Here is a 57671-nt window from a genome sequence, read left to right on the forward strand (position 1 = left end):
TTTTTTTTTTTCAAACAAGAAGACTACAAACGAGATAGGGGCCCTTCTCGTGGGCGGGGAGATGTGTAAAAGACACAGGCCCTAACCCATCTCCAAAACCCGCACCCGCATCTTCTTCGCGGCGCCCCCGTCCGTGCCCGACTCGACCCCGCCATAGCCGAAGATCAGCCCCTCCTGCGTGGGCTGGTTCATGTAGAACGCCGAGATCCCATACAAGCCAATAGACGCATCAAGAGCGCCGCCGCTGAGGTGCTTCTCCTTCAACGATCCCTTCAATCGTGCTGTCATATGAATTCCCGCCGCAGGAATCAGTGGCTCGAACCATTCCGCAAGTTCGTTTTGCAGCGACGAAACAAGCGTTCTCCGCCTATCCTCATAGTGCTTGTGCATCCGTCGCAAATGCTTGGCGAAGTCGCCGTCAAGCATGAATTTGGCCAGCGCGGCTTGCGTCAGCGAGCAGCTATGCCAGTCACTTATCTGTTTGGCTTTCTGTATGGCCTCATTCAACGACGCCGGCGGTACGACATAACCCACCCGCAACTCCGGAAAGATCGTCTTTGAAAACGTGCCGACATAAGCCACCAGACCGGCACGGTCGAGACTCTTGAGCGGTTCCACCGGCCGGCCTTCGAAACGGAACTCGCCGTCATAGTCGTCTTCAATAATGACCGCACCCTGGCGCTGCGCCCACTCGAGCAGCGCCACGCGACGCTCGAGACTCATCGGCATGCCGAGTGGAAACTGATGCGACGGTGTCACATAGACAAGCCGCGCTTTCTTGGGCAATTGCTCGACAATCAAACCTTGGTCGTCAACGGGCACGCCGACTATCTTCGCGCCCGCCGCCACGAATGCCGCACGCGCAGGCGGATATCCCGGTTCCTCAACCGCGACCACTTCGCCGGGACGGAGCACCACGCGTGCAATAAGATCGATCGCCTGCTGCGCGCCTTGCGTGACAATTACGTCCTGCCAGTTGCTTGCCACGGCGCGGCTAAAGGACAAGTAACGCGATACGGCGAGACGCAATTCCTGTTCACCGGCCGGGTCGCGATACTGTCCGCGGCCACGTGCCTGCAATCGCACCGCATGATTGATGCAGCGACGCCAGGTGTCGAAGGGGAACAGGCGCTTGTCAGTCACGCCGCCTAAAAAATCAAACAGGTAGGGCACGTCGTGCCTGGGCATCGAAAGCTGAACGGGCATCGACGACCAGATCGCCTGCATCCTTGCCTGATGCTTCGTTGCGTCGGCGGGATGCGTCGGAACACGGATCAATCCATCAGCCACGAACGTGCCGTCGCCGGGACGCGAACGAAGATACCCTTCGGAGGTGAGGCGCTCGAAGACATCAAGCGTTGTCTTGCGCGAGACGCCAAGTTGCGTGGCCAGGTCTCGCGTGGAGGGCAGGCGTTCGCCCGCCACCAGCCGACCTTCGACAATACCGCTGCGCAACTGGCGGTAAATCTGTCCGCTCAAGTCGTCGCGGCCGCGAATGGTTACGTAGATTTCCATCGAACCGGTATCCTCAAGTATGACCAATGCAAGGATTCTGACATGCCAGTGCGATCGTTGACCGTCGAACGTTCGACCCTCGATTTTTACAATCTGCTGACGCCACGACTCTTTGTATTAAATCAATCTTGACAGTATCTGACTTGTCAAATAATATGCTGTTCATCAACGGAGGCAGCGATGAACCACTATGGCAAGCAAAACTATCGTCCGACTCAAAGCATCGGTTTCATGATCAACAAAGCGCGCAACATTCTGACAGTCGAAATGGATGCCGCACTGAAGGACCTGGATATCTCCAGTCAGCAGATGGGTATCCTGATGTCCCTGGCGCTTGGTGAGGCCGCAACGCCGTTCGAGTTGTCGAAGGCGCTGGGGATCGATACCGGCCTGATGACGCGCATGCTCGACAAGCTGGAAGCGAAGGAATTGCTGCAGCGCTCGCGCAGCCTGGAAGATCGCCGTGTCGTTGACCTTACGTTGACGAAAAAGGGTGCGGAGGTCGCCGCCCAGGTTCCAGAAGTGGCACCGAATGTGTTGAACGCGCACCTGAAGAATTTCAACAAGGCCGAGTTCGAAGAATTGCGCCGCCTGCTTCGCAAATTTCTTGATGAGTAGGTAAGCCGAGCAAGTAAGCCAAATAAGCCAGCCGCTTTTTTTTGTCCAATTATCTGACAGATCAGAAAATGAAATCACAGTTAAATCGGAAATCGATCGGTTCGAGAGCATTGACCGTGGGTGTATCGGTGATGTTCGCAGCGGTGCTGTCGGCGTGCGCGAACTATGCAGGCATTCACAGCGACCAGCAGATGGCCCAGCCGCAATCGTACGAGACGACCCAAAGCATTCCGTCTGAGAGCGGTCATTGGCCGGCAGCCGGTTGGGCCGATCAATTCGGCGACGCGCAGTTGAAAGCGCTGATTGCAGAAGCATTGAAGAACAGCCCAACCCTTGATCAGGCGCGTGCCCGGGTTGCTTCGGCCAATGCTTATAGCGAGACGGCGAAGGCCAACACAATGCCCAAGGTGGGCGCGGACTATTCGCTGACCCGCAAGCAATACTCCGGCGACGCGCTCGTGCCGCCTCCTTACGCGGGTTCGTGGCAGACTGAAAACACGCTGCTTGCCAGCGCTTCGTACGACCTCGATCTGTGGGGCAAGAATCGTGAAGCGCTGAAGGCGGCGGTGTCTCAAACACAGGCAAGCGAAGCGGATGCTGAAGTCGTGAAGCTGACGCTGACTACATCAATTGCCCGCGCTTATAACCAGCTTGCGCGGCTTTACGACCAGCGCGATATCGCCGTCAAGGAAGTCGCCCAACGCGATCAGATTGAACGTATTGCAGCGGGCCGGATCGCGACCGGGCTGGACACGGAAGTCGAGCGCAAGACGGCGCAAGCGAACGTCGCGACAAGTCATGCATCCCTGAGCGCGCTCGATGGCCAGATTCTCACGACGCGCTATCAGATCGCCGCATTGCTTGGGGCAGGCCCGGATCGCGGCTTGACGATCCAGCGCCCGACGCTTGGCGTGGGGGACCAGGTGCTGCTCCCCGACAACCTGCCGGCCGATCTCGTCAGCCGCCGGCCCGACCTGGTGGCGGCACGCTGGCGCGTGGACGCCCTCACGCATGATGTGAAAGAAGCGAAGGCGGAGTTTTATCCGGACATCAATCTGAGTGCATCGATTGGCCTGGACGCATTCGGCTTTGGCCGCTTGCTGACGGCCGCGAGCAGGACCGCTTCAGCCGGTCCCGCGATTCACTTGCCGATCTTCGATGCCGGCGCATTGCGCGCTCAACTCAAAGGCCGTTACGCCGATTTCGATTATGCGGTTGCGACCTATGACCAGACGCTTGTCACCGCGCTCAGCGATGTCGCGACGCAACTCGCACAGATCCGCTCGACGGATGCACAACTCGTCGATGCAGAAACCGCGCAGGACGCCGCGCATCGCGCCGATGAACTCGCGATCATCCAGTACAAGGGCGGCCTCACCAATCAACTGACCGTACTCAACGCCGACACGAACGCGTTGTCAGCCGACCAGACCGTGGTCGATCTGAAAATGAACCGCCGTGACCAGCAGATCGCACTCGCTGCGGCGCTCGGCGGCGGTTATGTGGACACAAGCGTCGACACCAGCACGGACGCCAGCACACCTTCGTCTTCACAATCTGTTGCCGCGCGCTGAGCCGGCACGCCACGGACCCGTCAGGAGAATTAGAAATGAGCGATACCATCCAGTCCGACCGCGCGGCGGTGGACTCAAACGCAGCAGCCAAGGGTGCTTTACCCCAAGAGGCCGCACCGCGCACGAAACGCAAGCTGCTGCTTTCCTTGCTCGGCGCAGCAATCGTCGTCTCGGCCGCAGCCTACGGTGCGTATTACTACACCGATGCTCGCTTCTACCAGGCGACGGACGACGCCTATGTAAGCGGCAATCTGGTGCAACTCACGCCGCAAGTCAGTGGTACGGTGGTCGCGGTGAACGCTGACGATACGCAGATCGTCAAGGCCGGTGACCCGGTCGTGACGCTGGATCCAGCCGATGCAAGAATCGCACTCGGCAATGCGGAAGCGACGCTTGGCCGGACCGTGCGGGAAGTGAGCAGCCTCTACGTCAACAATGACTTTTATGCGGCGGGCATCGCTCAACGCGAGTCGGATCTCGCCCGCGCCAACTCGGATCTGCAACGCCGTCAGGCTGTGGAGAACACCGGGGCGGTGTCTGCCGAAGATGTGTCGCATGCGCGCGATGCCGTCAAAAGCGCGCAAGCCTCACTCGACGCCATACGCCAGCAAGCCGTAGCGAACCACGTGCTCACTGACCGCACTTCAATCGAACAACACCCTGACGTCCAGGCTGCTGCAAGCAAGCTTCGCGATGCTTACCTGAGCTATGCCCGTAACACCTTGCCCGCGCCGGTGACGGGTTACGTTGCACGCCGTTCGGTGCAGGTCGGGCAGCGGGTCGCTCCGGGTACACCGCTGATGGCGATCGTGCCGCTCGACGGTGTCTGGGTCGACGCCAACTTCAAGGAAGGGCAATTGCGGCGCATGAGGATCGGTCAGCCTGTCACGTTGACCGCCGATGTGTATGGTTCGAGCGTCAAGTATCACGGCCGCGTGGTGGGCTTTTCCGCAGGCACGGGCAGCGCGTTTGCCGTGCTGCCGCCTCAGAACGCGACAGGCAACTGGATCAAGGTCGTGCAACGCTTGCCGGCACGTATCCAGCTTGACCCGCGTGAGCTTGAACAACATCCGCTGCGCATCGGCTTGTCGATGGACGTCGAGGTCGAAACGCGTGACGAATCCGGTACGCAACTGGCAGCCGCAACCAACACGTCCTATAAGACCGATGTATTCGAGCAATACGGCGCGCAAGCGGATGCGGAGATCGCCAAGGTGATCGCCGACAATATGCCGATAGCCGCTCCCAAGACTGTGGCGAAGCGCGATCAAGCCGAACTCCATCGCGCCGGTTAAACGCATTTTTTTAAACAAATATCTGACAAGTCAGATTAAATGTGTCCTTGGGAGCATCCATGAATACGTCGTCTCAGTCCGGCGCGCTCGCGCCACTCACCGGTGGGAAGTTGGCGCTTGCCACCCTTGCCGTTGCACTTGCCACGTTCATGAACGTGCTGGATTCGTCGATTGCGAATGTGGCGATCCCGACCATCTCGGGCAACCTGGGCGTCTCGGTCGATGAAGGCACATGGGTCATTACCCTGTTCGCCGCCGCCAACGCCATTTCGATCCCGCTGACCGGCTGGCTCACGCAACGGGTCGGGCAGATAAAGTTGTTCGTGTGGGCGATCCTGTTGTTCGTGGTGTCTTCATGGTTGTGCGGCCTCGCGCCCAACCTTCCCGTGCTACTTGGCGCGCGGATCCTGCAAGGCGCGGTAGCCGGTCCGCTGATCCCGCTCTCGCAGGCCATCCTGCTCGGTTCATATCCGAAGGAAAAGAGCTCGCACGCGCTGGCGCTGTGGGCCATGACCGCGACGGTAGGCCCGATCGTCGGACCGGCGCTGGGTGGCTGGATCACCGATAGCTACTCGTGGTCCTGGATCTTCTACATCAACATTCCGGTCGGCCTGTTTGCCGCCGGCGTGACGTGGGCAATCTATCGGACGCGCGAAACACCGGTGAAGCGGATCCCCATCGACAAAGTGGGCCTGATCTCGTTGATCGCGTGGGTCGGCTCGTTGCAGATCATGCTCGATAAAGGCAAGGACCTCGACTGGTTCACCTCGCCGGTGATTGTCGCGTTGGGGCTCTTCGCGTTGATCAGCTTCGTGTTTTTCATGATCTGGGAGTTGACGGAAAAAAATCCGATCATCAATCTGCGGCTCTTCAAGGGACGTAATTTCCTGGGGGGAACCGTCGCGATTTCAGTCGCGTATGCGCTCTTCTTTTCGAACCTCGTGATCTTGCCGACGTGGATGCAGCAGTACCTGAACTATCGTTCCGTCGATGCCGGTCTTGCTACCGCCCCGCTGGGTATCTTTGCTGTGCTGCTGACGCCGGTGATGGCCAAGATCATGCCGAAGAGCGATGCACGGGTGCTTGCCACGCTCGCTTTTCTCGGTTTTGCCGGCGTGTTTTTCATGCGTTCGTTCTACACAACGGGCGTCGATACCTGGACCCTGGTCCTTCCGACCTTGCTGCAAGGCGTTCCCACTGCGCTGTTTTTCGTGCCGCTGACGGCGATCATTTTGTCCGGCTTGCCGGCGGACAAAATACCCGCTGCCGCAGGGCTGTCAAATTTCACGCGGGTCTTCGCGGGCGCTGTTGGAACGTCGCTCGTGAGTACCGGCTGGAACGACCGGACGATCCTGCATCATGCTCAACTGGCTGAACAAACGAGTGTCAATAGTCCGAACTTCGTCGCGAGTATCGCTGCATTGCAGAGCACGCTTGGAGGAAGCGCGGCGCAAGCGATGACGTTCTTCGAATCGTCGCTCAATACGCAAGCCGCCATGCTTGGACTGAACGATATCTTCTGGCTTTCGGCGGTCATTTTCATCGCGATCATCCCGCTTATCTGGATCACCAAGCCGAGCAAGGATGGTGCGGCAGCGGCCGCGGGAGCAGGGGGGCACTAGGTTTGAAGCCGATGGAGTCGATGCTCAATAAAGTTAGCAAAAAGAACGATAATGTCAGCGGATGGAAGCTGAATTATCAATATAGCGCTGGTAATCAGGGTTGTCTTGATTTGACATGAGCAAAAAACGTAGTCAAAATAACGTTAATAAGACATGGACGCAATCACTCGTGTGCCGGCCCAGCGAGTTTTTGCTTGCTCGTTCAGGCAGTACCTGAGGATTCGAGTAATGGAGACGTTTTACCTTGCCATCGACGTTGGCACGGGCAGCGCCCGCGCTGCCCTGGTCAATTCGCATGGCGTCATAGTGAGTATTGCTGCCCGCGAACACGAGCAGATCGTGCCGCGCTACGGCTGGTCCGAACAGCGGCCGGCCGACTGGTGGCAGGGCGTCGCCGGTGCGATTCAAGAGGTCCTTGGCGGCACGCCCCATGCCGCCGAAAACATCGCGGCTATTTGCGCATGTGGCCAGATGCACGGCACGGTTCTCATCGATGCAGACGGTCAGCTCACTCGCGAGACCGCACCGCTGTGGAACGACAAACGCACGCTTGCGCAAGTCGCAGCCTTCCGGGCGAGCCACGCAGGAGCATCGTATCTGGCGATGACGGCCAACCCGGCTACACCCGCATGGCCCGGCTTCAAACTGCAATGGCTCAAGCAGAACGAAGCCGATGCATACGAACGTGCGGCAACGGTGTTCATGCCGAAGGACTACATCAACTTCCGGCTGACAGGCGAGCGCGCCTGGGACTGGAGCGATGCATCAACCAGTTTCCTGATGGATCCGGCAACGCGGTCATGGTCGCAGCCCATGCTCGACACACTCGGTCTCGACGGCAGCAAGCTTCCTCCCATCCGCTCGCCGCAGGAGATACTGGGCACGGTGACCACTGAAGCGGCTCAGGCAACCGGCCTGCGCGAAGGTACGCCGGTATTGGTCGGTGGTGCGGACTACGCGCTTTCGATGCTGGGCTCAGGCGTGCATGGGCCCGGTCTTGGCTCGGATATCACCGGTACGTCGTCGATCATAACGGTGATCGCGGAGTCCCCCATGCTGCACCCGGAAGTCTCGAACATGGTCTCGGCGGAAGGGCTCTGGGGAAGGTTCATGCTGCTCGATTCGGGCGGCGACGCAGTGCGCTGGGCGCGTCGTGCGTTTCATGAAAACACCCTTGGCTACGAAGCTGTTGCGCAGAAAGCTGCCGACGCCCCCGTCGGTTCTGAAGGCCTGTTCTTCCTCCCTTATCTGACCGGTGAAAGGCTCGGCGAGCATTCGAATTCGCGCGCGCAGTTCTTCGGCGTCGGAGCCAGGCATGGGGCAGCGCATTTGCATCGCGCGGTGTTGGAAGGGGTCGCGTTCGGCGTGCGGCGGCACATTGGCGTAATCGAATCGGCGGGTGTTCACATGGAGCGGCTGGTCGCGGCAAGCGGCGGCGCCAAGGCGGCGCTCTGGCTTGAGATCAAGGCAAGCATGTATCGCACGCCGATCCTCGTGCCGGCTCAACTTGAATGCGGCGTGATCGGCTGCGCCATTCTCGCCGCGACCGCACACGGCCAGTTCCCGCGTCTGGGCGATGCCGTCGCGGCGTTCGTCCAGTTTGAACGCGAGGTCTTGCCGGACCCGCGCGCGAGCGACACCTATGATCGGATGATGCCGATCTTCGAGCGGCTCTATGCGAGCTCGCAACAGTTCTACGACGACCTGGATCGTCTCGCCGAGGATCGTGCATGACGCAAGTAATCAAGGCCGTCCTGTGGGACATGGACGGCACGCTCGCCGACAGTGAAGCGCTGCATCTGAGCACGCTGGTCGCCGTGTTGACCCATCATGGAATAGACGCGGGCGACGACCTGCATGCGTCGATATTCGGCAAGACCGGCCGCGAAGTGCACGCGTACTGCTGCGAGCGATTTGGTATCGATTTCGAATACGGCCCATGGTCGATGGCAAGGGCGCGGCACTACCTGTCCGAAGCCCCGAAGATGCAGCCACGACCCGGCGCGCTCAGCGTCTATCACGCGGTGCGCGCAGCGGGAACACGACAAGCGATTGTGTCAAATTCATCGCGCATGTTGCTTGAAGCCGGGCTCCGCGCGCTCGACTTGCAAGACCCGCAACTGGTCTCCATCAGCATCAACGACGTTCGCGTTGGCAAGCCCGATCCCGAGCCGTATGAGCGCGCCGCGTGGCTGCTGCACGTGACACCCGGCGAAGCCATTGTGGTGGAAGACAGCCCGACCGGCGCCCGCGCGGCTATCGCAGCCGGCATGCGGGTGCTTGCATGGCCCGAGCACGAAAGCGCTGCCGGCACTTTTCCCGAGGCCGCGCATATCGTGCGCTCTGAACTTGAACTTGCCGATGCACTCGGCGTTCAACTCCCCCCTCATGGATATGAGCGATGAAGCCACGCTCTAGCCCTTGGCGACGCGTGCATGCCGGGCGGAAGAGGTCATTCACAACGAACCGTATCCCGTCGATCAACCGGTGTGCGGCACGATTCGACAAATAAATCTACAAGCGAGACAAGCTCATGACAGGCGAACTCAAAGGCCCGGAAACAGCAGCCTTCCGTCCCGGCCTTTTCAACGGCAAGACCGTGCTCGTATCGGGCGCTACCAGTGGCATTGGCCTGGCGATCGCGCAGGGTTTTGCAGCACTAGGCGCACAGGTGATCGCAACCGGCAGCTCGACTAACAAGCTCGAAGGGCTGCGAGCGGACGCCGCGCTAAAAGGTATTCGCTTCGAGCAACTGGATGTCCGCGATAACGACGCCATCAAAAGTTTCGTTGCCACGCTGAGCGTGCTCGACGTACTCGTGAATGCGGCCGGCGTGGCGCGTCCGGTCGATGAATACCGTGACGATGTCTTTCGCGAAGTGATCGATGTGAATCTGACCGCAGCCATGCGCCTCGCAATGGCCGCTCGCGACAAACTCGAGCATGCGCGTGGATCAATCGTCAACGTGGCGTCCATGCTGAGCTATATCGCCGATGTGGATGTGCCGGCCTATTGCGCCAGCAAGACCGGCATTCTCGGCTTGACGCGCTCTCTGGCTCACGCGTTCGGGCCGGCAGGGGTACGGGTGAACGCGATTGCGCCGGGCTACCATCGCACCGACATGACTCGCGCGCTATGGGAAGTACCGGCAAGTGCTGCGAAGATAGCTTCGCGCAGCGCGCTCAAGCGCTGGGGCGAAGTGGATGATCTGGTTGGCGCGACGTTGTTCCTGGCATCGCCGGCGTCGGCGTTCATCACGGGCGTGACCTTGCCTGTGGATGGCGGTTATGCAAGCGGCGTGTAAGACTGAAAATCGAGGCGGAAAAAAACGGCCTTCTCTGTCCGGTTGACTTGGGAGAGAGAAGGCCGTGTGCTTCAAGAAACGCGTGGGAGTACAGCCCCCAAGCGTTGAATCAACATTTAGAACTTGTGCGTGATGCCAACAATGGCTGCCAACTGGTGGTTGTTCGACGAGTAGGACGAACCGCTGAAGTCTGCAACAGCTGACTTGCCCGTCGAATCGATGCCCGAAGCGGTTTCGAAGAAGCCGATCGCGTAGAACGACGTACGCTTGGACACTGAGTAGATGGTGCCCAGGTTGAACTGGTTGTACTTGGCGCTGCCAACGCCGTCGGCGCCGCTGTTATGCGTGTAGATGTAGGCGCCGGCCAGCGTAAGCGCCGGGGTCAGCGCGTATTTCACGTTCAGTTCGCCCGAATTGAACGTAGCGGTGCCGCCGTTGTACTTGGTGCCGTAGCTGCCCACTGCATTGACCTGACCCAAGTTCTGGAACTGCGTGTTCGAGTACAGCAGGGCAATCGTTGCCGATCCCAGCACGTACGAACCGCCGGCCGTAATGATCTGCTGCGAGCCTGCCGACGCATAGCCGCCGTAAATGCGGCTCGGCATGTTGTTGTTCGCGCCCGTGGCCGATGACGTCGGCGACGACGAGTTGCCCTGGTTGCCGAACGTCGCGTAGTACGGGTCCTTGGTGAAGTTGTAGCTCGCGCCAACCTTGAGCGGACCGTTGACATACGACACGGCCGCATCGGTGACTTCGTTCCTCGAGAACTGGCCGGCCTGGCCGCCCAGGCTGTACAGGACGCCAACCGTCAGGCCACGGTAGTTCGGGCTCGTGTACTTGAGCGCGTTCTGAATGCGGTTCGACGTATCCACGTTATCCACGTCGCCTGCGCGCGTGCCGTAGCCGAGGCCGGATGCAGCCCAGTCGGCGCCCGATGCGAACGAGGCGGTGGCGTCGTTACTTGCCGAGTACTGGCGGCCCAGCGTCACCGTACCGTACGTATCGCTCTTCAGGCCGACGAAGGCCTTGCGTCCGAACTCCAGGCCGCCCTGGCTCAGCGCGCCGGTGCCGAGCGTATAACCGTTTCCAAGGGTGAAGATCGCCTTGAGGCCGCCGCCCAGGTCTTCAGCGCCCTGCAAGCCCCAGCGCGATGAATTGGCGCTCGAGAAACTGTAGAGCTTTGCGCCCTTGACGTTGTTGTTGAAGAGAATGCCGCCGTCGGCAATGCCGTACAGGGTCACGCTGCTTTGGGCGTGTGCAACGCCGGCAAATGCGCCGAACGCGAGGATGGCAGCGGTGGTCTTTTGGATTTTCATTTTGTTGTGCTTCAGTTGGTAAAAGAAGAAATATCCTATTTGATAGGGTCGTAAAGTCCCACCGATGTTTGATTGTTTGGTTATTCCGTTTCTTTCTAAACCGACATATCAAAAATTCATATGCCCGAAATAATTAGTATCCCAAACCGTCAACCATAGGACCGACCCGATCGCAGGCAGGCGAATCGCCCTGTATCCATCGGTGTGTAAGGATTTAGAAGGGTAGCGAACGACCGGCTCGACGAACCTTAAAGGGGTCCGATTTCATTTTTGTGAAATGATATTTACCTGATCGGGCGCACTCGGTATTCAATCCGCATGCGTATTATTTGAACAACATCTTATTGAAAGGCTGGTAATTTCGGGGGAATTCAGGCTTGTCAGCCTAAGCAGCGCTTTACGCAGAACCTCAAGCGCGCAGCGAGCGCCTCATGCAAAGGCCAGGGAGGCCTTTGTCATTTTATGCAAGCAGCGAGGGGTGCCGCTATCAGATGACGCCGGTCGAGCGCATGTCGGCGAGGCGCTTTTTCATGTCCAGCACGGCGAGCGTATGAGCATCGCCTTTGCGCAGCGCGACGCTGGTCGAGAGGATATCGATAATGACAAGCGCCGCGAGCCGCGACGTGGTCGGCGTATAGACATCCGTATTTTCCAACGTCTCCGCAATCACCGCGACGTCCGAAAAACTTGCCAATGGACTATTCGATCCAGTAATCACAATGACGCTTGCGCCGCGTTCGCGGGCGGTCCGCGCGACCTCGATCAGCGAGCGGGTGGAGCCGGTGTTCGAGATGGCCACGACCGCATCGCCGGGCTTGAGCATGGACGCCGCAATGAACTGCTGGTGCGAATCCTGATGCGCGACGCACGGCACGCCGAAGAGCGGAAATTTCTGCTGCGCGTCCAGCGCGACAATGCCCGACGCGCCAAAGCCGAAGAACTCGATCCTCTTCGCCTTGGCCAGTAAATCCACCGCCCGCCCGATAGCCGCGAAATCCAGTTTCTTGCGCGCCCAGTCGAGGCTCGTGATGGTGTAGTCGAAGATCTTGGTGGCAATGGTCTCCGGGTCATCGCCCTTGGCGAGTACCGAGTGCGTGGCAGGGGCGCCGAGCGCCAGGCTCTGCACCATGCGGATCTTGAAGTCCTTGAAGCCGCTGCAGCCGAGCGTCGCGCAAAAGCGCAGCACGGTCGGTTCGCTGACCTGCGCGTTGCGGGCGAGTTCGGCGAGGTTGATGTCAGGGATCGAGGCCAGGTTTGCAAGGATGTACTCGGCGACTTGCCGGCTGCCGCGGCGAAGGTCCGGACGCGCGCGGTCGATCAGTTCGAGGATGTTGTAATCGGGCACTCGATGTTCCTTCGTTCATTGTCAACAGGGCGCCGCAAGCGGCGCCCCGTGCAGGCGTCAGGCCAGGTTGCCAAGTGTATCGGACTCATGGATCAAGCTGATGGATCAAACCCATGGATCAAACTCATGGATCAGACTCATGGATCAGACTCATGGACCAGACTCACCTAGCGCCGCCAAAAACGGGCGCCACGCTGGGAAAGGACAGCCGCCACGATGATCACGCCCATCACCACTTGCTGATGGTAACCCGGCACGCTGGCGAGGTTCATGATGTTGCCGATCACCCCCAGGATCAGTACGCCCATCAGGGTATTCACCGCACCGCCTTTACCGCCCGCGAGACTCGCGCCGCCAATGACGACCGCGGCAATCACGGTCAGCTCGTCGCCTACGCCGACAGTCGGCGCACCGACCCCGGCACGTGACGTCGAGATGATGCCGGCAAGCGCCGCGAGCAGTCCCGAACTGACATAGGTGCCGAGCACATGGCGCGCGACGGGGACGCCTGAGAGCCGCACGGCTTCCTCGTTCGATCCGATCGCACGGACCACGCGGCCGGCACGAAGCCGGTTCAGCGCAATCCCGCCAGTCACGAATACCAGCAGCATCACGAGCGTCGGTCCCGGTACCCCAAAATACGAGTGACGGCCGAAGTCGAGCAATGCCTGACCCGCATCGTCGACGAGGATAGGCGAGCCGTTGGAGACGATCATTGCCACACCGCGCGCAACGGTCATCATCGCGAGCGTGACGACAAACGGCGTGAGGCGGAACCAGGCGATCAACGCCCCCGATACAAAGCCGCACAGACCACCCACGAGCAGCGTGACGAGCAGGGCGACGCTCAGGCCGTACTGAGGAATGAGCATGGCCGAGACCACGCTGCCAAGCGCCGCGATGGAGCCGACCGACAAGTCGATACCACCGGTCAGCACGACCAGCAGCATGCCCACCGACATGATGCCGACGCCCGCGACCTGACGCGAGATGTTGGACAGGTTCGCCACCGAGAAGAAATCGCTCGATACAAACGACGCGGCGATCACGAGCACGATCAGGATAGCGACCGTGTTGAAGCGGCGCGCGACCGACCACCAATGTCTTGCGTGTGCGTGGCCGGACTGCGCCTGATGCGTTTTCTGAGTGACGGCACTGGGGTTCATGATGCGAGTCTCCGTGTCTGGTTTAGTGGCTGATCGCGGCGGGGGCTTCGTCCGGCGCGCGTCGCAAAGAGAGCGAGAGGATCTGCTCTTCGCTGAAATCGGCGGGCTGGAGTTCGCCGCGAATCTCGCCTTCGCCCATCACGAGAATGCGGTCGCACAGGCCCATTAACTCCTGGTGCTCCGACGAGATCACGAGCACCGCCTTGCCGCGTTCCGCGAGCTGGTTGATCAGCGTATAAATTTCCACCTTGGCGCCCACGTCCACGCCGCGCGTAGGTTCATCGAGGATGATCAAGTCGCCGTCCGCATGAAACCACTTGGCGAGCACGACTTTTTGCTGGTTGCCGCCTGATAACGTGGAGACATCGGCGTCCATTGAACGGGCCTTGATGTGCAGTTGTTCCATCAACTTTTGAACGAACACGCGCTCCCGGCCAAACGCGAGAAAACCACCGGGGCTGCTGACGGATTTAAGCGCGGCGAGCGTGGCGTTGACGCGGATCGGCATCGATAAAACCGCACCCTGGCCTTTTCGGTCTTCAGGAACGAAGCCGATGCCGGCCTTGACCGCTGCCATTGGCGAGCGGATCGCCAGCAGCTTTTGCTTCAGTTCGATGGTGCCTGAATCGCGGGTGTCCGCGCCGAAGATCAGCCGGGCGACTTCCGTGCGTCCCGAGCCGATCAGGCCACCCAAGCCGACGACCTCACCGGCGCGCAGCGTGAACGACACGTTGCGCACGGCATGACCGCGCACGAGGCCGGTCACCTTCAGCACTTCGTCGCCGAGGCTCGCGTGACGTTGCGGGAACAGCACCGAGAGTGGGCGGCCGACCATCTTGCGAATGAGTTCATCCATGCCGAGATCCGCGGGCTTGACGGTGTCCACGCGCTTGCCGTCCTTGAGCACGGTGATGCGGTCCGCAATGGCAAACACCTCTTCCAGGCGGTGCGATATATACACGATGCCCACGCCGCGCGAGCGCAGGTCACGCACGATCTCGAGCAGCTTGTTGGCATCCGACGGCGCGAGCGCGGCGGTGGGTTCGTCGAGCACCAGCAGCTTTACCTGGCGGCTGAGTGCCTTGGCAAATTCAATCACCTGGCATTGCGCGGCCGAGAGGCTGCTGACCAACGCCGAGGGGTCGATGTCGAAGCCAAGACTCGCGATCAATTCATGTGCATGCTTGCGCAGCGAACGCCAGTCGATCACGGCCGGCAACGCCCCGAGGAACACGTTTTCAGCGACCGACAAATCCGGTGCCAAGGCCGTTTCCTGATGAATCACCGCAATGCCTTCTTCCATGGCCGCATGCGGATTGCGAAAGGACATGGTGCGGCCTTCGACCTTGATCGTGCCGGCATCGGGTTGATGACCGCCGCCGATAATGCGCATCAGCGTCGACTTGCCCGCGCCGTTCTCGCCGACGAGCGCATGAACTTCGCCGCTGAGGACATCGAAGTCGACGTCTTCGATGGCGTGAATGCCGCCAAAGCGCTTGTCGACGCCGCTAAGGGCGATGAATGGAATCATGAAGGTGCCTCCAGAATGCACGCGCACCGGCTCGGCCGGCGCGCGTTGCATGAACCCGGGCGTCTTTAAAAGATCGCTTTGGGGTTGTAGAACTTGTCGACGTTGCTCTGGTTGATCACAGCGGACGGTGTGTACGAGATCTTCGGTACATTGGTCGATTCGCCCTTCGCCGCCTTCATGCCAATGTCCACCGCCGTGCGTGCAACGAGTGCCGGATCGTTCAGCGCGGTCGCGCCGTACTTGCCCTGCTTTATCAGGTTGAGCGCTTCCTTCTGGCCGTCGGCGGCGGCAACGAGCGTGATGCCTTGACGGTTAGCACTTTCGATTGCGCGGCGTGCGCCGAGGACCATGCTGTCGTTTTCGCCGAGCACCATGTTGATGTCCTTGTTGGCGACCAGCAGATCTTCCATGGCCTTCAACCCGCCTTCATCCGACCAGTTGCCCCAGCCCTGACCGACGATCTGCATGTTGACCTTGCCGGTCTTGGCGAGCTGCGCTTCGACAATCCCGTCGATCACACCATCACGCCGTTCCTTGCCGACCGGATTGCCTTTCTCGCCGGAGATCAACGCGATCTTCAGCGGCTTGTCGCCCATGGTGTCGACCACCCACGAGCCGACCAGCGCACCGTTCTCGCGATTCGACGATTGCACGAGCGTCAGGTAGTTGGCCTTGGGGTCGAGCGTACTGTCGATCACGACGACCTTGACGCCTGCGGCAGTGGCAGTGTTGACTGCATTGACGAGCCCTTTGGGATCGGCCGGGTCGATGATCAGCACCTTGATGCCGCGCGTCAACATGTCTTCCACGTCCGAGATCTGCTTGCCCATCTTGCCCTGGGCGTCGGCCGTGATGACGTCTGCGCCGAGTTCCGACGCACGTGCTTTGGCTGACTCCATGGCAGCCGAAAAGTAGGGTGCGTTGAGCACCTTCATTGAAATACCTACTTTCATCTTGTCGGCAGCAAACGCCGGGGCCGTTGCCACTGCGCTTGCGACTGCCAGCGCTACACCACACATCACCTGCTTCACGAACCGCGTCATGTCTCCTCCTTTTGTTGGGGTTTGGCGGTTTTAAAAAACATCAGAACTGTTGAATCAGTGCGGCAACAACTTTCCTGGATTGAGGATGTTCAGTGGATCGAGTGCGGCCTTGATCGCGCGCATGGCGGCCAGCTCCGCAGGCGTGCGCGATAACGCCAGAACCTTCAGTTTCTTCGTGCCAATGCCGTGTTCCGCCGATACGGAGCCGCCCATTTCTGCGGTCACGGCGTACACCACCGCCTGGACTTTCGCCGCCGTGTCGCTCGGCCAGTCGGGTTCCTGAACGACGATATGCAGATTGCCGTCGCCAAGATGTCCATAGATCAGGATCGTCGCGCGGGGCCAGTGCTCGCGAAGTTGCTGTTCGCAACGGCGAGCGGCTGCGCCCACGTCGGCGATCGAGAAGCTGACATCGAAGGAAACGCGGCCTGGAATCAACCGTTGATACTCACCGGGTGCGTCGCGAATGGCCCAGAACGCGGTGGCATCCGACTCTGACGAAGCGAGCGCGGCGTCGCTGATCAGCCCCTCTTCAAGCATGCCCGAGAGGAAGTCTTCGAACGCGTCGGCCTGACGCGCCGGATCCGCGCCGCTGCTTTCCAGCAGCACGTAGAACGCATGTTTTCCTTCAAGCGGCGCGCGTAATTCGGGCAAGCGCGACAGCACGAAATCGTAGTAGCCCGGCCACATGACTTCAAACGCGGACACACCCGCCGGCAAGCTTTCTTGCGCGCGCCGCAACAACGTGGTCACGGCGTCGTAGTCCGGCAGGCCGCACCATGCCGTGGATACCGCGCGGGGTTTCGGCCGCAAGCGCAGCACGGCGCGCGTGATGACGGCCAGCGTTCCCTCGCTGCCGATCAACAGGTTGCGCAGGTCATACCCCGTGTTGTTCTTGATCATCTTGCGCAAGCCGCCAACGATGCTGCCATCGGCCAGCACGGCTTCTATATCGAGCACCTGGTCACGCATCATTCCGTACTTGATCACGCGGTTTCCCCCCGCGTTGGTCGCGAGGTTGCCGCCGATCGTGCAGCTTCCGCGTGCGCCGAGATCCAGCGGGAACATGAAGCCCGCAGCGTCGGCGGCTTCCTGGACGATCTGCAGCGGCGTGCCGGACAGCACCGTCATGGACGCGCTGACCGCGTCGATACTTTCAATGCCGTTCATCAATTCGAGGCTCAGCGCCACTTCGCCGCCGAGGAAAGTCGCGCCGCCAGCGAGTCCCGTCAGCCCTCCTTGCGTGACAACCGGTTGCCTGTGCTCATGACAGATCCGCAGCGCGGTGGCGACGTGTTCCGTATTGCGCGGCCTGATCAGTGCAAGCGGTTCGTCGCACGGCATGCGGCTCGAGTCCGAATTCTTTCGCCCGGCGAACTCGTGCGGCAGGCTGACTACATCGGCTCCGAGCGCCTCGCGCAGCGCATTCACGGCGCGCTGGGAGGGCCTGCGCTCAGGGGACGGTTGTTCGTGCATCGAATCTCTCCAGCGGGTTGGCTTGAGGTGGCTTTTGACGAGCCGTCTTGCCTTGCATGCCTCTTTGTATGCTTCGCAACGCAAGTGGAAATAACGTTGTCTCTGCACATCATTAACGATAGTATAGCTATCATTCAGCATAAAAACAGGGCTTGTTATTCGGGGAAAACCCCCATGTTCTGGATTTTCATTAAAGTTATCATTATTAAAACTAACGTTTAGCCTTCTGGCAATACACATTCAACGCTCGCCCGGGATCCATCGCGGCGATGTGAATGCAATCTCAAGGAGATGGACCTGATGCAATGGCCTGAACCGCGTTCTTTCGATGTCGACCTGCAAACCGGCCTGATGACCGGCACCGACTCTCGTTATCAGAAGTTCCTGCGCGACCTGGACGGCCTGTATGCCGATTCCGCGGCGTTCGAGGCGCTTTCAGCCGCTCGCGGCGATGAGGTGGTCTATGAGGTCACCGATCACCGGCCCAACAGCAACCCGGGCGATCTGATTACCGGCGTGACTCGCATGAGCCCCGGCAAAGTAGGCACTGAGTTCTTCATGACGCGAGGGCACATTCACGCGGCCATCGACAGGCCCGAGTTGTACTTCGGCCTTAAGGGTGTCGGCGTGATGGTGATGGAGTCGCCCACCGGCGATACGCGTGTGGTCGAGATCAAGCCGAACACCGCGTGCTATGTGCCGCCACGCTGGATTCACCGGTCAGTAAATCTTGGGCAGGAGGACTTCGTGATGCTTTTCTGCTATCCGGCGGATTCGGGGCAGGATTACGCGATCATCGAGCAATCGAACGGCATGAAGCTGCGCATTGTCGATGACGGTGCGGGATCATGGCGTAGCGTACCGAATCCGGACTACAAACCGCGCACGCAGCAGGACGTCGAGGCCTTGCTGGCGCGTGGCGTCCTGGCTGCTGAAGGAGTGTCGCGATGACGGCTTATCGAGCCATTTATCAACCCGCTACGCGGCCCACGTTTTATTTCATCGGTGTGACTACTGCGCAGAGTTCGATCATGCGTGTGTTCCCGGAATGGGCGAAGCATCTTGGTCTGGGCGACGTCGAAATAAAGGGCATCGATTTCCAGCCACATGCATCGCCCGGCGCGTACCGGGAAGCGGTCGAATTCCTCAAGCATGATCCGCTGTCACTTGGCGCCCTGGTCACGACGCACAAGATCGATTTGTACGCGGCGTGCAAGGATCTCTTCGATGTCATCGATCCGACTGCGCGGATCATGGGCGAAACGAGCTGCCTCTCGAAGCTGGGCGGACAATTCATCTGTCATGCGAAGGATCCGATCACGTCGGGTTTCGCACTCGACGGGTTCCTTCACAAGAATCACTTCGCCACCACCGGCGCAGAGGTTTTTTCGATGGGCGCAGGCGGTTCGACCATCGCGCTGACCTGGCATCTGATGCAAAAGGAACGTGGCGCTGACCGTCCTTCGAAGGTCATTGTGTCGAATCGATCGGCTGGCAGGCTGGAGGAAATTGAACGTATCCATCGCGAGCTGAAATTCGATGTTCCATGCGAATATGTCGTCGCGCCGACGGCAGAAGATAACGATGCGGTCTTGCAGCGTTTGTCCCCGGGCGCGTTGGTGATCAACGCCACCGGACTCGGTAAGGACGCGCCGGGTTCGCCGTTGAGCGACGCAGCTGTGTTCCCCGAGCGCGCTGTCGTGTGGGACCTGAACTATCGCGGTAACCTGGTTTTCCTCGATCAGGCGCGGGCTCAGGAACACGCACGGGCGCTTCAGATCGAGGACGGCTGGACCTACTTCATCTATGGCTGGACCCGCGTGATTGCCGAAGTCTTTCATGTCGACATTCCGGTGCGCGGCCCCGAGTTCGACGAGATCAGCCGGATCGCGGCGCATGCCGGCAAACCGGTGCCCGCCAAACCCATTTAAGGATCAACGCATGTATCTCGACAAGTTCAAGCTGACCGGCAAGGTCGCGGTCGTCACCGGCGCGGCGCGAGGCATCGGCCTCGCCACGGTGGAGGCGCTGGCTGAAGCCGGCGCGCTGGTCGTTCTCACCGACATGAACGCTGACTTGCTTGCCAAGGCAGCCGAAACGCTGGCATCGAAGGGACATCATGTGGAAACCGAACGCTTCGATGTGACCGACCCCGGCGCTGCACAGCGCGTGAACAACGCCGTTGTCGCGCGCCACGGCCGCGTGGATGTGCTGGTCAACAACGCAGGCATCGCGATCTCGAATCATCCGGCTGAAACCATGACCGACGAGACCTGGAACAAGGTCATCGACGTCAATCTCAACGGCGTGTTCTGGGCTTGCCGCGCGTTCGGCAAAGGCATGCTCGAGCGCGGCGCGGGCAGCATAGTGAATGTGGGTTCCATGTCGGGGTTTATCGTCAACCGGCCGCAGGAGCAGGCGAACTACAACGCGTCGAAGGCGGCGGTTCATCACCTGACGAAGTCGCTGGCAGCGGAGTGGGGCGCACGGGGCGTGCGCGTGAATGCCGTCGCGCCAACGTACATTGACACCGAGATGAACACCTATGTCTACCAGGACAAGGAGAAATTGCAGCACTGGGTGGGCGGTACGCCGATGAACCGGATGGGACGTGTTGATGAAGTGGCGTCGGTCATCCTGTTCCTCGCTAGCGACGCGGCCAGCCTGATGACTGGATCAATCGTTCTGGCCGACGGCGGTTATGTCTGCTGGTGATGTGTCCACGCTGCCAGGCGTTCGCGTGGAGACGTTCCATACATCGTTGCGTGAGCGGCTTCTTGATCCGCGCTCGGGACCTCGATCTGGCGAGGTAACGGTGCACTGGTTGGGGCAAGCGGGTTTTGTAATCGAGTTCAATCGGTTCAGGATGTTGATCGATCCGTACCTGTCGAATTCGCTGGCGGAGAAATACCAGGGCACGAAATTTCCGCACGCGAGGATGATGGCGGCGCCCATCCTGCCTGATGAGCTGGACCGGCTGGATGTCGTGCTGTGCACGCATCGGCATACGGATCACATGGACCCTGCTACATTGCAGCCGCTGGCGCGGAGATTTCCGCGCGCTCGCTTTGTCGTTCCCGCAGCCGTGATCGACGAAGCAGTCAAACGATGCGGCGTTGGCATGGATCGCTTGATCGCGGTGAATGCGGGCGACCGGGCAGAGATTCTCGACGAATGTTTCGTATCGCCGATAGCATCGGCGCACGAGACGCTGGACCGGGATTCGAATGGCAACTATCCGTGGCTGGGTTATGTGATCGATGCCGGGAGCGTTCGTTTATATCATTCGGGCGATTGCATTCCTTATCCGGGCTTGGAGGGTGCGCTCGCTGCGCACGCACCGCATGTTGCATTGCTGCCGGTCAATGGACGGGATGCGCAGCGCAGCGGCAACGGCGTGCCCGGCAACTTCACGCTTGACGAAGCAGTGGCATTGGCGCGCAACGGCCGTGCCCGCGCGATGATTGCGCACCACTACGGCTTGTTCGATTTCAACACGATCTCGAACGATGCGATCGACCGGCGCATCGCGCTAGAGAAGGCTAGTGGGTTCGAGATATTCCGCGCACAACAGGGGCACGGCTGGCGCTTGCGGTAACACGTTGGTTTTCGCTTGCGCCAGCGGTCGATCGTGACCGCACCGTATCCAGAACCCCGTCCTACACCCGAGCCCCGGTCATGGACGCACTCTTCGCCGGTAACACGGCCGACAATACGACGGTCAGGACAATATTGACTGCCAGCGCGAGCACGCCGATATAAACCGGATACGTGGCATCTCCCAGATGAAGGGCGTAGATAGGCTTGATGCCTTGCATGAACGCGAGTGTGGTCCCCAGTCCAATACCCGCTATCCACCCAATAAACAATGCGGGCAGCTTGAGCCAGCGCGTATAGAGAGAAAACACCACGGCGGGAAACGTCTGCAGGATCCAGACGCCGCCAAGCAATTGCAGGTCGATGGCGAACTGCGTGGGCAGGAAAATGATGAATACCAGCGCGCCCAGCTTCACGGCCAGCGAGACCACTTTCGCATTACTGGCTTCCTGCGAGGGGGTGATGTTCGGCTGGATCAGCGGCTTCCATAAATTGCGCGTGAACAAATTGGCAGAACCTATCGACATGATGGCGGCGGGCACCAGCGCACTGATCGCAATCGCCGCGGCAGCAAATCCGACAAACCACGACGGGAACAATTTGAGGAACAGCGCAGGCACCACATCGGTCGCCGAGGTGACCTTGACGCCTGCTGCAATCGCCATGTAGCCGAGAAGCGCAATCAGGCCCAGCAGCAGCGTGTAAGCGGGCAGGGCGATGGCATTCTGCTTGATGGTCTTAGCGCTTTTCGAACTCAGCACGCCCGTCAGCGTATGCGGATACATAAACGCTGCCATTGCAGACCCGAATGCCAACGATGCATAGGCCGTGAACTGGCTAGCCTTGAGCGTGATGCCCGTCGCACCGCCTTTAGCGGTGAAGAAGTGATCCGCGGCGTCGAATACTGACGCATAGCCACCCAGCTTGCTGGGAATAAGCCAGATCGCTGCGATCACCACGATGTAGATCATGATGTCTTTGACAAACGCGATCATGGCCGGTGCGCGCAAGCCGCTTGCATAGGTGTACACGGCGAGGATGACGAAAGCGACCACCAGCGGCAGCTCGCCGGTCACCCCCAGGCTCTTGATCACGACCTGCATGCCGACGAGTTGCAGCGCGATATACGGCATGGTCGCGATAATCCCCGTCAGGGCGATGGCCGCTGCAAACCAGCGCCCGCCGTAGATGCCCTGCACGAAGTCAGCCGCCGTGATGTGATTGTTCTTCTGACAGGCCGACCACAACTTTGGCATGACCGCGAAGACAAATGGATAGACGATGATGGTGTAAGGCAGCGCAAAAAATCCATACGCGCCGACCGCATAAACCAGCGCGGGCACGGCGATGACGGTGTATGCGGTATAGAAATCGCCGCCCACCAGGAACCACGAAATGACGGGGCCAAACTGCCGGCCGCCCAAGCCCCATTCGTGCAATTGGGTCAGGTCGCCTGCCTTCCAGCGTGCGGCGAAAAAACCTAGCACCGTGACCAACGCAAAAAATCCCAGGAATACGAGACCGGAGGTCCAGTTGAATGTCGTCGGCATTATCGGACCCACCTGTAGACCACGTATAGAATCAACGACGTCAACGGCACCCACAACAACTGGTACCAATAGAAAAACGGGAAACCCATCAACGAGGGGTGCGTTTCGTTATAAAAAGGCAGCCACAATAAGGCCACGTAGGGAATCAACAGCAACAGCGTGCCGGCTGTGCGCGCTCCGCTGGGGATGCTTTCTGAGCTCATATCAATCTCCTGGTTTCAGTTTCTTCTGGAACTGGAGCCGGAGTATTGGTGGAATTTCTTGAGCCGCCTTCCGTAGTAATACGTAGAAGGGTGCGGCTTGATCAAGCGGGGCAGGCAACGCTTGGCGCAGAGCGCATCGATCGATCGTCAAGCGCGGAATCACCCTACGTATTACTACGCAGACTCTGAGACGCTTGAGAACTCCCGGCTGTCTCGGTGGCACAATCCGACCTGGGCCGCCCGTTTGGCCGCCCGTCTAACTTCTACGCGGAACCTTTTGGATGCAACTCTCTTTGCACGGAATGAGGCGTAAGTGGCTGGTGCTCGCTCTTTTGCCGTTCATTGGAGCAATGGCGACGATCGCTGTCGCGGTGTCCTTGCAAGCCAGTTCCTTGTCGACTTCGGAGCAGCGCGCCATTGCGGCCGCTTACCGAAGCAGTAAGGAAGTCGAGCTCAAGAATTACGTTGCGCTAGCCGAAAGCGCGGTCGCCCCGTTGTATAACTCCGGCCGTGACGATCCTGAAACACGGGCCCAGGTACTCGCAGTATTGTCGAAACTGGAGTTCGGTAACGACGGCTATTTCTTCGTCTATGACCTGCAAGGCAATCTGCTGATGCACCCCCGGCAGTCGGAGCTCGTCGGGACCAATCTATGGTCCATGCACGATCCTAATGGCGCGCTGACTATTCAGTCTCTATTGAAAAAGGCGCGGAACGGCGGCGGTTTCGTGGAATATTTGTGGGAGCGTCCATCGACTCATAAGCTCGAATCCAAGCTAGGTTACGTTGTGACATTCGAACGATGGGGATGGATGGTCGGTACCGGCATCTACCTGGACGACGTCAACATGGCGCTCTTGCAAACCGGGCGGCAGGCATCGTCCAATATTCGTCATACCCTGTTCCTGATCGGGTTAATAGGCGCACTCGGCATGGGCTTCATTTGCGCATGTGGTATCGCATTGAACGTGACCGACCACCGCAGCTCGGACGCGCAGTTGAAGATCATGGCTCGCCAGGTGGTGGAATCGCAGGAGGCGGAGAGAGGCCGACTCTCACGCGAGCTCCACGATGGCATCAGCCAGATGCTCGTGTCGATCAAGCTATTGCTGGAATCGGCGCTTGCACTTAAACCGTCGAACTCGGATCGGAACGATGCGAGCGGGCCACCAATCCAAAATGCGCTGGCCCAAACCAATCGAACGTTGGCCGAAATCAGGCAGATCTCTCACGATCTGCGCCCGGCAATGCTGGACGATCTCGGCTTGGGCGCCGCGCTTCGCCAGCTAGCACTCGAGTTCAACGAAATGGGCAAGACGCCCCACACGAATATTGCCGTTGATGCCGCGTCAAGCGATGCCCATCCCTTGCCCGACGCGGTGAATACCGCGCTGTTTCGCGTGGCGCAGGAAGCGCTGACAAATATCCAGCGTCATGCGCACGCATCCAGCGCTCGCATAACGCTGGCCTGCGCGCCGGGCCAGGTGATCCTGACTATAGTCGATGATGGCATCGGCTTTGGTTATGACGCAGTACAGTCTGATCCCCGTCGAGGAATCGGACTGCGCAATATGCGCGAGCGTGTGGAGTCGCTTAACGGTACTTTCGTGATTCAATCGCGGCAGGGAGAAACCGAGCTGAAAGCGATCATTCCCGTCGGCCTTCCTTCAATTGCATCGGGCCGCGCCAGGACATGACAGGCACTATCGACATTTTGCTAGTAGACGATCATCAGCTTGTGCGCGACGGTCTGAGGCTGCGTCTGGATGCAATAGAAGGTTTTCGAGTAGTGGGCGAGGCGAGCAATATGCCTGACGCGCTAAGCGCGATCGAGCGTCTTGGGCCGGATCTTGTCTTGACCGACCTGAGCATGAAAGGCGGCAGCGGAGTTGCGCTCACGCGGGAAATCCGGGTGCGTCGACCGGAGATGCATGTTCTCGTTTTATCGATGCACAACAATGCGGAATATATGGCCGAGGCGAGGGCGGCAGGCGCAAGCGGGTACGTGCTGAAAGATGCACCTGCCACGGAAATCATCGCGGCTATTTACACCATCCTGGGAGGTGGCACTTACTTCAACGACCACCTCAAGCAAACTGCGGCGCTCCCGATAAAAGGTCTCGCGCCCGACTCCGTTCGCTACCTGCAGATGAAAAAATTGACGCCTCGCGAGCAAGAGCTGCTGCGAGACATAGCAGACGGATTGTCAAACAAGCAGATCGCAGTGTTGCACGAGCTTTCAATTCGGACGGTGGAGACACACAGAATGTCCATCAAGAGAAAATTGGAGATTGAAGGTCAGGCGGAACTCATCAAATTCGCTGTCGAGTTTTTCAAACACTAGTTGGGGCGATGTCGGGTCAACGTCGGATCGCCTGTCGGTCGACAAGCGTCCGACGTTCCTCAATCAGCGAGACCCTTAAGCAACTCAAGCGCAAGCCTTGCCGACGCCACCGCAATGCCATTTGCTTTCGAGCCTGACGGCGCACCGGTGAGGTCAGTGACCCTGTACAGACTTGCGGCGGCTGAAACGGACATCGAAGAACTGGAGCGCCGGGTGATCCGCGCGGTCTTCGGCTACCTGGAACGACCGTAAGAACGACCATAAGACAGCCATAAGCCAGCGGCTCGCTATCCCTCAGCTTATTCACCCCCTGCATCTCTCTCGCACACGCTCACGACAGCCGGTTCACCCTCCCGGTTCATTGCAGGACGGGCTTAGCCGCGCGATCCACGCCTTTCTCCGTTTCCCTAAACCCATCCACATACGCATCTAATATTATGGAATACCATAATATTGAAATGCTTGATTTGCGACATTCGTTGGAATACCGTAATACCAGCCGCAACGTTCAAGCGGTCGAGACAAAGCGGGACGCGGTCGGCTAGACGCCCGAGTTATTCGCGCCCGCAGCAAGACGGACTGTTTTTCTGCCCATAGGTCGATCATGAAATTCTCGCTGTTTCTCCACATGGAGCGTTACGACGCGCACACGTCGCATCGGCAACTCTTCGACGAACTCACTGAACTTGTCCAGATCGCGGAAAAAGGCGGCTTCGAAACCGCGTGGGTCGGCGAGCATCACGCAATGGAATTCACGATCGCGCCGAACCCCTTCATCAACCTTTCGTACCTTGCAGCGCGCACCGAACGCATTCGTCTTGGCACTGGCACGGTGATCGCGCCGTTCTGGCATCCGATCCGCCTTGCAGGTGAAGCCGGCATGGTCGATGTCGCGAGCAACGGGCGTCTCGACCTAGGCATTGCGCGCGGTGCGTATTCCTTCGAATACGAACGCTTGCTGCCGGGCCTCGACGCGTTCGGCGCCGGCGCACGGATGCGCGAACTCGTGCCGGCATTGCAGAATTTATTCAAGGGCGATTACGCGCATCAGGGCGAGTTCTGGTCGTGGCCTTCGACCACGCCAGTGCCGCGCCCGATCCAGCAGCCCAATCCGCCGATGTGGCTTGCGGCGCGCGATCCGAACTCGCATGAGTTCGCGGTGAGGAACAGCTGCAATGTGCAGGTCACGTCGCTGGCGGCGGGTGACGGCGAAGTGGTGAACCTGATGGACCGTTTCAACGCGGCCTGCAAGGCGAACCCCGACGTGCCGCGTCCACAGATCATGATGCTGATGCACACCTTCGTGGGCGCGGACGCCGCGGAAGTCGATGCGGCTGTCGCGGACCTGAGCCGCTTCTACTGTTATTTCAGCAAGTGGTTCAAGAACGAGCGGCCGGTGAAGCAGGGCTTCATTGAACCGCTGACGGAAGCGGACATCGCCTCGTTCCCGCAGTACACCCCGGAGCAGATTCGCAAGAACCTGGTGATCGGCCAGCCCGCCGATGTCATCGACCGGTTGAAACAGTATGAAGAACTCGGCTTCGATCAATACAGCTTCTGGCTCGACAGCAACATGAGTTTCGAGCGCAAGCGCCGTTCGCTGGAGCTGTTTATCGCCGACGTGATGCCCGCGTTCGACGCCCGCTAAACCGGAGCAGATCACATGTTGCAGACGTTCCAGCACTACATCGATGGCGAATTCAGCGACGCCTCGCAGAGCTTCGACAGCATCAATCCGGCGACCGGCGAGGTGTGGGCGAGCATGCCCGCAGCCAGCGCGGCGGATGTCGACCGGGCAGTCAGAGCGGCCGACCGCGCGCTGTTCGCGGCAGAGTGGGCCAACCTGAATGCGAGCCAGCGCGGCAAGCTGCTGTACCGGCTTGCGGATCTTGTCGCCGCCAACGCGCAGGAACTGGCTGAACTGGAGACGGCCGACACCGGCAAGATCATCCGCGAGACGCGCAGCCAGATTGGTTATGTCGCCGAGTATTACCGCTATTACGCGGGCGTGGCGGACAAGATTCAAGGGGCATATCTTCCCGTCGACAAGCCGGACATGGAAGTGTTTCTCCGACGCGAGCCGGTGGGTGTGGTCGCCGGAATCGTGCCGTGGAATTCGCAATTGTTTTTATCGGCGGTGAAGATTGGACCCGCGCTCGCGGCGGGTTGCACGATCGTCATCAAGGCGTCGGAAGAGGGCCCTGCGCCGCTGCTCGCGTTTGCGCGTCTGATTCACGAGGCTGGCTTTCCGGCGGGTGTGGTGAACATCCTGACGGGTTTTGGCGCCGATTGCGGTCATGCGCTCACTACGCATCCGCTCGTCGCGAAAATTGCGTTCACTGGCGGTCCTGAAACTGCGCGCCATATCGTGCGGAACTCGGCTGAGAATCTCGCGGCGACGTCGCTCGAACTGGGCGGCAAATCACCGGTACTGGTGTTCGACGACGCCGATGTTGAAAGCGTCAGCAACGCGGTCATCGCGGGTATTTTTGCGGCCACCGGCCAGAGTTGCGTGGCGGGTTCGCGGCTGCTCGTGCAGAGCGGCATTCGTGAGCGCCTGCTGGCGAAACTGGTCGAGAAAGCGTGGGCAATCAAGATAGGCGATCCGCAGAATGTGGATACGGAAATGGGCCCGCTGGCTACGGCCAAGCAACGTGACCACATTGAATCGGTGCTGGCGGCAAGCCTGGCTGCGGGCGCGAAGCTGCTGACCGGTGGCCATCGTCCCGAGGGCATGGGGAAAGGGTTTTTCTTCGAGCCGACCATTGTTGAATGCGCCACGTCGGACGTACCGAGCGTCGCGCAGGAACTGTTCGGCCCCGTGCTCAGCGTGATGAGTTTCGATACTGACGAGCAGGCAATTGCGCTCGCAAACGATACGCGATACGGCTTGGCTTCAGGCGTGTTCACGCGCGACCTGACGCGCGCTCACCGCCTGACACGCAGGCTTCGCGCCGGCATTGTCTGGGTGAATACCTATCGCGCGGTCTCGCCAATCGTTCCGTTCGGCGGATACCAGTTGAGCGGTCTTGGACGCGAAGGCGGGCTCGACGCCGTGCTCGACTACACCCGCACCAAATCCGTGTGGATCCGCACATCGGACGAGCCGATCGCAGATCCCTTCGTCATGCGTTGAAACAGATAGAGCCTCCATGTACTACGAAATCCGCACTTACAAGATCCGCACCGGCGCAGTCCCCGCGTATCTGAAACTCGTCGAGGAAGAAGGCATCGCGTTGCAGAAGGAGCATCTGGGAGAACTCGTGGGTTACTTCTTCTCCGAGATCGGGCCGCTCAACCAGATCGTTCATATGTGGGCTTATACGAGCCTCGATGACCGCGAGGCGCGTCGTCAGCGACTGGCTGAAGACCCGGCGTGGCAGGCATTCGCACCGAAGATCCAGGCACTGCTGGAAACGATGGAAAGCAAAATCATGAAGCCCGCTGCATTTTCGCCGCTCAAGTAAAACCAGCCGTTCAAGCTCAAGTCCTCTCAAAGCCAGCCGTTTCCTTTCAAGGAGCAGTCGTCATGCAGCAACCGTTAAATTTGCACGCCCTGGTGCGCGCGTTGATCGTTACCGCTGTTGTTTCGGTTACCGCATCCGTTACCGCGCCCGTGTTCGCGGCGGCCGCGCCGATCGTCTTCGCCAGTTGGGGCGGCACGACGCAATCGGCTCAACAGAAAGAGTGGGCGGTGCCCTTCACCCAGGCATCGGGAGTCCAGGTGCTGATGGACGGGCCGACCGACTACGGCAAGCTCAAGGCGATGGTCGACAGCGGCAACGTGCAGTGGGACGTGGTCGACGTCGAAGGCGATTTTGCGTATGCCGCACTGCGCGACGGGCTGGTTGAGCCGATTGATTATTCGGTGGTGAACAAGAGCCAGCTGGACCCGCGTTTCATGTCGCCGGGTGCTGTCGGGAGTTTCTATTATTCGTTCGTGCTGGGATACAACAAGGCAACGTTCAAGAACGGCGCGCCGGCCAACTACGCCGATCTCTTCGATACAAAACGCTTCCCCGGCAAACGCACGTTCTACAAATGGTCCGCACCGGGCGTGCTGGAAGTTGCATTGCTCGCCGACGGCGTTGCGCCCGACAAGCTGTATCCGCTCGATCTCGATCGCGCGTTCAAGAAGCTCGACACCATCAAGAGCGACATTGTCTGGTGGAGCGGCGGTGCGCAGTCGCAGCAGTTGATGGCATCGGGCGAGGCGCCGCTCGGCGTGTTCTGGAACGGCCGCCTGCATGCATTGCAGCAAACCGGCGTGGATGTGGGTGTGTCGTGGAACCAGAACCTGACCGCCGCCGACATGCTCGTGGTGCCCAAGGGCGCGAAGCACAAGGACGAGGCCATGAAGTTCCTCGCCACTGCGACCAGCGCACAGGCGCAGGCGAATTTCGCGGCTGAAACGGGCTATGCGCCGATCAACCTGAAATCGGCTGCGCTGCTTCCCGCCGATGTAGCGAAGACCCAGCCGGACCAGTACAAGGCAACGCAGATCAACCTGGACATGAAGTACTGGGCCGATCATCGCGACGAAATTGCCAAGCGCTGGTATGCGTGGCAATCGAAGTAAAAACAATGGCTGCCGATCATCTTGAAGGAGTTGTCATGTCGAACACAGTGAGCACTGTCGCGGAGCCCTCGGTTTCCCTGCCGAGGATGAGCGCCGGTTTCAGGAGGGCACGGCTGGTGCTGCCGGCCCTGCTGTTGCTGATCGTGTTCTTCATGTTGCCGGTCCTCTCGCTGCTGTTGAGGAGCGTGCTGGACCCATCGCCCGGGCTGCAGAACTATGCGCAGTTGTTCGGCTCGACGACTTACCTGCGGGTCTTCGGCAATACTTTTTTCGTGGCCTCGGTGGTGACGGCGGTGACGCTCGTGATCGGTTTTCCGACTGCATGGCTGCTCGCCATTGCACCGCGGTGGGTGAGCAAGCTGGTATTCGCTATCCTGCTGCTCTCGATGTGGACCAACCTGCTCGCACGCACCTTCGCCTGGATGGTCCTGCTGCAGCAGACAGGTCCGATCAACCGCTTGCTGATGTGGCTCGGCGTGATTCATGAGCCGCTGACGCTCGTCAACAACCTGACCGGCGTCACGATCGGCATGACCTACATCATGTTGCCGTTCCTCGTGATGCCGCTGCATGCCACCCTGCGCGCCATCGATCCGACCACGCTACGCGCAGCCGCTATCTGCGGCGCGAGCCGTTGGCAGGCATTCTGGCGCGTGCTGGTGCCGCTCGCCATGCCGGGCATTGCCAGCGGTGCATTGATGGTGTTCGTGATGGCGCTCGGGTACTTCGTAACACCTGCGTTGCTCGGCGGCCCCGAGTACATGATGCTCGCGGAACTGATCGCGCAACTCGTGCAGCAATTGCTGAACTGGGGGCTCGCGGGCGCCGCCGCCTTCGTGCTGCTGCTCGTGACGCTGTCGCTCTATGCGGTGCAACTGCGCTTTTCCGGCCGCGCGCCGGGTGCTTCGGGAGTTCACTGACATGCTGCTTGATTTCGATCGTCTCGGACCGTTGCGCTGGGCGCTGCTGGCGGTGGGTGTGGCCGTATCGCTGTTCCTGTTGTTGCCGGTGCTGTTCATTGTCGCGTTGTCGTTCGGCGATTCGCAGTGGCTGATGTTTCCTCCGCCCGGCTGGACGTGGCGCTGGTACGCCATGCTGTTTACCGATCCGGGCTGGCTCGACTCGCTGATGACCAGCGTCGAACTGGGCGTGGTCGTGATGGTGTTGTCGGTCGTGCTGGGCCTCTTTGCTTCGCTTGCATTGACGCGTGGCAACTTCCGCGGCCGTGCGCTGCTGAAAGCGTTTTTCCTCACGCCAATGGTGTTGCCTGTAGTCGTGCTCGCCGTCGCGTTGTATGGGTTTTTCCTACGCATCGGGTTGACGGGAACGCTGGTCGGATTCGTGATCGGGCACCTGATCATTGCGTTGCCGTTTTCGATCATCGCCATCAGCAATTCGCTGGAGAGTTTCGATACCGCGCTCGAGGACGCTGCGCTGATCTGCGGCGCGAGCCCGTTCGAAGTGAAGTGGCGCGTGACGCTGCCCGCTATCCGTCTCGGTCTGTTTGCCGCTGCGATCTTCTCGTTCCTGGCGTCCTGGGATGAAGTAGTGGTGTCGATCTTCATGGCCAGTCCGACCTTGCAGACGCTGCCCGTGCGCATCTGGAGCACGTTGCGGCAGGACCTGACGCCCGTGATTGCCGCGGCGTCGTCGCTGCTGGTCGGCCTGACTGTCATCCTGATGTTGCTGGGGCTTGTTCTTAAGAGAGGTAAATCGTGAGCGCACCGTTTTTGCAGATCCAACGGCTTCGTAAAACCTACGACCAGGTGGTCGCTATCGACCACGTCTCGCTCGATATCAAGAAGGGCGAGTTCATGACCTTCCTCGGGCCGTCGGGTTCGGGCAAGAGCACGACGTTGTACATCGTCGCGGGCTTTCAGTCGCCGACCGAAGGGCGCGTGCTGCTCGACGGCAAGTCGCTGCTGTCGGTCGCGCCGAACAAGCGCAACATCGGCATGGTGTTTCAGCGCTACACTCTGTTTCCGCATCTGACGGTTGGCGAGAACGTTGCGTTTCCGCTGCGCGTGCGACATCTGCCCGACGCCCAGGTGAAGTCGAAGGTCGAGCAGATGTTGAAGCTCGTACACCTTGGCGATTGCCGCGACCGCATGCCGGACCAGTTGTCGGGCGGGATGCAGCAGCGCGTGGCAATCGCCCGTGCGCTCGCTTACGATCCGCCGGTCCTCCTGATGGACGAACCACTTTCCGCGCTTGATAAAAAGCTGCGCGAGGAACTGCAGACCGAGCTCCGGCGCATCCACCAGCAGACCGGCGTGACAATCCTCTATGTGACCCACGACCAGGAAGAGGCGCTGCGTCTGTCAGACAGGATCGCGGTGTTCAACAAAGGGCGCATCGAGCAGGTGGGCAGCGGCGAGGAGCTCTATGCGAAGCCGGCGTCGCGCTTTGTCGCGAGTTTCATCGGCAACTCGAATTTCCTGCCGGTTACGCTGGCCGGCAGCAACGGCTCGTCGCAGGCGGTGTTTCCGAACGGCAAGCCGGTTTCCGTCGGCGGCTTCAGTCACGCGCTGAACGATGGCGACAACGGCGCGCTGATGCTCCGGCCCGAACAGATCCGCATTCGTGCGCAGCCGTCTGACCTTGCGGAAGGCGGTTTGCAGGTGGTCGTTCGCGATGTCACTTATCTTGGCGACACCATGCACTATGCGGTTTCCACGCCCTGGGAACAGGAGATCGCGGTGCGGACATCCATCAGCTTGCACGCGCCGAGCCTGGCGGTTGGTGCGCGGGCCTGGCTCGAATGGGAGAACGAGAGCGCACGGGTGTTCGCCGCCTGACGAAGGCGTGTCCCTTGACGGCAGCAGGAATACAGTACGCGTGTGCAATACTATGGGATTCCAAGAACCAGGGATTCCGGACATCAGACCGGAGACAAGAAAACCATGATCGATCAAATGCGTGTCGACCGAAGTGCACCGACGTTGCGCGAGCTGACGCTGGAGAAATTGCGCGATGCGATTTCGCAGGGCATTTATCACCCCGGTGACCGCCTGATCGAGCGCACGCTGTGCGATCAACTGGGCGTCAGCCGGACCGTGGTACGCGAAGTGTTGCGTCACCTTGAGACCGAGGGACTTGTCGAGACCGTCGCGCATTCCGGGCCGATCGTGGCTCGCCTCGATCCCGAGCAGGTTCAGGAAATTTACGAAATCCGCGCGTTGCTGGAGTCCGAGGCGGCGCGAGCGTGTGCCGAGCATGCAACCCCGGCGCTGGTGAAACAGCTACGCGAAATCCGTAAGGAAATCGAAGACGCGTTCGACGCGTCGGACTTCAAACGCGTGCTGACTTACACAGAGCGCTTCTACGAAGTCATGTTCACCGGCGGCCACAAGCTGATGATGCATCAGGTGGTCAAGTCGCTGAACGCGCGGATCAACCAGTTGCGATCCGTGACGATTGCTTCGCCGGGGCGAGGCACGGACTCGAATCGGGAGATGAACAAATTGCTGTCGGCTATCGCCAAGAAAGACGGCGATGCTGCCGCTGCGGCATCGCTTGAACATGTGCGTCGCACGGCCGGCATCGTGATGGCCACGCTTGCCGAGAGGGCGGCCGAAGCCAGCGCGTGAACACTATGCGGCATCGAACCCAGGCTAAGAAACCGTCGACATCGACGGTTTTTTTTCGCCCTCAGGTTTCACGGCGTGCTCTCGTAAACCCCTCAATCGTCGAAAATTCTTGCATCCAGTAATATGGAATACCATAATATTCCAACGACGCCATCGCATGAAGCCACGGCGTTTTTGCCTACGGAGAAAACCCCATGAAACTCGAGATTCGCAAGCTGGTGACCTATGTGGAAGACACTTTCATTGAAGGCGGCAAAGCGGCCGAGCAGCCGTTGAAGCTGTTCGCGGCGGCAGCCGTGTTGCGCAATCCATGGGCGGGACGTGGTTTTGTCGAAGACCTGCGTCCCGAGATTCACGGACTTGCGCCGCAACTGGGCGAGATCCTGACGGCCGAGATCCTGCGAATTGCCGGATCGGGCGAGGCGGTAGAAGGTTATGGGAAAGCGGCGATTGTCGGGACATCGGGTGAGATCGAACACGCGTCGGCGTTGATTCACACGCTGCGCTTTGGCAACAAGTTCCGCGAAGCGGTGGGTGCGAAGAGCTATTTGAGTTTTACGAATTTGCGTGGTGGTCCTAACTGTCCGGTCACTATTCCGCTCATGCACAAGGGCGATGAAGGCATGCGCTCGCATTACCTCACCATCCAGTTCTCGATCATCGATGCCCCCGGCCCCGATGAGCTTGTGATTGCGCTGGGTGCATCGATTGGCGGGCGGCCGCATCATCGGATTGGCGACCGCTATCAGGATCTGAAGGAGCTTGGGTCCAATGAAGCATGAAACGATCACCAGCCGTGCGTCGATGAACGGCGTATTCGACGGCACCGCATATAGCGTGGCGGGCGAGGGCCCGGCGCTTGTCCTGATCCACGGCGTGGGGATGAATCGCAGCGTGTGGGCGCCTCAGGTGGACGCGCTGCAGTTATGTTTTCGTGTCGTGTCGTACGACATGCTGGGTCATGGCGCCAGCCGCTTACCGGCGGTGTCACCTACGCTCGATGAATACGCTGGACAGCTCGCCGCGCTGCTGGATCATTTGCAGATTGATGCAGCGCATGTAGTCGGTCACTCGATGGGCTCGCTGATCGCGCTTGAGTTTGCGCTGCAATATCCGCAGCGGGTGGCGAGCGTGGCTGCGCTGAACGCCGTGTACGACCGCACGCCCACGCAGCGGGCCGCCGTGATGCAGCGCGCGGCGTCGCTGGAAGGCGGGGGGCTTGAGCAACCGAGCATCGACGCCACGGTGGCGCGCTGGTTCGACGATCCCGTGCCGGGTCATCTCGCGCAGGTGGCGGAGCTTGTGCGTTCGTTGCTGGAGACGGTGAACCCGGAGGGTTATGCACGGACCTACAGGTTGTTTGCGAGTTCGGACCAGGCGCATGTCGGGCGTTTGCCGCAACTGACCGTGCCCGCGTTGTTCATGACCGGTGAGTGCGATCCGAATTCGAGTCCGGCGATGTCGCATTCAATGGCGGCTTCCGCGCCGCAAGGACGCGCCGAAATCATTGCGAATGAGCGGCATATGATGAACGTCACCGCGCCGGAGATCGTGAACCAGCGGTTGGTGCAGTTCATTCGTGAAGCGAGTGGCGCCTCAGCGCCTGACTGACGCTTGATTAGATTAAGGAGCAAAAGCATGAACGAGCCATCCTTCGATACTGCCGAGTTTCGCCGCGCATTGGGCGCATTCGTAACGGGCGTGACTGTGGTGACGACCATTCAACCCGATGGTTCGCCGCGTGGTTTTACTGCGAACTCGTTCACGTCCGTGTCGCTTGATCCTGCGTTGATCCTGGTTTGTATCGCGAAGACAGCCTCTAGTCATCCGATATTTTCCGGGACGCAGCGTTTTGCGGTCAGCGTACTGGCTGAAGATCAACGGCCTGTGTCGGGCGTGTTTGCATCGAAGACCGCGGATAAATTCGCGCAAGTCAGCTGGCATGCGCGACGCACCGGCAGTCCGGTGATGGATGGCGCGGCGGCAAGTTTCGACTGCGAGACGCATCAGGTGGTGGATGCGGGCGACCACATCATCCTGATTGGGCGCGTGGTGGATTTCACGCACACGAGCGCAACACCGCTAGGGTATTGCCGGGGCGCTTATGTAGATTTCAGTTTGTCGCAGGAAGCGTTGGCCGCGACCGGCCAGCGAGCCCAGGTCGGGGCGATCCTCGAGCATCCCGCGGGGCTTGTGCTGATCGAGACGGCGTCGGGGGCGTTGCAATTACCTATCGGCACGCGGTTGGAACCGCTTGCGGATGCCGCTAGTTTGCGCGGCGTGCTTGGCGGGTATCGGCTGAATGCGAATCTGGATTTTCTGTTCGCGGTGTTTGAGGAGAAGGGCGTTACGCATATCTATTATCGGGGGCGCATTGTTGATGATGCGCCTGCGAGCGCAAATGTACGGTATGTGCCGCTCGGCGCGATTCCCTGGGACAAGATCCGTGACCCCGCTGTCGCGTCGATGCTGCGACGCTATGTGAAGGAGAGAACGGAGGACGCCTTCGGTATTTATGTAGGCGATGTGGAGAAGGGGATGGTGCAAGCGCTAGGGTGATCCGTTCGCACTCGCCTGGATGGCCGTAGTGAACCCCTCGTTACCGGGCGCGCCGAAACCGATCGCGATGATGCTCGCTACGTTCTGCATTAAAGCAAACAACGAACGAACAAAAGGCGAACGATCAGAGCGGACCGCCGCCGCAGAAAATCACCGAAACTGACCGGGCGGGCGCGGGACGAACGACTACGCAATCTTCGGAAAATGCTGCTCCCGTGCCTCGCAGGCACGCGTCGCCCCCTGCCGCACGGCAAGCGGGGCGCTGCTATTTGCATCAGCGGTTTTGTTCCACCGGATGGTTCCACCGGGCTCTGCCAAGCGGCTTTAAACCCGGTAAAACTCGATATCCTGCCCGGCATGCTGCGCGCGCTTCAACCACTCTGGCATGTCGCCCGTCCCGTCCCACGTGTCGCCGCTAGCGTTTCTGAATACCGGCACAGTGCCGTTGGCGCTTTCCGGCAAAGAAGGCATTGACGGCAGTGCGCGCTTTGACGCCGCGCTCGAACCGTTGGTCATTGGAGGAGGGGTAACGGAAACCGGTACGTCGGCCAATGCTTCGGCCAGCGCTGTTTCGGAAATGCCAAACTCAGCCATTCGGCTGCGCAAATAGGCAATGATGCTGTCTCGCTTTCTTTCGTCCACGGCTGTCCTGATTCAGCTTTTACTTTCTTGAAGGCGAGCCATCTGCCCGCGCGGACCGGGGCGGCTCGAGGAATGTGTGGGTTGACTAAAATCGTGGCGCGCCGAGTGACGCGCGTCAATTAGTGTAATACCGCAAATTGCCGCTTTAACTCGCAGCGCCCGATAATCGGACTCCTGCGAGCGAGCGGCTCGACAAACTGGTTACTGTGTTTGAGATCGGTGCGATATGCGTAAGCCGCCGAATCAGCGGCTGAAAGCTCACGACCAGATCGGTGCACGGCTGGCGGCTGCTCATGTTTCAAAAGCACCATGCATGCAGCCGCTAATTTCAACAATTCGTCCAGACAACCGCGGGCGCCACAAGGAAATCATAGCGCCGAATGCCGCTATTGTATGCCTAAATCATTTTAGCGATTATGTTGCTCGCCCGGTAATTCCGCACCATGTGCACGAATTGCCGCAATGAGTTCGGCCGGCGTGATTTCATAACGCACCTCACGATGGATGCCGGCCTTCCTTTCATCAACCTCTATCAGCAGGACGGCCTTGCCGTCGGGCGCAGGTTCGAGGCGCAACGTTCGCACTTCCTGACCGGTGGCTTCATCGCGCTCCGTCAGCAAGGTCATGGATCCTGTGGCGGGACTTCTGGTCATTCATTTTCTCCCTTCCGATATCCAACATCTTATCTGTTGAGACCCTTCGAACGGCTTACCCGCCGCTGCCGTTCAGAAGAAGGCACTAAAAGCGGGCGCAGGACAGCGGATCTCAAAGCCGCCGACCTCATTATTGCTTGTCAAAACGATACCCGTCCAGCGTCCGAATGCGTGTTCGCCGCACCGCTTAACTGTTGACATCCGCCTGAGATACCCGCTTGATACCCGGAAAGCGATGCAGCCGGTCCTACGCCGCCACCGCCGCGCGGGCCTGCGCCGTGATTTCGAATGAGCGCAGGCGGGCCGCGTGATCGTAGATTTGCGCGGTCACCATCAACTCGTCCGGCTGGGTTTGTTCGATCAGCGAGGCAAGTCCCGCCTCCACCTGACGCTGGTCGCCGATCACCGAGCAGGCGAGCGAATGCTCCACGCCGGCGCGTTCGGCCTCGTTCCACGGAATCTGCTTGACGGGCGGCGGCAACTGGCCCGGCGTGCCGCGACGCAGGTTGATGAATTGCTGTTGCAACGATGTGAAAAGAAACTCCGCTTCTTCCGTGGTATCGGCGGCAAAAACATTGACGCCGACCATGGCGTAAGGGCGCTCGAGTTGCTTCGACGGGCGGAATTGCGTCCGGTAAACCTGCAGCGCGGTGAGCAGGTAATCGGGCGCGAAATGCGAAGCGAAGGCGAACGGCAGGCCGAGCGCGGCGGCGAGTTGGGCGCTGAAGGTGGATGAGCCGAGCAGCCAGATCGGCACGTTCAGCCCCGCACCGGGGACGGCGCGCACGCGCTGGCCTTCCACCGGATCGGCAAAATAGCGCTGCAATTCCACGACGTCATCGGGGAAATTGTCCGCGCTGCCCTGGAGATCGCGGCGCAGCGCGCGGGCGGTCGTCTGGTCGGTGCCGGGCGCGCGGCCGAGGCCAAGATCAATGCGCCCGGGAAACAGCGACGCCAGCGTGCCGAACTGCTCGGCGATTACAAGCGGCGCGTGGTTCGGCAGCATGACGCCGCCTGAGCCGACGCGGATCGTGCTCGTTCCGGCGGCAACGTGCCCGATCACCACGGACGTGGCGGCGCTGGCAATCCCGGTCATGTTGTGATGCTCGGCCAGCCAGAATCGCAGGTAACCGAGTTTTTCAGCATGCTGGGCCAGCTCGCGCGAGTGGCGGAACGCATCGGCGGCGGTAGATCCGGCGGGAATAGGGGATAAATCTAGAACTGAAAACGGGATCATTGCGGCTTCCATGACAACGTGCAGCGGCGGCCCGCGTGCACCGGGGATCCGGTTGCCGTCAAGCGCCAATCCCGGATGAAAATCCAGGACGCACCTCAGGACCCACCTCAGGACCCACCTTACACGCGGGTAAAAGCCGATTGTGCCGAAAGTCAGGAAAGTCTGCCGTGACCACCCTCAACGCCCTCAGGCGAGGCGGGGGTAGCCGAGTTCAACGGCGTCCGTTTCGATTTCAAGAATACGAGCGTAGTCGTCGAGGGGGCGCCTCGCAAAACCGTCGAGCTTGAGCCGGTTTGCCAGGGCACGATCGTGCGCGACGGCGTCGGCGAGTGCGTCCGCCAGTGCGTCGACCCCCTCCGCCGGCACCCGTTTCGATGCAATCAGCGGCAACCCAGGCGCACTTCGTGTCGTGCCGATTTCGACCAGACCAAGGGCCAGATCCGGACGATGGTCGAGTACGAACGCGAAGCTCACGCAGTCGATGGCGGCAACATCGGCCCGGTCGTCCTGCAGGGCTTGCAGCGAAGCCAGGTGCCCACCCGTTTCGATCACCGATGCGAAGAACGGTTGGCCGCCGGCCAAGGGCGCGACCGCACTGCGCAGCAGGTTCATGCCGCTGTTCGAATCGGGAGTGTTATACGCCGCGCGCAAACCGCGGCATTGCGCGAGCGAAGTGACTTTGGCCGCGGCCCGGGTGACCAGAACGCTGTGATATTCGCCGGCCTCGCATCCATCGACCGTGAAAACGGGCGTAGTGACTAACTGCACGCGTCCGGCGAGCGCTTTCACCAGCGGATACCCGCATGTCTGCGACAGCAGCAGGTCGTCACGCAGCCAGAATTCCTGCAGAGACTTCTCTGGATTGACTATGGCGAGCGTGTCGCCGCGAGCGTCGAGCCATGGCCGCAAGCGCTCGCGAACATGATCGAGCAAAACGCGCCAGTCACCGGCAAGGGCCGGCGTGACGTTGTACATCGGTAATGCGGCCACCCAGTTCATGCCAATTCTTTCCCATGCGCCGTGAAATACCAACACCTATACCGATGCCCATGCAAACCCGGCCGAAAAGGCACATCAGACAGGCTGCGCGTCGCCGCCAAGTGTTGCCGATCCGGCGGACCCGGCCTGAGCCTGCGCAATCTGATCGGCGGCCCGTGCATGAAGCGGATGCAACGCAGGCGCAACCGGCTGGACACCATGCCGCACCAGCCATTCCTGATAACCGCGCACGATAAAACCGCCATTGCGCACTCGATACGCGTCGCGATGCTCATGATAAACGCTTGCCAGCGCGTACCACGGCAAGCTCGGCAGGTCGTGATGAACGGCGTGAAAATTGTTGTTGAGGAACAGCAGACGCCAGGCCCACGATGCTTCGTTGATGACCGTGCGTTCGGGGATGTGATCGGCTGCGCGATGTTCCTGGAACGAACGGATCGCACTCAACGCGAGCGCCGGATACCCAACGCCGAATACGAAAAGCGCGGGACTGATGCCGCAGCGGCGCTGGAGCCACGTGGCGAGCAGTCCGAGCAGGACGAGGTGCAAAGCCCAGGCGCCTGCGATACGGCCATTGCCCCGCGCAATCTGGACGAACGCCGACATGATCGCTTTCACAATGGAAAACCAGGGGCCGAGCACAATGCGCCCGAAGAACGTGTTGCGGAGAACCAGCAGGAATCGCACGACCACACCGGCGCCGCGCCAGCGTTCAGCGGAGACGAAATAGCTTTCCGGGTCGAGATCGGGATCGGTGAGATGTGTGTCGTTGTGGTGGCGCAGATGCGACTCGCGATACACCGCGTAAGGGAACCAGACCGCGAGCGGGGCGACGCCGAGCAGCGCGTTGAACAAGGGGAAGCGCGTCGGATGGCCGTGCAGGAGTTCGTGCTGCAATGACAAATACAGGCACGACAGCACGGCGAGAATGCTTACCGCCAGCGGTATTCCAATCGACCGCGCGTTAAGCGCAGTCGTGAACCAGCCGCCATACACAGCCACGATCAGCAGCCAGGTAGGCCACTCGCTGCGCCAGCGCCAGGATGTGCGTAATTGCTGTATTTGATGGCGTTGAGCATCGTCGATGTAAAGGCTCATGGCAATTCAGTGACGGAACGAGCCCCGATCTTAGCGACGCTTCGTCGCCTGCCAAACCAAGCATTCCCGCTAAGCATGTTCCCGTGTGAAGAATCGAGGCTTGAGCGGTCGTACGCGGTGAGCGTCAGCGGACCGGGCCATCTCGATGCGGCTCCGAAGTGCCGGATCGCGCAACGTCGTGCGTTTGGGGCGTAGGGCCGCCTTAGGCTTCGGGATAAATTGAAAGCTTTCAGTAGGGATTTTTATCGCGAAGTCGGTGGAGGCGTCGCAGGGCAATCAGCGTGCAGGGTTATCTGTTTGTGTTCCAGGGCGCACACGTTCATTGGCAACATAATCGGCGGGATTTCGCTGGTTGCATCATCAAACACGCCGCGATCGCGCCGGAGATTGAATGACCGTGCTCGGGAATTGGTTTGAATGTGGTTTGAACCTGGTTTGAACGACGCCCCCGGGGCGATGGAGCATGGCGCTTTGCGCAATCGCAGTCATCCACATGGAGCCTCGCGCCTCGAGCCCCGAAAATGCTCAAGCGATAGGCACGCTGGAAACACGACATTTGCCGGCCCGGAGGCCGCCGTCGTTACGCGCACGATGCGCGATGGCGAAAGCGCCGTAGTTACGCCGCTTTCGCCCAAAGCCTGTTGGTTGTTCTTTTGCGCCCGGAGCTGGGATCGCCTTTGGGTTGCGAAAATGAGTCCAGCACCTTGCGTAACGCATCGACCCGAAGCCTTTGCGCCGGCACCAGCACGTAGCCCGTACAGACAGCGGTCAAGCGTTCGTGCCAGTACTCGACGCTGGGCGTACCGGCTGGTTTCTGACTCATCGCCCGCAGCTGGCCTATGGCCCGTTCGATGTGCTGAAGCTCTGCGTCGGCTTGTGTCGACGTTCGTGGGCCTTCTGACGTCGGCGATCTTTTGGCTTTCATGCTGCGCCCCATTCTTGCCGGCCAGCTTATGAACGCGTTGTCGATTCTATCGACGACTGGTGCGTTCATTGCTGCGTCCAGCTCTACCCCTGCGCCTGCGCGTTTATGGTCGCGTTGGGCGGCCCCCGGCTTGATTCAACCGTTGATGCATAGTCGCAAAGGCCGGACGCATGGACCGTCTGAAATCGCACATTGAAAGCACCGGGCGCGCGATTAACCGGGCGACGCAAACGTTTTCCGTGTGCTTGGGCACGAAGCGAGTGCGCTGAACGACGCTAATTCCCGGCGGTACGATGCTTGAATCTGGCAGTGGGATATCGCGCGGGCAGGAGGGCGATCGGGAGATCAGCAGGAGACAGTTAAGGAGCGGTTTCAAAACGGCTTCATAGTCGCTTCATAGTCGCTTCATGGTCGTTTCGAAGCCGCTTTAACAACGCAGGAGTATTGACTACGTCAAACACATCAACAGGCACGCGCGAAAGCGCATCACTCGTCTTCTGCAGTCCGAGGCTTGCCGCTGCGTTTTATCTGCTCGTCCATGGCCAGGTCGAGCTTGCTGACGCGTCGCGGTTTCTCTGGCTTGAGCGCGTTCACAAAGGCCACGAAATCATCCATGGTCTGCGGTGCGGAAAGTTTTTGCTCGCCGGTTGCCGCCCGATCGACGAGATAGAACAGGCCGCCGCTCAAGCTGACCGCGGCATAGTGCGGGTTGCCGGAGCGTGTCTTTAGACGCTCGACGGCGTTGATGGCTTTAGTCGAGCGCACGATCATCCAGGTGTAAAAGCAAGTCCGCAGATGTCATGAAGCCGGCGTCATGAAATACCTGGCCAAACTGCCTTGAGATCAAGGTCAAGGTTAAGGTCAAGGCGCGCACTTCTTGCTCGCGCCTTCGAGCCACAGGTTCGACGCGTGGCGCTCGCCCGGATAAAACCGGTACGACGTTTCGCCGTTATCGAAGCGAACCTTGATCACGTTGGAATCGCCGAATTCGAGCATCGTCCCTTGGGGTATGGGTGTTTGCTTGAACGTGGCGTCATGTTTCTTCGCCTCGTCCGTCAGGCACTGGACAATGCTGGCCACCGACGCGTTAGGCGCCGTTTCGACTTCCGGCTGACCGGCATCGGGGTTATGGAACTGGGCACAGGCTTGCAGCAAGAACAGGGGAAGCGCGAGCGCGCCGACAATCTTTTTCATGGTGTCCTTCAAGGTTTGCGACCGCCTTTTCGACGACCTGTCCAACAAAACATTCGACTACGACAATCTGACATTACAGCATAGCGGCCTTACGTTTTCGGTCTGCGGGGATCCCGGCCGGCGAGGACGAACGCCTGCCGCCGTGCGCCGGTGCCCAAGGGCATTCACGCATCCGGCGGCACGCCGAGAAGCTGCATGGTGCCGCCGACCACGCCCGAAAACACCGGTCCGGCCACGGTCCCGCCGTAGTAGGAGCCGGCTGACGGCTCATCGATCATCACGGCCACTATCACTTGCGGGTCGCTCATCGGCGCCATGCCGACGAACGACGCGCGATACTTGTTCGCCGCGTATGTGCGCCCGATCTGCTTGCGCGCCGTACCGGTCTTCCCACCCACGCGATACCCTTCCACCGCTGCCGCACGTCCCGTGCCACGGGGTCCCATCGCGAGTTCCAGCATGTCGCGCACAGCCGCTGCAGTCGCGGGTTTGGTGACTTGCACGGGGTCCCGCGCAGCCTGGCCGCGAATCAAGGTGGACTGCCGGAACTCGCCATTGCCCGCGTAAGCCGTATAAACCTGTGCAATCTGCAACAACGACAACGACAGCCCATACCCATAGGCCATGGTCGCCTGCTCGATCGGGCGCCAGCGTTCGTATGCCCGCAGACGTCCGGTGGCCGCGCCTGGGAATGTCAGGTCTGGCGCCTGGCCAATGCCGTATTCGCGATACTTGTCCCAGACCGTTTGCGGGCGAAGCTTGAGCGAGAGTTTGGTCAACGCGATATTGCTCGACATCTGCACGGCCTCGGAGACCGTGATGACGCCGTGGTTCGACGTATCGTGGATCACGTTCGGCCCGAGCTTGAACGTCCCCGGCGATGTATCGATACGCGTATCCGGCCGCACGACCCCAAGGTCGATAGCCAGCGCCGCCACCAGCGGCTTGATGGTCGAGCCCGGCTCGAAAGTGTCGGTCAGCGCGCGGTTGCGCAACTGCTCGCCGGTCAGGTGCGTGCGGTCGTTGGGATCGAAGGTCGGATAGTTCGCGAGCGCGAGGATCTCGCCGTTCTTCGCGTCCAGCACCACCACGCTGCCCGCCCGCGCGCGATGCTTCGTGATAGCGGCGGCCAGTTGCGTGTGCGCGAGCTGCTGGATCCGGCGGTCGATAGTCAGATGAATGGTCTCGCCATTCTCCGGCAACTCCACATCGCCAATCTCCGACACCACGCGCCCCAGGCGGTCGCGGATCACTTCGCGCTGGCCGTGCTCGCCGGTCAGCCGGTCGTTTGCCGCGAGTTCAATGCCTTCCTGGCCCTTGTCTTCGTTATCGGTGAAGCCGACCACGTGAGCCGCCGATTCGCCTTCGGGATAGAAGCGTTTTGTGTCCGCGACCAGCGTCACGCCTGCGAGCCCGGTTTCCGCAATCCGCGTGGCCGTGTCGGCATCGACTTGCCGTTTCAGCAGCACGAACGAGCGCGAGGCATCGAGGCGGCGCGCCAGTTCCTTCTCGGGCATATCGATCAGGCGAGCGACTGCCGGCAGGGTGCCGCGATCAAAGTGCGATGGCGTGGCCCAAATCGCATAGGTCGCGAGACTCACGGCAAGCATGGCGCCGTTGCGGTCGACAATGCGTCCGCGCGTGGCGCTCAGTTCCAGCGTGCGTTGATAGCGTTTTTGCCCCTCGCCGATATAAAAGTCCTGGTTCACGACCTGCACCCACAGCGCTCGCGCCGTGAGCGAAGCGAACGCGCCGAACATCAGCATGACGACGAGCGTGGAGCGCCACCGTGGCAGCCGGTTTTCGAGCACTGCATTTTTCACGGGCGTCCGATAAGATTCATGGGCTCGCTTGGCGGTTTTACGCATCGTGGCGATCAGGACGGTGCGGACGTGCTGGACGTGGACAGCTGGACGATCCGTTCGAGCACGGCATCGAGTCCGCCGGCCAGGGTTTCACTGCGGGTGTCGGAGTCGCTGTCGGCAAGCACAAGCCCGAACGTGTTTTGCAGCACGCCGCGCAATTCTTCAGCGCTTGCGAGCTCGCGTTTGGATTCTCGCGTGGATGCGGTATTGCCACGCTGTGTCAGGGTCGTGTCGAGCAAAGTCTGCCGCTCTCCCGGCATCACCCGCGCCACGATCAGGTGGTTCACGAAGATCGACTCGGGATACGTCGATACATAATGGTTCGCCATGGCGTAGTCGGCGGGAAATTGCGGTTCGAGGTCGAAACGGTAGATCGGCTTCCAGGTATCGCCAAGCTTCACTTGGAGGAGGAAATCGCCGCGCTCGATCAGGTCGAGACGAAACGGCTCGTGCGGCGTCGCCTGTTCGCGGCCCGTGTCGAACAGCAGCGGAGCGGTGAGCGTCATGCTGCCAAAACCGACGTCCGCGAGCCAGGTTTCGTTGGGTGTTTCGACCAGCAGGATCATGTGGGTGCGCGGCGGCAAGGCAACCGGACTGTTGCACGCCGCGCTGTTCCACATCACGCGCGCAGCGAGCCCCGTGGTGCCGAAGCCGAGCGTGTCGAGCACGGCGCGAAACAGCAGGTTGTGTTCATAACAATAGCCGCCGCGCCGCGCGCTCACGAGCTTCGCGAACACGGACGCGAGGTCGAGGCGCGGCGTGCGCCCGCGCAGCGCGTCGAGATTTTCGAACGGGATGACTTGCGGATGCAGCCTATGCAGCGCGTGCAGCGTCTCTGATGTAGCCTGCTGAGGTCCGCTATAGCCGATGCGGTCGAAATAGGCGGCGAGTTGCGCCGGGGAGAGTGTCTGATTCATGTGGAACTCCTGCCCTTATGATGGAAACGAGGCCGGGCGAGCCGCCGCGAGGTGCCGACATTCTACGGCACAGCCCGCGCGCCGATTACATATTGCATACGCAGAGTCGAAATGACAGAAGCGGACCGTTTGGGCAGGATTTTGAACTGAGACGCGCCCAACATGGTCTTTAGTAGGCAGTGCGTTCAACTCTTCTTTTAAAGAACCCTATGTCGACCCCACTCGCTAGCACAACTTCCTCCCCGACACCTGCCGGCAAGCATCCCGCTCCGCCGTGCACACTCGTCATCTTCGGCGCGGCCGGGGACCTGACCAAACGGCTGCTGATGCCGGCGCTGTACAACCTGTCGTCCGATCGCCTGCTCGACGACAAGATGAAGATCATCGGCGTGAACGTAGGCGAGCTCGAGACGAGCGCCTGGCGTGACGAACTGACCGACTCGCTGAAAAAATTCGCCGCCGACAAAGCCGGCGCCTTCCATACGTCGAAACTCGACGACCGGGCGTGGAACTGGGTCGCGGATCGCCTGCAATACATGGCCGGCGAGTTCGAAAGCGATGACGTGTTCAACAAGCTGAAACAGACGCTGGGCGATAACGGAAATGTCATTTTTTATCTCGCCGTCAGTTCGCGCTTCTTCAAGACGATCGTAGAGCGGCTCGGCCGAGTGGGATTGTTGAAGGAAAGCGACCAGGGCTTCCGGCGCGTGGTGATCGAAAAGCCCTTCGGGCACGACTATGCGTCGGCGAAAGATCTCAACGAGAGCATTCTCAAGTTCGCCGGCGAGAACCAGATTTATCGTATCGATCACTTTCTTGGCAAGGACACGGTTCAGAGCATCCTGGCCGTGCGCTTCGCGAACGCGTTGTTCGAGCCCATTTTCCGGCGCGAATACATCGATCACGTGCAGATCACAGCGGCTGAAACCATTGGCGTGGAAGCGCGTGGCGGGTTTTACGAGCAGACGGGCGCGTTCCGCGACATGGTCCCGAACCACCTGTTCCAGTTGCTCGGCATGGTCGCCATGGAACCGCCGAATTCATTCGACGCTGAAGCCGTGCGGGACAAGAAGGCTGAAATTTCCGACGCAATCCAGCCGCTGAAACCCAATGACGTCGTGCTCGGGCAGTACGAAAAATCCGCGAGCCTGGCCGGGTATCGCGAGGAAGCCGATGTCGCGCCGGACAGCCAGACCGAAACGTATGCGGCGGCGCGAGTTTTCGTCGAAAACTGGCGCTGGGCTGGCGTACCGTTTTACCTGCGCACCGGCAAGCGGATGACGGCGCGGCGCACGGAGATATCGGTGCAACTGAAAGCGGTGCCGTTCCTGCTGTTCCGTGACACCCCCGTGGACACGCTCGCGCCGAACGTGCTGACGCTGCGTATTGACCCGGAACACGGCACGAGCTTCGATTTCAACGTGAAGGTGCCCGGTCCGGTGATGCAGGTTGGGGCGGTCAAGTCATCGTTCAAATACGACGATTTTTTCGATGAAAAGCCGAACGTCGGTTATGAGACGTTGTTGTACGACTGTATGCTCGGCGACGCGACGCTGTTCCAGCGCGCCGATAGCATTGAAAAAAGCTGGGCGGCAGTTGACGGGGTGTTGCATCCTGAAGGCGGTCGTTTGCCGGTACATGGCTACACCGCGGGCAGTGCGGGACCGAAGGAAGCCGACGACCTGCTGAAGGCCGATGGCCGTGCGTGGCGCCCGTTGGCGGACGACCACCCGCAAAAATCCGATCACGACGACAAGAACTGAGGAGAACCGTATGGGGACAGCAGCACGCAAGGCAGCAGTGAAGAAGACAGCGAGCAAGACAGCGAGCAAGACAACCGCAGGCAAGACCACCCGACGCTCGGCCGCGAAAGAACGGATTCTCGCGATCGACGTGGGCGGCACGGGCCTGAAGGCCGCGATTATCGATGCGCACGGGAAGATGCTGACCGAGCGGGTCAAGGTGGCCACGCCGCATCCGTGTCCGCCGGACGTGATCGTGCAGAAGCTGGTGGAACTGGTCGGGCCGCTGTTGACGCCGCTGCCGGCCACGCAGATCTCGATCGGTTTTCCGGGCGTAGTGCGGGACAACCACGTGCTGACCGCGCCAAACCTCGGCAACGAATTCTGGCGCAACGTGCCGCTCGCGGACATGCTGGCCGAGCACCTCGGGCACCTGCCGGTGCGCATTATCAACGACGCCGAAATGCAGGGGCTTGCAGCTATCGAAGGGAAAGGCATCGAGTTCGTGCTGACGCTGGGCACGGGCGCGGGCACTGCGCTTTTCCGCGATGGCGAACTCATGCCGCATCTCGAGCTGGCGCATCATCCGGTGAGCAAAAACAAGACGTACGACGAATATCTCGGCAACGCGGCGCGCGACAAGGCGGGTAACAAGCGCTGGAATCGCCGGGTGGAGAAGATCATCGGCATCCTGAGCTCGCTGGTGAACTACGATCGTTTGTGGATTGGCGGCGGCAATGCAGCCAATCTCAATTTCGACTTGCCGAATAACGTGAAAGTGGTCTCGAACGAGGCGGGCATTGAAGGCGGCGCACGGCTCTGGCATCCGCGTTCAGTGCGCGAGACGCGGCAATTGCCGCCTGGAGCGTTTGAATGACATCCATCGGCGCTACCGGTCTGAATCTGCGTTCCGGTCATGACGATCCGGAGCGGGCGCTGGCGGCACTGGCGAAGGTCGAGCTCGTGATTTCGGATTGCGACGGCACCTTGCTCTACACGGACAAATCGCTTGGCGAGCCTGCGAAGGAAGCCGTGCGCAATCTCGCCTCCGCGGGCGTCCGCTTCACGGTGGCGAGCAGCCGGCCGGGCAAGGGCATGCATTCGATCGTGGAAACGCTTGGGATCCAGTCGCCGTTTGCCGCTTTCAACGGCGGCAAACTCGTCGATCCCGCCGGCTGGAAGACCCTGAGCGCTCACTGGCTGCCGCGCGACGCCGCGCAAACGGCCCTGGAAAGCCTGGCGCGCGACGGAGTGGACGCGTGGGTGTTCATTGACGACCAGTGGTACATCACGAACCCCGGCGGCGAATACGTGCCGCTTGAACGCCGGACGGTGGGATACGACGCGGTGGTGGTCAAGCGTTTCGAGGATATCGACCTGGATTCGATCGAAAAGATCGTGGCGTCGACGAAAGACGCGGCGCTGCTTCAACGCAAGGAGGCAGAGTTCCAGGACACGCTCAAGGGCCGGGCCACGGCAATGCGCTCACAAACCTACTACCTCGACATCACGCATCCGCTCGCGAACAAAGGCGAGGGCGTGCGCGAACTGGCGCGCTTGGCGGGCGTTGCGCTGGAAAATGTGGCGGTGCTGGGGGACATGGGCAACGACGTCGCCATGTTCGACGTGGCGGGTGTTTCCATTGTGATGGGGCAGGCGTCGCCAGACGTTCAATCGCACGCGACGTTTGTATCGGCCACGAACGATGAAGACGGCTTTGCCTTGGGCCTCAACGGATTGCTGGCGGCCCGGAAGGGAAAATAACGGTGCGAGGCTTGAATACGCGTAACTGAGGTAACTGAGATACGCGTAAGAGAGCGACATCGGCGCCATGCGATGCTGACTGGCAGCATCCAGCGGTGGCGCCGACGAAGCGTTGCTCTCGACTCCGGCGAACAGGACTGTGCGGGACTCGCTTTGAATGCGATTAAGCGCGCGTCACGACAGCGTTCTGCTTAGCGGCGACGCATTTGCGGACGTTGACCGCCGCCGGTTGCGCGTTCGTCCTTGTGCCGGAAGTTGATCCGGCCTTTCGTCAGGTCATACACCGACAGTTCCAGCGTCACACGGTCGCCCGCGAGAATCCGGATGTGGTTCTTGCGCATGCGGCCCGATGCGTACGCGCCCACGACCACGCCGTTGTCCAGCGTCACGCGGTAGCGGCTGTCGGGAAGCACTTCGTCAACAATGCCGTCCAGCTCGAGTAACTCTTCTTTCGCCATATAAAGCTCCTTAAATCATCTATTCGATGCGATTGTATGCGAGACCGGCCCGACCCCGCGATGCCTTTTAACGCCTAACAGTCGCGTCTAGTCACAGATCTGCAACAGTCTGGCCGTCGATCTGGCCGTCGATCAGCTTTTCCGCATGCAACAAGCACGCCCGGCGAGCCTGGCCGCCGTTTTCAAACGATCCGGTCTGTTCAATTCGAAACACGCGGCTTTCGCCCGTTGCTTCCTCGCCTGCCGGCGGCGCGCGGCGGATGCGCACCGACGCTTCGTAACCGGTATCCGCTGCACGGACTGCCGCACCGCCGTCGCGGGCGCCACGGGGGTAAATCAGCGGATGAATTTCATAACCTTTGTACGTCTTAAGCGGCTTGACCAGTTCTTTCATGTTTCCTGAATTCCTGTATTGCGCCCGCCCGGGCATCGACATGGTGCAGCCGATGCCTTGAAAACCACTCCGGCAACCGTTCAGCGCCTTTTGGCACGTGCGGTCGACAGGTGTTAGCGAGCAAAAACGAGCAAAAATGACGTGCGGCGCACACATTGCGCAGCCGCTCGCTGGGCTGTAGGTGTTGATGAACGTCGCGGTAACACTGCGGTAACACGTCAGCCGCGCATGTCGAACTGCCCATGCCGCTGCGCACGAATTACCCATGCAACCATGCGCGGTACAACGCGTGGAAACAAGCAACCGTCGACGTCGCTGCTGTTTAAACCTTGAAGACGAATGCAGGGCCGCGACCGGTTGCGGAGCCCACACTGCCGGGGCGATGACATTCAGCCAAGGTGTTGCGCTGAAATGTTGGATGGATCGCTGCTGCCGTGGCGAACACGCTGCGCCAGAGGCGCACTGTGTAATATTAGACAGCAAATCAGAAAAAAGTTCCGCTGTCGCCGGAGGCCCCGCCTCTCGATGCTGCAATGCTGACATGCCCGTCAACACTAATTGCGATTGTCCGCGTACGCTTGTATGCGTGCGATTTCCGCGCAATTTTTGTCGAGCCGTTTTCCGTCACGCAACCGCCTTCCAGCGGCACCGAATACTCCATTATAACCATCATAGCCAACCAGCCTTGCGGAACCTCCAGTAAAGGCCGACGTCAAGCGCTAGCATCACGGCAATGACCGCCGGATAGCCATAGACCCAGTCGAGTTCCGGGATGCGGTGGAAGTTCATGCCGTAGATCCCGGCGATCATGGTGGGCACCGCGAACAGCGCGGCAAACGAGCCCAGCCGCTTCGTCACTTCGCTTTCCGCCAGCGAAATCATGCCCAGGTTGACCTGGATGGCGGTCACGATCATTTCGCGGCGCCCCTCAATGGTTTTTACGATACGAAGCAGGTGGTCGTACACATCGCGGAAATAGTCCTGCATGCCGGTACAAATTCCCGGCGCGCGGCCGCCGTAGAGTTTGCTGACTGCTTCCAGCAGCGGTGCGGTGTGATGCTGCAGCAGCACGAGCCGGCGCTTCAGGGAATACAAGTCTTCAATGATCACCCTCGACGCCGCCGACCCGTTGCGCTCGAAAATGCGCTCCTCGAGTTCGTCGAGCTCCGCGCCGAGCGTTTCCAGAATGGGGAAATAACGGTCCACTACGTTGTCGATCAGCGCGTACATGACGAACCCCGGGCCGTGTTCCAGCAAGTGCGGTTCGCGCTCGCAGCGCTTGCGCACATCCTGGAACCCCTGGCTCGTCCGGTTACGTACGGACAGCACGTAGTTATTTCCGACGAACACGTTGATCTCGCCGACCACCAGTTCGTTGTCGGAATCGAGTTCCACGGTGTGGAGCACGCAAAACAGAGAGTCCGCGTATTCGTCGATCTTCGGACGCTCATGGCCTTGCTGAGCATCTTCCACGGCGAGTTCGTGCAGCCCGAACTGGTGTGACAGATGCTCGAGCTCGCCCGGGCCGGGGTCTTTCAGCGCGACCCACACGAAGCAGTCGGGGACTTCCCGATACACGGAAATATCGTCGATAGCGACGTCGGTGAGCTTGCGGCCTTTCTGGTAAGCCGCACAATTGACCAGCATGGATTCCTGCCCCCGCACACGATGATGGAGCCGGCGCATGCCGCCTTTCGCGAGCGCCTCTCACGAGAACAGGCAGCGCCTGACGGGCATGGCCGGACTTGCCGTGAATCTTAGCGGATTTGTCAGCAGCTTACTGTTCGAAAGCCGTATTCCGTCGTCTTGCGACGCAGCCGTCGCTCGAGTCACGTCTCGCTATGCGAGTAGTCCGAGGTCATTTCGGAACTGAGCCGCGGCATTTCCGCCTGTGGCGCCAACGTATTGTCGCGTTTCGTGAGCTTACCTTCCACGGAAGCCCCCACGTCCATGCGTAGTTGCTGGTAGTAGATGTTGCCGTTCACATGCGCATTCGATTGCAGCTCGACAAAATGTTCCACTGTTACGTCGCCGGTGATGGTTCCATTTATCACGATGTCATAGGCATTGACGTTCCCCGTGATCGAACCCTGGTCGCTGACGACCAGCAGCGTCTGCTCGCCCGGACGGCCCGTCACGTTGCCTTTGACGTGGCCATCCATGCGCAGGCCGTCGCTGAATTCGAGGTTGCCCGCGATCTGGACATCGTGGGCGATCAGCGTAGCTAGCTTGGCTTGACTGACGCCGGTGGATTTTTTCTTGAACATGGGAAAGCCCCTTCTGGTCTGGATTGCAAAATGGTTGCCGGTGTTCGATGGATCGACGTGCCGGCGTGGAGGGTGGTTCCGGGATTGGTCTGTCTAGTTAGACTTGTCCCGCTGACGTTTGAGGAAAGTCAGGTCAGTTCGCATTCGATGAATCTCCGCCAGGCTTTCGGACGCTTGTTGCTCCATGACGAGCCGTGTCGCCACCTCATGGTCGAGCGCGATGCGCGCCTTCGAAAGTTGCTCGCGGATCTCGCGTTCAGACATGGGCGGTGCGCACAGGGCGTCGGCTTTCTTGCTGATGTCGCGCGAGGTGACCAGCGCGAAGCCGGCCGCGGCGAGCGCTGCTGCGGCGCAGGCCGCGGCAATCGTGCCGAGCAGCAGCATGGGCCAGGTCGGGCCGCGTCGCGACGTCAGGGAGTAGGTGCGGCGCGTGAGCTTGTGCGTCGGCCTGTTTCGGTCAGCTTGCGGCATTGGATTTCAGCTTGAAGAGCGCGAGATAAGGCGTGGGATTGACCTGCGTCCCGTCGATGATCACCTCGAAGTGCAAATGCGGTCCGGTCGAGCGGCCGGTCGAGCCGATTTCGGCAATCTTCTGGCCGGGCATGACGAGATCGCCCACCTTCACGAATATCTTCGATGTATGCCCGTAGCGCGTCACTACGCCGCTGCTGTGCTGGATATCGATGGCATTGCCGTAACCGCCGTGCGGTCCGGCCTGCACGACGCGGCCGCCGGCGGAGGCGTATATGGCCGTGCCGGTGGGGGCGACGAGGTCGACGCCCGGATGAAAGTTCAGGTGTCCCGTGAACGGGTCGATACGATTGCCGAACGGCGAGCCCGAACGCGCGCCTGGCGCGGGCTGGCGGCCCGGAAACGCCATGTATGACGCGTAATGCGCGAGCACGGCGTCATCGAGCGCACCGATGGTTGCATCGAGGCAATCCAGCGCGCTTTGCGTGTGCTTCAGGCGCTGCGGCGCGGTACCGGTAAGCGCTGCATGCTGGGCATCGCAGAGGCGCGGCGGCAGGGATGGACCGCCCGAGGCGCTGCTGTCGAGCGGCGATTCATCGTCGTTATCGGGCAGCGGTGGAACCAGGTGAATGTCCGGGTGATCGGCCGCGCGTCGCGCCGCTTTCAATTGTGCTTCGAAGTCCTGAAGTTCGTTCACTTGTGACACGAGCTCGATCACGCGCGGTTCGATATGCGTGAGGGTTGCGCTGATCTTGCCGAGCTCATCGATTTCATAGGAGCGCCGCTCCGTTTGCGTCTTCTCTTCGGCCGCGTGGGTGTTGCCCATGGCCGCACCAATGGCGATGCCGAGCGCGAGCGCGGCCAGGATCATCGCAATGACGGCGACGATCACCATGGCGCGGACCGTGCGCGCTTCGACGAAACGTACACGCTGGTGCGACACGTTCCGGCGGGACCAGATAACGAACGCCATCAGTGCACCGGGCGCGGTAAACGCGCGGGCAAGAGAGGACGAACGGGCGGTGGATTACCGGTCTGTCTGCGAGTGTTAATAATGAGATAAATAAAGGTCACGTCCATGTGAAAACGCCGCAGCAGGGCTACGGCGGAAAGCCTTATGGGCGGACGATTATGCACCCGTTACGCGAATGCGTATCTCATATATAAGGGGAGCTGAACAAACGCGAAATTCACGGCTTCACCGTTTCGCTCCATAGCATCTCGCGCGCCTCGCCCATCAGCAGCGGACGATTCAATTCAGCCACTCTGCGCAAGAAGTCCCACACTGCGGTGATGCGTTTCAATTTGCGCAAATCTTCGCGGCAGGACAGGTAAAACGCGCGTGTGACGACGATGTCATCCGCGAGAACGGGAACGAGGCGCGGGTCCTGCGCCGCCATGAAACACGGCAGGATCGCGAGCGAGTGCCCCTGCAGCGCGGCGTGATATTGCGCGATCACACTGGTGCTGCGCCAGCGCGAGACAGCGCCCGGTATCGTGCGTTCGAGATAGAGCAGTTCGTAGCTGAACGCGAGGTCATCGATATAACTCGCGAAGCGATGGGCGCCAAGGTCTTCCACTTTGGTGACCGGCTCGTGTTGATCGAGATAGCCGCGCGTGGCGTAGAGGCGCAAGCGGTAGTCGCAGAGTTTGGTGTAGACGGTCTGGCCGTGTTCCGGGCGCTCCAGCGTGACCGCTATGTCGGCTTCGCGCTTGGACAAGCTCACGAAGTGCGGCACCGGCAACAAGTCGATGGAAATCTGCCGGTGCGCATCCTGGAAGCGGGCGAGTTGCGGCGCCAGGAAGAAGCAGCCGAATCCTTCGGTCGAGCCAACCCGCACGTGTCCGGACAGCGCGTGTCCGGAGTTGGCAATGTGCTCGGTCGCCGACTGGACCGTGCTTTCCATGGCGTCGACGTACGCAAGCAGGCGCTGCCCCTCCGCGGTCAGGATGAAACCGCCGCTGCGCGATTTATCGAAGAGCAGGGTGCCCAGTGCGTCTTCCAGCGCCCGCACGCGGCGGGCGACGGTCGTGTAGTCGACCCCCAGACGCTTCGCTGCGCCGCTTGCACGCTGGGTTCGCGCCACTTCCAGGAAGTACCGGAGATCGTCCCAATTCAGGTTGTTGATGCCCGGAGTCGTGCTTTTTTGCATATCGGATGGGTGTTTGTGTCGATACATCGTGGAGATTTGCATAACTATACTGAACCTTGTGGACTCGCTTTGCACGCGCTGTGTACCTTTGTGTAATGGGCGAGCCGACAACATTTAAATAATCCGGAGACGACATTCCCCTAGGGCGGCCTGCGCGGTATCCGCGCGCGTCCACCTGTCTGCGTGCCTCTGTCTCCGCATCCCGTTCCCGCCAAGGAACGTTCTCGTTTTTCAAGGAGCCTCTCTCATGAATACCGCTGCTGACCGTCCGGTATTAGCCACTCAATCCAACGCCGGCGTGCGCACGGCCAAATTGCTGATCGACGGCAAGTTCGTGGAATCGACGACACAGGAGTGGCGCGACATCGTCAACCCCGCTACCCAGGAGGTGGTCGGCCGGGTGCCGTTTGCGACCAAGGAAGAAGTCGATGCCGCGGTGGCATCGGCAGCAAAAGCGTTCCAGACGTGGCGCCTCACGCCGCTTGGCGCACGTATGCGCGTGATGCTGCGTTTCCAGGACCTGGTGCGCCAGAACATGAAGCGGATCGCGCAGACGCTGACAGCCGAGCAGGGCAAGACGTTGCCCGATGCCGAAGGCGATATCTTCCGCGGCCTTGAAGTGATCGAACACGCGTGTTCAATCGGCACGCTGCAGCAGGGCGAGTTCTCCGAGAACGTCGCGGGTGGCGTGGATACCTACACGCTGCGCCAGCCGATAGGTGTCTGCGCCGGCATCACGCCGTTCAACTTCCCGGCGATGATCCCGCTGTGGATGTTCCCGATGGCGATCGTGTGCGGCAATACGTTCGTGCTGAAGCCATCGGAACAGGATCCGCTGTCCACCATGGAGCTGGTCGAGCTGGCGCTCGAGGCGGGCATTCCGGCGGGCGTGCTGAACGTGGTGCACGGCGGTAAGGACGTGGTCGACGCCATCTGCACGCATCCGGACATCAAGGCGATTTCGTTCGTCGGCTCGACGCATGTGGGTACGCACGTGTACAACCTCGGCAGCCAGCACGGCAAGCGCGTGCAGGCCATGATGGGCGCGAAGAATCACGCGGTCGTGCTGCCCGATGCAAACCGCGAGCAGACGCTGAACGCGCTTGCCGGCGCGGGTTTTGGCGCAGCGGGACAGCGTTGCATGGCGACATCCGTCGTGGTGTTCGTGGGGGCATCGAAGGACTGGTTGCCGGAGCTGGTTGAGCGGGCGCGCGGCTTGTCCGTGAACGGCGGCACGGAAGCAAATACCGACGTTGGTCCGGTCGTCTCGCGTGCGGCCAAGGAACGGATTCTTGGGTTGATCGAAGCGGGTGTGAGCGAAGGCGCAACGCTTTCGCTGGACGGCCGCGGCGTGGAGGTGAAGGGCTATGAGAAGGGCAACTTCATTGGCCCGACGGTATTCTCAGGCGTCACTACTGACATGACCATCTACAAGCAGGAGATCTTCGGCCCCGTGATTTGCGAGCTGGAAGCCGCAACGCTCGACGATGCCATCGCACTGGTGAACCGCAATCCGATGGGCAACGGCGTCGGGCTCTTTACGCAAAGCGGCGCGGCGGCGCGCAAGTTCCAGAGCGAGATCGATGTCGGCCAGGTGGGGATCAACATTCCGATTCCCGTGCCCGTGCCGTATTTCAGCTTCACCGGCTCGCGCGGTTCGAAGCTGGGCGATCTCGGGCCGTACGGCAAACAAGTGGTGCAGTTCTATACGCAAACGAAAACCGTCACGTCGCGCTGGTTCGACGACGCCACCGTCAACGACGGCGTCAACACGACTATTTCGCTGCGCTAAGCCGGTTGCCAGATTGACGCTGCAATAAAAAGGGGAAACGCAATGGAAATCGGCTTTATCGGACTGGGCAACATGGGCGGACCCATGGCCGCCAACTTGCTGAAAGCAGGGCATTCACTGACGGTGTTCGATTTATCGAAGACGGCGGTGCAGGCGGCGGTCGTTGCGGGCGCGCAGACCGCAGCATCGCCTCGTGAGGCGGTTCAGGAAAGCGAGGTGGTGATTACCATGCTGCCGGCCGCCGCGCACGTCAGGGCGGTGTATCTGGAGCCGGATGGCGTGTTGGCTGGCGTGCGTCCGGGCGTGCCCCTGATCGACAGCAGTACGATCGATCCGGCGACCGCGCGCGTGATTGGTGAAGCCGCGTTGAAGCAGGGCAATCCGTTCGCCGATGCTCCCGTGTCCGGTGGCACCGGCGGCGCGCAGGCGGGCACGCTCACGTTCATGGTCGGCGCCAATGACGCGCTGTTCGAAACGCTCAAACCCGTGCTTGCCGGCATGGGCAAGAACACGGTTCAGTGCGGCGAAACGGGGACGGGTCAAATCGCGAAAATCTGCAACAACCTGCTGCTCGGCATTTCGATGATCGGCGTGGCGGAAGCGATGAAACTCGGTGCGTCGCTCGGGATCGAACCGAACAAGCTTGCCGGAATTCTCAACACATCGACGGGACGTTGCTGGAGCGCCGATACGTGTAATCCCTACCCTAACGTTTTACCCAATGCGCCTTCGTCACGCGGGTATACCGGGGGGTTCGGCGCCGATCTCATGCTTAAGGACCTGGGGCTGGCCGTTGATGCAGCGCGTCAAGTCAAGCAACCCATCCTGCTTGGCGCGCTCGCGCAGCAGCTTTACCAGACCATGAGCATGCAG

General features: G+C 60.4%; 55 protein-coding genes (1 of these 55 running past the window's edge). 29 read left to right on the top strand and 26 right to left on the bottom strand.

Features of this window, described 5'->3' with window-relative positions:
- Positions 1-81: 81 nt before the first annotated feature.
- Positions 82-1515 carry a PLP-dependent aminotransferase family protein gene (locus FH08_RS0129050; protein WP_031361720.1) on the bottom strand — a complete coding sequence of 478 codons (1434 nt, stop codon included), beginning with the start codon at positions 1513-1515 and terminating at the stop codon, positions 82-84.
- A gap of 180 nt (positions 1516-1695) precedes the next feature.
- Here FH08_RS0129050 and FH08_RS0129055 point away from each other — a divergent pair, with 180 nt between their 5' ends.
- The 7 genes from FH08_RS0129055 to FH08_RS0129085 all read left to right on the top strand — a co-directional run bounded on the left by FH08_RS0129055 (position 1696) and on the right by FH08_RS0129085 (position 9928).
- On the top strand, positions 1696-2133 hold the full coding sequence (locus FH08_RS0129055; RefSeq protein ID WP_031361721.1) for a MarR family winged helix-turn-helix transcriptional regulator: 438 nt from the start codon (positions 1696-1698) through the stop codon (positions 2131-2133).
- Between the two features lie 68 nt (positions 2134-2201).
- Positions 2202-3707 (top strand): efflux transporter outer membrane subunit, encoded by a 1506-nt coding sequence (locus FH08_RS0129060; protein ID WP_031361722.1) that lies wholly within the window; start codon positions 2202-2204, stop codon positions 3705-3707.
- A 35-nt stretch (positions 3708-3742) separates the two neighbouring features.
- A complete protein-coding gene (locus FH08_RS0129065; RefSeq protein WP_031361723.1) occupies positions 3743-5002 on the top strand; it encodes an HlyD family efflux transporter periplasmic adaptor subunit in 1260 nt (419 codons plus the stop codon).
- A 59-nt stretch (positions 5003-5061) separates the two neighbouring features.
- Positions 5062-6624 (top strand): DHA2 family efflux MFS transporter permease subunit, encoded by a 1563-nt coding sequence (locus FH08_RS0129070; RefSeq protein WP_031361724.1) that lies wholly within the window; start codon positions 5062-5064, stop codon positions 6622-6624.
- 228 nt (positions 6625-6852) lie between these two features.
- A complete protein-coding gene (locus tag FH08_RS0129075) occupies positions 6853-8358 on the top strand; it encodes a xylulokinase (protein ID WP_031361725.1) in 1506 nt (501 codons plus the stop codon).
- Entirely contained in the window at positions 8355-9029 is a 675-nt protein-coding gene (locus tag FH08_RS0129080) for an HAD family hydrolase (RefSeq protein WP_031361726.1), read from the top strand. The genes FH08_RS0129075 and FH08_RS0129080 overlap by 4 nt, the downstream gene beginning before the upstream one ends.
- A gap of 128 nt (positions 9030-9157) precedes the next feature.
- Positions 9158-9928 carry an SDR family NAD(P)-dependent oxidoreductase gene (locus FH08_RS0129085; protein ID WP_035567374.1) on the top strand — a complete coding sequence of 257 codons (771 nt, stop codon included), beginning with the start codon at positions 9158-9160 and terminating at the stop codon, positions 9926-9928.
- Positions 9929-10044: 116 nt separating this feature from the next.
- Here FH08_RS0129085 and FH08_RS0129090 read toward each other — a convergent pair whose 3' ends face one another.
- The 6 genes from FH08_RS0129090 to FH08_RS0129115 all read right to left on the bottom strand — a co-directional run bounded on the left by FH08_RS0129090 (position 10045) and on the right by FH08_RS0129115 (position 17805).
- Positions 10045-11244 (bottom strand): porin, encoded by a 1200-nt coding sequence (locus tag FH08_RS0129090; protein ID WP_326928985.1) that lies wholly within the window; start codon positions 11242-11244, stop codon positions 10045-10047.
- Between the two features lie 487 nt (positions 11245-11731).
- On the bottom strand, positions 11732-12589 hold the full coding sequence (locus FH08_RS0129095; RefSeq protein ID WP_031361729.1) for an SIS domain-containing protein: 858 nt from the start codon (positions 12587-12589) through the stop codon (positions 11732-11734).
- Between the two features lie 167 nt (positions 12590-12756).
- Positions 12757-13755 carry an ABC transporter permease gene (locus FH08_RS0129100; RefSeq protein ID WP_081889603.1) on the bottom strand — a complete coding sequence of 333 codons (999 nt, stop codon included), beginning with the start codon at positions 13753-13755 and terminating at the stop codon, positions 12757-12759.
- Between the two features lie 22 nt (positions 13756-13777).
- Positions 13778-15286, bottom strand: a complete 1509-nt coding sequence (locus FH08_RS0129105; protein ID WP_031361731.1) for a sugar ABC transporter ATP-binding protein — start codon at positions 15284-15286, stop codon at positions 13778-13780.
- Positions 15287-15351: 65 nt separating this feature from the next.
- Positions 15352-16329, bottom strand: a complete 978-nt coding sequence (locus tag FH08_RS0129110) for a substrate-binding domain-containing protein (RefSeq protein ID WP_152602947.1) — start codon at positions 16327-16329, stop codon at positions 15352-15354.
- A gap of 54 nt (positions 16330-16383) precedes the next feature.
- Positions 16384-17805 (bottom strand): FAD-binding oxidoreductase, encoded by a 1422-nt coding sequence (locus tag FH08_RS0129115; RefSeq protein WP_031361733.1) that lies wholly within the window; start codon positions 17803-17805, stop codon positions 16384-16386.
- A 300-nt stretch (positions 17806-18105) separates the two neighbouring features.
- Here FH08_RS0129115 and FH08_RS0129120 point away from each other — a divergent pair, with 300 nt between their 5' ends.
- From FH08_RS0129120 to FH08_RS0129135, 4 genes are read left to right on the top strand one after another with little or no spacing between them, the layout of a single operon-like run.
- Positions 18106-18756 (top strand): glucose-6-phosphate isomerase, encoded by a 651-nt coding sequence (locus FH08_RS0129120; RefSeq protein ID WP_031361734.1) that lies wholly within the window; start codon positions 18106-18108, stop codon positions 18754-18756.
- Positions 18753-19736, top strand: a complete 984-nt coding sequence (locus tag FH08_RS0129125; protein ID WP_031361735.1) for a shikimate dehydrogenase family protein — start codon at positions 18753-18755, stop codon at positions 19734-19736. The genes FH08_RS0129120 and FH08_RS0129125 overlap by 4 nt, the downstream gene beginning before the upstream one ends.
- 10 nt (positions 19737-19746) lie before the next feature.
- Positions 19747-20520, top strand: a complete 774-nt coding sequence (locus FH08_RS0129130) for an SDR family NAD(P)-dependent oxidoreductase (RefSeq protein WP_031361736.1) — start codon at positions 19747-19749, stop codon at positions 20518-20520.
- Positions 20507-21403 carry an MBL fold metallo-hydrolase gene (locus FH08_RS0129135; protein WP_051888626.1) on the top strand — a complete coding sequence of 299 codons (897 nt, stop codon included), beginning with the start codon at positions 20507-20509 and terminating at the stop codon, positions 21401-21403. The genes FH08_RS0129130 and FH08_RS0129135 overlap by 14 nt, the downstream gene beginning before the upstream one ends.
- 61 nt (positions 21404-21464) lie before the next feature.
- Here FH08_RS0129135 and mctP read toward each other — a convergent pair whose 3' ends face one another.
- The gene (gene mctP, locus FH08_RS0129140) at positions 21465-22952 is read right to left on the bottom strand and encodes a monocarboxylate uptake permease MctP (protein ID WP_031361738.1); all 1488 of its coding nucleotides are present in this window, start codon (positions 22950-22952) and stop codon (positions 21465-21467) included.
- Positions 22952-23155 carry a DUF3311 domain-containing protein gene (locus FH08_RS0129145; RefSeq protein ID WP_031361739.1) on the bottom strand — a complete coding sequence of 68 codons (204 nt, stop codon included), beginning with the start codon at positions 23153-23155 and terminating at the stop codon, positions 22952-22954. Before FH08_RS0129145 ends, mctP begins: the two co-directional genes overlap by 1 nt.
- Before the next feature lie 281 nt (positions 23156-23436).
- Here FH08_RS0129145 and FH08_RS0129150 point away from each other — a divergent pair, with 281 nt between their 5' ends.
- The 13 genes from FH08_RS0129150 to FH08_RS0129215 all read left to right on the top strand — a co-directional run bounded on the left by FH08_RS0129150 (position 23437) and on the right by FH08_RS0129215 (position 36227).
- Positions 23437-24852 (top strand): cache domain-containing protein, encoded by a 1416-nt coding sequence (locus FH08_RS0129150; protein WP_235210533.1) that lies wholly within the window; start codon positions 23437-23439, stop codon positions 24850-24852.
- Positions 24849-25499, top strand: coding sequence for a response regulator (locus tag FH08_RS0129155; RefSeq protein WP_031361741.1), 651 nt, complete (start codon positions 24849-24851; stop codon positions 25497-25499). Before FH08_RS0129150 ends, FH08_RS0129155 begins: the two co-directional genes overlap by 4 nt.
- 604 nt (positions 25500-26103) lie before the next feature.
- The gene (locus FH08_RS0129165; RefSeq protein WP_031361742.1) at positions 26104-27147 is read left to right on the top strand and encodes an LLM class flavin-dependent oxidoreductase; all 1044 of its coding nucleotides are present in this window, start codon (positions 26104-26106) and stop codon (positions 27145-27147) included.
- 15 nt (positions 27148-27162) lie between these two features.
- Complete coding sequence (locus tag FH08_RS0129170) at positions 27163-28635, top strand: aldehyde dehydrogenase (protein WP_031361743.1); 1473 nt, start codon at positions 27163-27165, stop codon at positions 28633-28635.
- A 16-nt stretch (positions 28636-28651) separates the two neighbouring features.
- The gene (locus FH08_RS0129175; protein WP_031361744.1) at positions 28652-28966 is read left to right on the top strand and encodes an NIPSNAP family protein; all 315 of its coding nucleotides are present in this window, start codon (positions 28652-28654) and stop codon (positions 28964-28966) included.
- Positions 28967-29028: 62 nt separating this feature from the next.
- Entirely contained in the window at positions 29029-30078 is a 1050-nt protein-coding gene (locus FH08_RS0129180) for an ABC transporter substrate-binding protein (RefSeq protein WP_031361745.1), read from the top strand.
- An 86-nt stretch (positions 30079-30164) separates the two neighbouring features.
- Entirely contained in the window at positions 30165-30998 is an 834-nt protein-coding gene (locus FH08_RS0129185) for an ABC transporter permease (RefSeq protein WP_419178030.1), read from the top strand.
- Position 30999: 1 nt separating this feature from the next.
- A complete protein-coding gene (locus tag FH08_RS0129190; RefSeq protein WP_031361747.1) occupies positions 31000-31797 on the top strand; it encodes an ABC transporter permease in 798 nt (265 codons plus the stop codon).
- Positions 31794-32876 (top strand): ABC transporter ATP-binding protein, encoded by a 1083-nt coding sequence (locus FH08_RS0129195; protein WP_031361748.1) that lies wholly within the window; start codon positions 31794-31796, stop codon positions 32874-32876. The genes FH08_RS0129190 and FH08_RS0129195 overlap by 4 nt, the downstream gene beginning before the upstream one ends.
- A 108-nt stretch (positions 32877-32984) precedes the next feature.
- On the top strand, positions 32985-33668 hold the full coding sequence (locus tag FH08_RS0129200) for a GntR family transcriptional regulator (RefSeq protein WP_200878803.1): 684 nt from the start codon (positions 32985-32987) through the stop codon (positions 33666-33668).
- Between the two features lie 194 nt (positions 33669-33862).
- Positions 33863-34450 (top strand): amino acid synthesis family protein, encoded by a 588-nt coding sequence (locus FH08_RS0129205; RefSeq protein ID WP_031361750.1) that lies wholly within the window; start codon positions 33863-33865, stop codon positions 34448-34450.
- Entirely contained in the window at positions 34440-35279 is an 840-nt protein-coding gene (locus tag FH08_RS0129210) for an alpha/beta fold hydrolase (protein WP_031361751.1), read from the top strand. Before FH08_RS0129205 ends, FH08_RS0129210 begins: the two co-directional genes overlap by 11 nt.
- A 27-nt stretch (positions 35280-35306) precedes the next feature.
- A complete protein-coding gene (locus FH08_RS0129215) occupies positions 35307-36227 on the top strand; it encodes a flavin reductase (protein ID WP_031361752.1) in 921 nt (306 codons plus the stop codon).
- A 324-nt stretch (positions 36228-36551) separates the two neighbouring features.
- On the opposite strand, the gene FH08_RS50665 is transcribed toward FH08_RS0129215, so the two are convergent.
- The 10 genes from FH08_RS50665 to FH08_RS0129270 form a co-directional block, all read right to left on the bottom strand.
- Entirely contained in the window at positions 36552-36869 is a 318-nt protein-coding gene (locus FH08_RS50665) for an H-NS family nucleoid-associated regulatory protein (RefSeq protein WP_075583396.1), read from the bottom strand.
- Between the two features lie 407 nt (positions 36870-37276).
- Complete coding sequence (locus tag FH08_RS0129225) at positions 37277-37522, bottom strand: hypothetical protein (RefSeq protein WP_031361754.1); 246 nt, start codon at positions 37520-37522, stop codon at positions 37277-37279.
- Between the two features lie 247 nt (positions 37523-37769).
- Positions 37770-38759: an LLM class flavin-dependent oxidoreductase gene (locus tag FH08_RS0129230; protein ID WP_031361755.1), complete on the bottom strand. Its 990-nt coding sequence runs from the start codon at positions 38757-38759 to the stop codon at positions 37770-37772.
- Between the two features lie 186 nt (positions 38760-38945).
- On the bottom strand, positions 38946-39758 hold the full coding sequence (locus FH08_RS0129235; protein ID WP_031361756.1) for a phosphate/phosphite/phosphonate ABC transporter substrate-binding protein: 813 nt from the start codon (positions 39756-39758) through the stop codon (positions 38946-38948).
- A 75-nt stretch (positions 39759-39833) separates the two neighbouring features.
- On the bottom strand, positions 39834-40856 hold the full coding sequence (locus FH08_RS0129240) for a fatty acid desaturase (protein WP_051888628.1): 1023 nt from the start codon (positions 40854-40856) through the stop codon (positions 39834-39836).
- Between the two features lie 616 nt (positions 40857-41472).
- Positions 41473-41781, bottom strand: a complete 309-nt coding sequence (locus FH08_RS0129250) for a hypothetical protein (RefSeq protein ID WP_031361758.1) — start codon at positions 41779-41781, stop codon at positions 41473-41475.
- Positions 41782-42267: 486 nt separating this feature from the next.
- Positions 42268-42546: a hypothetical protein gene (locus tag FH08_RS0129255; protein ID WP_031361759.1), complete on the bottom strand. Its 279-nt coding sequence runs from the start codon at positions 42544-42546 to the stop codon at positions 42268-42270.
- Positions 42547-42642: 96 nt separating this feature from the next.
- Complete coding sequence (locus tag FH08_RS0129260; RefSeq protein WP_031361760.1) at positions 42643-42975, bottom strand: hypothetical protein; 333 nt, start codon at positions 42973-42975, stop codon at positions 42643-42645.
- A 164-nt stretch (positions 42976-43139) separates the two neighbouring features.
- Positions 43140-44843, bottom strand: a complete 1704-nt coding sequence (locus FH08_RS0129265; RefSeq protein WP_031361761.1) for a peptidoglycan D,D-transpeptidase FtsI family protein — start codon at positions 44841-44843, stop codon at positions 43140-43142.
- A gap of 8 nt (positions 44844-44851) precedes the next feature.
- Entirely contained in the window at positions 44852-45757 is a 906-nt protein-coding gene (locus FH08_RS0129270) for an arylamine N-acetyltransferase family protein (RefSeq protein WP_063771238.1), read from the bottom strand.
- A 209-nt stretch (positions 45758-45966) separates the two neighbouring features.
- Here FH08_RS0129270 and zwf point away from each other — a divergent pair, with 209 nt between their 5' ends.
- From zwf to FH08_RS0129285, 3 genes are read left to right on the top strand one after another with little or no spacing between them, the layout of a single operon-like run.
- Entirely contained in the window at positions 45967-47520 is a 1554-nt protein-coding gene (gene zwf, locus FH08_RS0129275; RefSeq protein ID WP_031361763.1) for a glucose-6-phosphate dehydrogenase, read from the top strand.
- A gap of 10 nt (positions 47521-47530) precedes the next feature.
- On the top strand, positions 47531-48376 hold the full coding sequence (locus tag FH08_RS0129280) for an ROK family protein (protein WP_081889604.1): 846 nt from the start codon (positions 47531-47533) through the stop codon (positions 48374-48376).
- The gene (locus tag FH08_RS0129285; protein ID WP_051888629.1) at positions 48373-49263 is read left to right on the top strand and encodes a Cof-type HAD-IIB family hydrolase; all 891 of its coding nucleotides are present in this window, start codon (positions 48373-48375) and stop codon (positions 49261-49263) included. Before FH08_RS0129280 ends, FH08_RS0129285 begins: the two co-directional genes overlap by 4 nt.
- A gap of 191 nt (positions 49264-49454) precedes the next feature.
- Here the strand turns inward: FH08_RS0129285 and infA are convergent, their stop codons facing one another.
- From infA to FH08_RS0129325, 7 genes are all read right to left on the bottom strand, one after another.
- On the bottom strand, positions 49455-49721 hold the full coding sequence (infA, locus tag FH08_RS0129290) for a translation initiation factor IF-1 (RefSeq protein ID WP_031361766.1): 267 nt from the start codon (positions 49719-49721) through the stop codon (positions 49455-49457).
- Between the two features lie 91 nt (positions 49722-49812).
- Positions 49813-50106, bottom strand: a complete 294-nt coding sequence (locus tag FH08_RS0129295; protein WP_174254562.1) for a hypothetical protein — start codon at positions 50104-50106, stop codon at positions 49813-49815.
- 678 nt (positions 50107-50784) lie between these two features.
- Positions 50785-51762 (bottom strand): magnesium/cobalt transporter CorA, encoded by a 978-nt coding sequence (gene corA / locus FH08_RS0129305; protein WP_031361768.1) that lies wholly within the window; start codon positions 51760-51762, stop codon positions 50785-50787.
- Positions 51763-51944: 182 nt separating this feature from the next.
- Positions 51945-52382, bottom strand: a complete 438-nt coding sequence (locus tag FH08_RS0129310) for a bactofilin family protein (RefSeq protein WP_031361769.1) — start codon at positions 52380-52382, stop codon at positions 51945-51947.
- A gap of 93 nt (positions 52383-52475) precedes the next feature.
- Entirely contained in the window at positions 52476-52766 is a 291-nt protein-coding gene (locus FH08_RS0129315; RefSeq protein WP_235210534.1) for a hypothetical protein, read from the bottom strand.
- Between the two features lie 73 nt (positions 52767-52839).
- On the bottom strand, positions 52840-53826 hold the full coding sequence (locus FH08_RS0129320; protein WP_031361771.1) for a M23 family metallopeptidase: 987 nt from the start codon (positions 53824-53826) through the stop codon (positions 52840-52842).
- 217 nt (positions 53827-54043) lie between these two features.
- Positions 54044-55006 carry a LysR family transcriptional regulator gene (locus tag FH08_RS0129325; RefSeq protein WP_031361772.1) on the bottom strand — a complete coding sequence of 321 codons (963 nt, stop codon included), beginning with the start codon at positions 55004-55006 and terminating at the stop codon, positions 54044-54046.
- Positions 55007-55253: 247 nt separating this feature from the next.
- Here FH08_RS0129325 and FH08_RS0129330 point away from each other — a divergent pair, with 247 nt between their 5' ends.
- Together FH08_RS0129330 and mmsB are read left to right on the top strand one after the other, a co-directional pair.
- A complete protein-coding gene (locus FH08_RS0129330; RefSeq protein ID WP_031361773.1) occupies positions 55254-56798 on the top strand; it encodes a CoA-acylating methylmalonate-semialdehyde dehydrogenase in 1545 nt (514 codons plus the stop codon).
- Positions 56799-56840: 42 nt separating this feature from the next.
- Positions 56841-57671: the 5' portion of a 3-hydroxyisobutyrate dehydrogenase gene (gene mmsB / locus FH08_RS0129335; RefSeq protein ID WP_031361774.1), read on the top strand. 60 nt of this gene lie beyond the right edge of the window; the window shows 831 of its 891 coding nt (coding positions 1-831); the start codon lies at positions 56841-56843; its stop codon lies off the right edge, out of view.

It is taken from the genome of Caballeronia sordidicola, assembly GCF_000729995.1.
Lineage (GTDB): Bacteria > Pseudomonadota > Gammaproteobacteria > Burkholderiales > Burkholderiaceae > Caballeronia > Caballeronia sordidicola_A.

Coding starts and splice junctions, on each gene's coding strand:
- FH08_RS0129085 (WP_035567374.1), top strand. CDS start 9,158: ATGACAGGCGAACTCAAAGGCCCGGAAACAGCAGCCTTCCGTCCCGGC.
- FH08_RS0129150 (WP_235210533.1), top strand. CDS start 23,437: ATGCAACTCTCTTTGCACGGAATGAGGCGTAAGTGGCTGGTGCTCGCT.
- FH08_RS0129230 (WP_031361755.1), bottom strand. CDS start 38,759: ATGATCCCGTTTTCAGTTCTAGATTTATCCCCTATTCCCGCCGGATCT.
- FH08_RS0129235 (WP_031361756.1), bottom strand. CDS start 39,758: ATGAACTGGGTGGCCGCATTACCGATGTACAACGTCACGCCGGCCCTT.
- FH08_RS0129260 (WP_031361760.1), bottom strand. CDS start 42,975: ATGAAAAAGATTGTCGGCGCGCTCGCGCTTCCCCTGTTCTTGCTGCAA.
- FH08_RS0129055 (WP_031361721.1), top strand. CDS start 1,696: ATGAACCACTATGGCAAGCAAAACTATCGTCCGACTCAAAGCATCGGT.
- FH08_RS0129315 (WP_235210534.1), bottom strand. CDS start 52,766: ATGCTGCTGCTCGGCACGATTGCCGCGGCCTGCGCCGCAGCAGCGCTC.
- FH08_RS0129320 (WP_031361771.1), bottom strand. CDS start 53,826: ATGGCGTTCGTTATCTGGTCCCGCCGGAACGTGTCGCACCAGCGTGTA.
- FH08_RS0129100 (WP_081889603.1), bottom strand. CDS start 13,755: ATGAACCCCAGTGCCGTCACTCAGAAAACGCATCAGGCGCAGTCCGGC.
- FH08_RS0129180 (WP_031361745.1), top strand. CDS start 29,029: ATGCAGCAACCGTTAAATTTGCACGCCCTGGTGCGCGCGTTGATCGTT.
- FH08_RS0129060 (WP_031361722.1), top strand. CDS start 2,202: ATGAAATCACAGTTAAATCGGAAATCGATCGGTTCGAGAGCATTGACC.
- FH08_RS0129135 (WP_051888626.1), top strand. CDS start 20,507: ATGTCTGCTGGTGATGTGTCCACGCTGCCAGGCGTTCGCGTGGAGACG.
- FH08_RS0129240 (WP_051888628.1), bottom strand. CDS start 40,856: ATGAGCCTTTACATCGACGATGCTCAACGCCATCAAATACAGCAATTA.
- FH08_RS0129215 (WP_031361752.1), top strand. CDS start 35,307: ATGAACGAGCCATCCTTCGATACTGCCGAGTTTCGCCGCGCATTGGGC.
- FH08_RS0129080 (WP_031361726.1), top strand. CDS start 8,355: ATGACGCAAGTAATCAAGGCCGTCCTGTGGGACATGGACGGCACGCTC.
- FH08_RS0129110 (WP_152602947.1), bottom strand. CDS start 16,329: ATGACGCGGTTCGTGAAGCAGGTGATGTGTGGTGTAGCGCTGGCAGTC.
- FH08_RS0129155 (WP_031361741.1), top strand. CDS start 24,849: ATGACAGGCACTATCGACATTTTGCTAGTAGACGATCATCAGCTTGTG.
- FH08_RS0129205 (WP_031361750.1), top strand. CDS start 33,863: ATGAAACTCGAGATTCGCAAGCTGGTGACCTATGTGGAAGACACTTTC.
- FH08_RS0129105 (WP_031361731.1), bottom strand. CDS start 15,286: ATGATTCCATTCATCGCCCTTAGCGGCGTCGACAAGCGCTTTGGCGGC.
- FH08_RS0129225 (WP_031361754.1), bottom strand. CDS start 37,522: ATGACCAGAAGTCCCGCCACAGGATCCATGACCTTGCTGACGGAGCGC.
- FH08_RS0129125 (WP_031361735.1), top strand. CDS start 18,753: ATGACGGCTTATCGAGCCATTTATCAACCCGCTACGCGGCCCACGTTT.
- FH08_RS0129270 (WP_063771238.1), bottom strand. CDS start 45,757: ATGAATCAGACACTCTCCCCGGCGCAACTCGCCGCCTATTTCGACCGC.
- FH08_RS0129265 (WP_031361761.1), bottom strand. CDS start 44,843: ATGCGTAAAACCGCCAAGCGAGCCCATGAATCTTATCGGACGCCCGTG.
- mctP (WP_031361738.1), bottom strand. CDS start 22,952: ATGCCGACGACATTCAACTGGACCTCCGGTCTCGTATTCCTGGGATTT.
- FH08_RS0129280 (WP_081889604.1), top strand. CDS start 47,531: ATGGGGACAGCAGCACGCAAGGCAGCAGTGAAGAAGACAGCGAGCAAG.
- FH08_RS0129115 (WP_031361733.1), bottom strand. CDS start 17,805: ATGCACGAACAACCGTCCCCTGAGCGCAGGCCCTCCCAGCGCGCCGTG.
- FH08_RS0129090 (WP_326928985.1), bottom strand. CDS start 11,244: ATGAAAATCCAAAAGACCACCGCTGCCATCCTCGCGTTCGGCGCATTT.
- FH08_RS0129070 (WP_031361724.1), top strand. CDS start 5,062: ATGAATACGTCGTCTCAGTCCGGCGCGCTCGCGCCACTCACCGGTGGG.
- FH08_RS0129210 (WP_031361751.1), top strand. CDS start 34,440: ATGAAGCATGAAACGATCACCAGCCGTGCGTCGATGAACGGCGTATTC.
- FH08_RS0129330 (WP_031361773.1), top strand. CDS start 55,254: ATGAATACCGCTGCTGACCGTCCGGTATTAGCCACTCAATCCAACGCC.
- FH08_RS0129190 (WP_031361747.1), top strand. CDS start 31,000: ATGCTGCTTGATTTCGATCGTCTCGGACCGTTGCGCTGGGCGCTGCTG.
- FH08_RS0129130 (WP_031361736.1), top strand. CDS start 19,747: ATGTATCTCGACAAGTTCAAGCTGACCGGCAAGGTCGCGGTCGTCACC.
- FH08_RS0129285 (WP_051888629.1), top strand. CDS start 48,373: ATGACATCCATCGGCGCTACCGGTCTGAATCTGCGTTCCGGTCATGAC.
- FH08_RS0129065 (WP_031361723.1), top strand. CDS start 3,743: ATGAGCGATACCATCCAGTCCGACCGCGCGGCGGTGGACTCAAACGCA.
- FH08_RS0129050 (WP_031361720.1), bottom strand. CDS start 1,515: ATGGAAATCTACGTAACCATTCGCGGCCGCGACGACTTGAGCGGACAG.
- FH08_RS0129250 (WP_031361758.1), bottom strand. CDS start 41,781: ATGAAAGCCAAAAGATCGCCGACGTCAGAAGGCCCACGAACGTCGACA.
- corA (WP_031361768.1), bottom strand. CDS start 51,762: ATGCTGGTCAATTGTGCGGCTTACCAGAAAGGCCGCAAGCTCACCGAC.
- FH08_RS0129120 (WP_031361734.1), top strand. CDS start 18,106: ATGCAATGGCCTGAACCGCGTTCTTTCGATGTCGACCTGCAAACCGGC.
- FH08_RS0129170 (WP_031361743.1), top strand. CDS start 27,163: ATGTTGCAGACGTTCCAGCACTACATCGATGGCGAATTCAGCGACGCC.
- FH08_RS0129145 (WP_031361739.1), bottom strand. CDS start 23,155: ATGAGCTCAGAAAGCATCCCCAGCGGAGCGCGCACAGCCGGCACGCTG.
- FH08_RS0129165 (WP_031361742.1), top strand. CDS start 26,104: ATGAAATTCTCGCTGTTTCTCCACATGGAGCGTTACGACGCGCACACG.
- FH08_RS0129310 (WP_031361769.1), bottom strand. CDS start 52,382: ATGTTCAAGAAAAAATCCACCGGCGTCAGTCAAGCCAAGCTAGCTACG.
- zwf (WP_031361763.1), top strand. CDS start 45,967: ATGTCGACCCCACTCGCTAGCACAACTTCCTCCCCGACACCTGCCGGC.
- FH08_RS0129185 (WP_419178030.1), top strand. CDS start 30,165: ATGAGCGCCGGTTTCAGGAGGGCACGGCTGGTGCTGCCGGCCCTGCTG.
- FH08_RS0129175 (WP_031361744.1), top strand. CDS start 28,652: ATGTACTACGAAATCCGCACTTACAAGATCCGCACCGGCGCAGTCCCC.
- infA (WP_031361766.1), bottom strand. CDS start 49,721: ATGGCGAAAGAAGAGTTACTCGAGCTGGACGGCATTGTTGACGAAGTG.
- FH08_RS0129325 (WP_031361772.1), bottom strand. CDS start 55,006: ATGCAAAAAAGCACGACTCCGGGCATCAACAACCTGAATTGGGACGAT.
- FH08_RS0129075 (WP_031361725.1), top strand. CDS start 6,853: ATGGAGACGTTTTACCTTGCCATCGACGTTGGCACGGGCAGCGCCCGC.